This is a genomic window from Synechococcus sp. 'PEA 65AY6A-5F PE A' (assembly GCF_047462575.1).
Lineage (GTDB): Bacteria > Cyanobacteriota > Cyanobacteriia > Thermostichales > Thermostichaceae > Thermostichus.
Window position 1 is genome coordinate 111630 of the sequence record NZ_JAOALE010000001.1, and the last position, 44400, is coordinate 156029.

Below are 44400 nucleotides of genomic sequence, written 5' to 3' on the forward strand. Positions count from 1 at the left end.
AAAAGCAGGCTCAGCCCCAAGTTGAAAATGCAGCAGCTTCTACCAAGGCCCGCTTCAAAATTGGGCAACACCTCAAGGCCAGCATCACGAATATCAAGGGCAACGAAGTTACCTTCCAAATCGTGAATACGAATATCAAGCTCACCCAAAAAGAGCCGAAACGGGCCGGATCCCTGACGGTGGGGCAAGAAGTGGAGGTAGAGGTACTCGACTTAAGGGAAGATGGCAGAGTTCGCAGAGTAAGGCTGCTCTGATTGCGAGAGGGGATGGAGCCCTTAAAAACTGCGAGAAAGTTAGGGGATAACTCATGCAGACCATCATCATGACGGTGGGCACCTCTTTGCTCACCAACCCGGACAAAAACCTGCAACCACAACGCCCTTGGGTCGGCCAAAAAACCATCGGGGATCCGGAACGGGCCTTGGCCTGGATGAAAAAGACAGATTTGGAACTAATCAGCGCCGAAACCAATACCTACTACCGGCTGGATCCCACTCCCCAGGATGCCTTGATTTTGCTTTACTCCGAAACCTCTGAAGGACTGGAGTGTGCCCAGATTTTGCAGCTCTTTTTTGAAGAAGCGCTGGGCCAACAACAGGTTTCGCTGGTGCCCCTCCCCGGCGTTAACTACGAGCTAGAGGGATCCTCCCTGGAGCGGATGGCCGAGCTGTTGCGCCAGTTGGCGGAAAGCGCCAAAGGGATCGTCACCTTCGCCGCCACCGGGGGCTTCAAAGCCCAGGCCATGATCATGGCCGTGGTGGGCAGTCAATTGGGGATCCCGGTCTGCTACATCCACGAGCAATATAAATCTCTGGTGTATTTACCTTACTTACAGCCGCAAGTCCAGCCGCGGATCCCGCGGGCGGCTCTCCCCGATTCCGGTCGAGATCGCTCCCAGGTCATCCAATTGCGGAGCGACAGCAGCCATCACCGTCCTCGCAGTTGGGTCAAGGTGGAAAAGCTCCTGCGCGACCTTCCCTGGGTAGATCTGGTTCGCTACGACTCAAACGCCTACGCTGCCCCCAAAAACGGCGTCAAAGCCGCCAACCGCAGAACCGAAGATGGTCGCCACATTTTGTGGGTTCATCTCCACGAGAGCCAGGACACCCATCTTGCGGTTCGGGTGGAGACCACCGGCTATACCCCCGACCACCTGGAGCAGGCTGCCGCCGAGTTGCGGGAGCGCCTTGGCCGTCTCCTTTAGCTTTTGCTCAACTGCTGGACCACCATCTGCACAATTGCCTGGGCCGCACCTGGTCTGCCCCCCAGCTGTTGCAGTTCCCTCTGCATCTGCTGACGCCGCTCGGGATTAACCAACAGGGCTCGCATCTGTTCGGCCACCTGGGCTGGGCGCAAATGGCTTCGCAGCTCCGGCACCACCTCGTGTCCGGCCCAGATGTTTGGCCAAGCCAGGTGGCCCAACCACTGCAGGGCAATTCTGTTGATGAGGCGGGCTAGCCAGGTGCCCAGGCCAGGCAAGCGGGCCAACAGGCCAGGGATCCCGTCCCAGGCGCGCATAGCTTCTAGCTTGTTGGTGGGGATTGCCACCACCATGGGCACCCCCAGGTAGGCCAGCTCAGCGGTGTTGGCCCCAACTGTGGTTAGGCAGAGGTCGCAGTTGGCCAGCACCGAATAGGCAGGGAAACGGGTCCACAGCTGTACCGTGGTGCCAAAGGGGGTGACGAAGTGGGATCCAAGATTGGTTTGCTCCAGGGTGGCGGAGGTGCCGTAGATGATGGCCATATCGGGGTTAAGCCGGGGATGGGCATAGGCCGCCAGGGATTGTGGGGTCTGTCCAGGAGCCACCGGGATCACAAAGCGGACGTTGGCCAACAGCTGGCGCAATTCATCGGCCACCGCCAGCACCAGCGGCACCCCCAAGGAGAGCTTGGCCGGCTTGGAGCCGGGGAGCAGCCCCACCTGGTAGTGGGTGCGGATGCTATCGCCAAGACGTTGCCAGCCGCGCGGCAGCAAGGCTTCGTCGGCAGAGGTGGGTTCCACCTTTTCCGGTGCCGTTCGCAGCGATCCCAGCTCCTCGATGGGATCGGGGAGGGGCTCGAGGAGGGTGGAAAAGCCTGCCGTCGATTTGGGAGCAGCGCTAGGAGTCGGCGGGGGAAGGGAGCGGCTGCTGAGCCAGCCGGGAAGAGGTATCCCCGGCAAGTAGACAGCACTGGCCACGCCATCGGCCATCAGATCCCCGACCACGTGCATCTTGGCAGCCCAGCGGTGGCCCAGGAGGCGTCCCCCGTCGTAGCGACGTTTGATCTCCTCCGTCCGCACCGCAAAAACGTCTACCCAGGGTCGCCAGCGGGGCCGATGCTCGGCATACACCACCACGCGGTAGCCGAGACGACGGGCAATCCAGACAGCAAAAAACTGATCCCCCCCCAGAAACAGCACCACCCCCCGTTTGGCCCAGTCCCAAGCTTCTTCGGTTTGGCCAGTGAGCAAAAAAGCTAGAAAAAAATCGGGATCCTGAACCCGATCGACCTGGATAAATTCCTCTGCTATCTTCACCTCTTGCCCAGAAGCGTGCGGACAAGGAGAGAGCACCAGGGAAAGACGCGCCTGGGGCAGTTGCTGACGCAACTCTAGGACAACTGGCCGCACCCAGGTGAGCAGCTCGCCGGGGCCGTTGGAGAGGATGAGGATGTCGTAGGGAGGCTGGCCGCCGTTCACTGAGACCCTTAGGGAGAGGGGGCAAGAACTTTGCCGCTATTGTATTTGCCTTCGGGCGCCAGGAGGCAACAGCTCCCAGACCTTGCCTAGGGTTCAACTCCAAGGAGGGCCACCGTTTTTGTCCAGCTGACTTTGCAACCACCCTTGGATATCCCGCAAACTTTCTGGGGAAACCTCGTGGCCCATTGCGTACTCGCGATAAGTAAAGCTCAGGGGCAGCAAGGCAAAGTAGTCGCGGATCTGGCGGCCAAAGGCCACCGGTAAAACGGTATCGGCAGTGCCGTGAACCACCAGGATCTTCAGATGCTGCATCCGGGCTGGCTCTACCGCCTCGGCCAGGATCTCTGGCGAAAGACGACCGCTTATTGCCACCACGCCGGCTAGCTTCTCAGGCTGGGTTAGAGCCAGATATAAGCTCATGATTGCCCCTTGGCTAAACCCCAGCAAATAGACCTGGGCCGGATCCAAGGAAATGTCGGCCATTCCCTGGGACAAAGCCTGATCCAGAAAGCAGCTTAAAAGCTCCCGGCTGCGGCGGGCTTGCTCGGGATCCCCCACCAGCCCTTCCGGCGTCCAGGCCATTTCAAACCAGGCAAAGCCACCCGCCCCCCAGGGAAGCGGCGCCCTTAGGCTAATCACCGCTAGGCGGGGATCCAAGTAAGGGGCCAACTGGAGGAGATCCCCCTCATGGCTGCCGATCCCGTGCAGCATCACCAACACAGGAGCAGATCCCGGCCCGGCCTGGCGGGGCGGTTGAAAGCGGTAGACAAGGGGCAGAGGGGAAGACAACGCGATCCTCAAAAATTGAGACCAGTACCGCCTAGGCCCAATCCCGAGGCTGGCGCAGCACTTCGTAGAGCTGGGCTTCCCAGCTATCGGGCGGCGGCTCGTAGCCGTATTCCCAGCGCACCAATGGCGGCAACGACATCAGGATCGACTCGGCACGACCTTGGGTCTGAAGACCAAAGACCGTGCCCCGGTCGTAGACGAGGTTAAACTCCACATAGCGCCCGCGCCGGTAGAGTTGGAACTGTCGCTCCCGTTCCCCCCATTCCATCCCCTGCCGCCGCTCCACAATCGGCACATAGGCAGGCAAGAACGCCTCGGCACAGGCTTGCACCAGCTCAAAGAGATGCTCCCAACTGCGGGATCCCACCCGCGCCTGGAGTGGCAGCGGCTCAGCCACAAGCTGTTCGGGATCCGCCTCTGCCTCACCCTCAGGGCGGTAGAGCAGCCCGGGCCGGTCGTCTTGATAGTCAAAGAAAATGCCGCCAACGCCGCGGGCCTCGCCCCGATGGGGCAAGAAGAAGTAGCGGTCGCACCAGATCTTGAAAGTTGGGTAGTAGACCGGATCCAGACGGTCGCAGGCCGCTTTGGCGGTGCGGTGAAAATGAGCCGCATCCTCCTCAAACAAGTAGTAGGGGGTGAGATCCATGCCGCCGCCAAACCACCAAACCGGCCCCGCCTCGAAATAGCGGTAGTTGAGGTGAACCGTCGGCACGTAGGGGTTGCGGGGGTGCAACACCATCGAGGTGCCGGTGGCGTAGAAAGGATGCCCTGCTGCCTCTGGGCGCTGTTTGCAAATCGAAGGGGGCAGCTGGGATCCAAACACCTCGGAAAAATTGACCCCTCCTTGCTCGAACACCCCTCCCTGCTGGATGACCCGCGAGCGACCGCCCCCCCCTCCAGGGCGTTCCCAACTGTCTTCCCGAAACTTGGCTTTGCCGTCCAGAGCTTCCAGACGAGCACAGATCTCGTCCTGGAGGTGCCGCATAAACTGGCTTACTCGTTGACGGGCATCTGTTGGCGGCGCTGTCGGGCTTGCGGTCAGCATCATCGTCTTTCCATCTCTTGAAACGGACAGAACAACCTCCCCCTGCTAAGGGCAGACCCAAGGCTCAAGCCCCGCAGGCGCGGAGAACCCTTTTTCGGCGATCTAGGCCACTCCTAGGATTTTAAGTGGGAACGACCTCCTGGGGGCGAAGCCGAGCCCACTTGTTCCGCTCCTCGCGAAAGCTCTGGCAGGCCACCACATCCCACTCCATCTCGGTGCCGCCGTTGCGGATGTTGACGTTGATCTGGGGTCCTTGCGGCTCAAAATCTGGCGTCAGGGTGAGGTGGGGCTGCTGGTGCTGCGCTTCCACAGCGTGATAGGTGGTGCAACGATCCACATAGTAGCAGTGAATACAAATGCACATGGCTGCTGCCTACCCGAAAGAGTCTGTGACCTCGACGATAGCATTCTCAGAGGCGGGGGATCCGGCTTGCTCAACCGACTCCTGAGGCATTTCTTAGGAAAGAGAGGCATCTCCCCTTCTCTCGTCTAAAATCTCAAGTACTCATCCACCCATGAGGCTAAGGTTTGGTTCCTAGTCAGGATCGAGTCAACCAGGCTATCCCGAGAAATTGCCATGAACACCCACACCCGCTACCGCTTTACCTGCACCCTCTCCTTTGGGGATATCTACGGCCAGATCATCGTTTGGCTAATCGTGATTTTTGCCGGCCTGGGTGCCGCCCTCTCTTTGATGAATAGCCCCCTCTACGCCTTTCTCACCATCGCGCTGATCTTGGTCATCTCCCTGCCTTTTCTGCTCTTTGCCTTCGTGACGACGCTGCTCAACCACATCGAGTTTGTGGCTGTTCCACCGGAAGAAGAGGAAGAGCGCGCTGCGGCAGCCGAGTCGCCGGTGACCGTCAGCTAGCAGCCATCTGAACCTGGCGGCCCCAGGGATCCCTGGGGGCGCGGGACAGGGGCACTTTCTCCTTAATACTTGTTTAAGCTTTGTCAAATTTTGTCTATAATCGGGGCTAGCAGCCCTGCTGGCTGGCCCCTTTGCCTTTGCGCTTCCTAGCTCAAGGAAACAGCCGGGGTTGGCTCAAGGAAGGGCTGCAGGAAAGCGTAGGAAAAGGTGTGTGCAAGGGTGATGAAGGCAATGGAAAATAGCTAGGCCCAGCTCGATACCGAGTGTACCGGCTGGCGCGGCTGTTGAGCGAATACCTCAACTTGGGGAGTTAATTGCAGTTTCCGCCGGATCTTTGGAGGGTGAGCCGCTGGCTCCCCCTCAGTTTTCCGCCCGCTGAAGTGGATCTGGCGTCAGCGACCGGGATCCCGTAAGCTAGCTAACCTATCTCCCGTTGCATCCCCTATGCGGATCCCGTCCTGGTGGCCAAAGCTAAGTTTTCAGGTTTGGCTAATCTTTATCGGTCGGCTGCTCTCCCAAACCGGAACCGGCTTTACCCTGTTCTACGCCAGCCTCTTTTTCGTCAATCAGGTGGGGCTGACAGCTACCCAGGTGGGTTTGGGCCTGGGCTTGATGGCCTTTACTGGCGTATTTGGCCGCATCCTCGGAGGTTCGATGGCAGACGGAGCTTGGGGCCGCCGCTCCACCTTGATCCTCTCGCTGGCCATTTCCGCGCTGGGATCCTTCGGCTTTGCCCTTTCCCGTGGCTTCTGGAGCTTTGCCTTGGCCAACCTGGTGGCGGGGTTTGGGCAGGGCCTCTATTGGCCGCCGGCGGAAGCAATAGTAGCGGATCTAACCCCGCGCGAGCAGCGCAACGAAGCCTATGCCCTAAACCGCCTGGGGGATAACTTGGGCCTGAGCCTCGGCGTGGCCATGGCCAGCGCCCTGGTGGCTCTGACGAAGAACTACCGCCTCTTGTTTATTATCGACGGCCTCACGTACTTGATTTTTTTAGCCCTGCTCTGGCTTTGCATTCGGGAAACTCGGGTAGCTCCGTCGGCGGCAGAGTTCGCAGGCTGGAAAGCCGCCCTGAGGGATCGCCCCCTATTGGTGTTTGCCGCGGCCAACATTTTCTTCACCACCTACATTGCCCAACTCAGCAGCAGCTTGCCCCTTTACTTGCGCAAGGGGGCTGGGATGTCTGAGGTACAGATTGGCACGTTGTTTGCTCTGCACGGCGCCCTCGTTGCCCTGCTGCAGATGCCGGCAGCTCGTTGGCTCAATCGCTGGACGCGTGTCCGCGCCCTCCGGGGATCCGCACTGATGTGGGGGCTGGGATTTGGTTTGGTTTGGCTCAGCGGCCTGGCGGCCCAGTTGGGAGCGATGCCGGCTATAGGGATGGCGGCCTTGGCCTTGGCAGTGCTCTCGTTGGCCTTGGTGAGCTACAATCCCTCCGCTTCGGCGCTGGTGGCAGATTTGGCCCCGGATCATCTGCGGGGGGTGTATCTGTCGGTCAACTCCCTCTGTTGGGCAGCAGGCTTTGCCCTTGGGCCGCTAATTGGGGGAGTGGCTCTGGATCTGCCGCCAGCGTGGGCAGGCGGGCTGTGGTTGTTTTGGGTGGCCAGCGTTAGTCTTGTCTGGGGGATCCTTAACGTTTTGGATGGCCTTCTGCCCCTTCGCGCCAAGGAGGCTGCTCCCCTGGCCAGCAAGCTCTAGGAGGAGATGGGCAGCTTGTTAAGCTAATGTTACCTTCAGCTTTCTGAACATGCGTCGTATTTGCATCCTTGGGGGCGGCTTTGGCGGGCTGTACACAGCCCTGGAGCTTATCTGCCGACCTTGGCCGGAGCCGCCCCAAATTACCCTGGTGGATCGTCAGGAGCGCTTTGTCTTTGCTCCTTTGCTCTACGAGCTGCTCACTGGTGAGATGGAAGAGTGGGAGGTGGCCCCCCGTTTTCAGGATCTGCTGCCGGAGGGGGTAGAGTTTCGCCGCGGCGCGGTGCAGTCGGTTGACCTCCAAGACCACCGCGTCTTTTTAGCAGAAGGGCAGACCTTGGAGTACGACGCCTTGGTGCTGGCCCTGGGAGGGGAAACTCCCCTGCAGGGCGTGCCAGGAGCAACAGAGTTGGCCTTTCCCTTCCGCACCCTGGCCGATGCCCAGCGGCTGCGGGCCCACCTGCAAACTCTAGAAGCCCGGGATCCGGCTCAGGCGATCCACCTGGCTATTGTGGGGGCGGGGGCCAGCGGCGTAGAGCTAGCCTGCAAATTGGCTGACCGGCTGGGATCGCGCGGCCGGATCCGTCTTATTGAGCTGGGATCCCAGATTTTGTCGGGGTTTGCCCCCTCCAGCCGGGAGGCGGCCCAGGCGGCGCTGGCCCAACGGCGGGTGCAGGTGGAGTTGCAAACCAAGGTCTTGGGCATCGAGGCCCTGGGCGAGAACGGCGCCCCTCCCTTCCGCCTGCAACTGCAGCGGCTGGCGGCCCAAGAGATGGCCAGGGATCTTGTGGATGGCGTGCTGTGGACCGTCGGAACCCGACCGGCAGCGGTGATTGCCAACTTGGATCTGCCCAAAACTGAGCGGGGACGGCTGCAGGTTTTGCCCACCCTGCAAACTCCCACCTTCCCAGAGATCTTCGCGTTGGGAGATGCGGCGGCGGTGCTGGATGCCAGTGGCCAGCCGGTGCCCGCCACTGCCCAAGCGGCTTTTCAGCAGGCCGGCTATTGTGCTTGGAACCTGTGGGCTCTGCTCACGCAGGAGCGGCCCCTGCTGCCGTTCCGTTACTTCTCTCTGGGGGAGATGCTGAGCTTGGGAGTGGATGCGGCGGTAGTCTCCACCCTCGCTGGCCTCACCCTAAGCGGCCCCTTGGGCTATTTGGCCCGACGAGCTGCCTACCTGGTGCGCCTCCCTACCCTGGAGCACCAGCTCAAGGTGGGATGGAACTGGATCGCCCGCCCGCTGTGGCAGGCGCTAGGATCCCTGTAGCTGACGGGAGCGCTCGTAGGCTGCCTGCACCGCCCGCATCAAGGCCCCCCGCACCCCCGCCTGTTCTAGGGCTTGGATCCCGGCAATGGTCGTTCCCCCTGGGCTGGTAACCTGATCCTTGAGGAGGGCGGGGTGAAGGTTCTCTTGCTGCATAAGGGCGGCAGTGCCCGCCAAGGTCTGCACCGCCAACTGAGTGGCGATGGAGCGCGGCAACCCCACCCCTACCCCGCCGTCGATCAGCGCCTCCAGGATCACCGCCAAATACCCTGGCCCCGACCCCGAAAGGGCCGTCACCGCGTCCATCTGGCTCTCCGGCACCGTCACCACCTGGCCCACGGCGCGAAATAGCTTCTCCACCTGCTCTACCTGGGCGGGCGTCACCCCCGGCCCGTAGCTGATGGCCGTTATGCCCGCCCCCACCAGCGCCGGCGTGTTGGGCATGGTGCGCACCACCTTTTGCTGGGGAAAAGCCTGCTGCAACTGCTGCAATGGGATCCCGGCCATAATCGAGATCACCAACTGCGTGGCGGACGGCTGGCCCATCTCTGCCACCACCTGCGGGAAAACCTGGGGCTTGACGGCCAAAAATAAAATCTCAGACTCTCCTGCTTGGGCAAGATCCGCCAACAGCCGAATGCCCAGCTCCTGCTGTAGGGTATTGGCCTTGTCCGGGTCGGGCTCCCGCAAAGCCACCTGAGCTGCAGGATAAACTCCCGCGGCCACCCAACGCCGCAGCAGGGCGGATCCCATGGCTCCACCCCCGATTACACTCAGCAGCGGTCGCTCCATGCCGGCTAGTGCTGCCCCACCGCCTGCAAATGTTCATAGCCGCTGGGCCAGAGAGGGGTGGGGCTTTGCAGAGGGCGCTGCAGCGGCGGCATCCCTTGGCTGCTTGGAGTAGAGACCGTCACCGTGCTGGGGGTGAACAAAAAAATGTTTTCGCCAATGCGCTCTTGGTGGCCATCGATGGCGTAGGTGCCGCCGGCAACAAAATCCACAGATCGCTGCGCCTCGGCGGGATCCATCAGGCTTAAGTTCATGATCACCGTCTTGCGCTCCCGCAGGTACTGGATGACTTGTGCCATCTCGTCAAAGCTGCGCGGCTCCAGCACCACCACTTCGCTAGTGGGTGGGTTGACGCCCGGTAATCCAATCACGTTGCTCCCCATACTGCCCCCCCCTAGGCGATCCCGATGTTGACTGCGCCGATGGCCCCGCGCCTCTTCTCGACCGACAGACCCTTCCCTGGCTTCCACTCCCCGCTGTCGGCGTCCGCGTGGAAGGGCACTGGCTTCCTGCTCTTCGGGAGCCGGTTGAGAACGGCGTCCCTCGTAGAGCAGTTGGTAATCCTCCTGCCCTTCCATCTCAGGGTACTCCTCCAGGCTGTCCACGGGATCATTTAGGCCCACAAAATCTCTTACCCTGCTCCAGATTCCATTGACGTTCATCGTCCACATCCTCACTACAGGTCATGGTTTGCGGCAAGCGCAGGATTCAGGCTCCTGATGGGATCTTGAGTAGCCCACTCCAGCCAAAGGGCATCTCCAGCCTCATATTTTTAGTTAAAGTTTTTCAAAAGGCCGAGACAGGGTTTGCTCAAGAAGCTGCCAACGCAGGTTAACAAAACCCATGGACTCGACGAGTCGAGTTTACCCAGAAGAAGTAAAGATGTCATCCCACTTGTCCGGCCATTGCTCTGGCCAGAGTCAACTCTGCTCCTCGTCCGGCTTGAACACGTGTTAACAGAGGTGACGCCAATGATTACAAACTTACCTAAAATTTGCCCTGCGAGGGAAATTTTAGGCAGGATTCCCCTGTTTTTGCCCGATCCAGGCCGAACTCCAGCCCTGAGCGTGCCTTGCAGGGCAGCTCCGAAGTTGGACGGCTTTACACAAAATTTAATCACAATTTAACGGCTTCATAGAGACTCCATCTATCTATTTCCGTTCGGCATCGGCAAACAAAGCGCGCCCCAGCCGGATCAAGTTAGAGCCTGCTGCCACCGCCAGGGGGTAATCGTCGGACATGCCCATGGAGAGGGTGTGCAACTGCAGATGCTCGTAGCCGCTGCGCTGGATGTGATCGGCCAGCTCGGCCAGCTTGCGAAACAGCTCCAGGGCTGCCTCTGAGCTCAAGCCCAAAGGCAAAATGGTCATCAGGCCCACAATTTGCACCTGCAGCAGTTGATTCAGTTGCGGCAGGCTTTGCAACAGATCGGGGATGAGCCAGCCAAATTTATGGGGATCCGGGGCCAATTTCACCTGCAGACAGAGCTTGGGGGTGAGGTGCAGCTCCCAGGCTTTTTGGTTGATCAGCTTGGCCAGGCGCAGGCTATCGACGCTGTCAATCCAGGCAAATTGTCTGAGGGCCGGTTTGACTTTGTTGGTCTGCAGGTGCCCGATCAAGTGCCAGACAATATCGGTCAGATCCTGCAGTTGCGCCTGTTTGGCGGCTGCCTCTTGCACTCGACTCTCCCCAAAATGGCGGATCCCGGCCCGATAGGCGGCGCGGATGTGGTTGACGCTGTAACCCTTGCTCACCGCCATGATTTCCACATGCTCTGGGATCTGGGCGCGGATGGCCTGAATGCGGCTGTGGATGAGCTCTTCGTCGACGGGGGGCGGCGACGGTTCAAGGGAGCTGGAAGAAGGCGGAGACATGGCTGGGGCCACCTGGGAAGCTAGCAGAAGATCTCGGCAGAGAGAGTCCAGTCCTCATTTTGTCTGGATGCTTCGAGATTGGAGCCGGTGCTCCAGCGGCCAGGTGGAAACAGGGGGAACCCGGCCATAGCCCAGTTCTTCTGGAGCTTAGCCCAAGGCCGCCGCCAGGATCTGATAGGCCAGCTTGGCGACGGTGAAGGCGCTGCGGCGATCGGTTTCCCGTTCCCCGGTGACCGCCAGCTCCACCACATCGGCGCCGATGATTTGCCGCTGCTGCCCCAGTGCCCGGATCAGTTCCACCGTCTCCCACCAGCCCAGTCCACCCGGTTCGGGGGTGCCGGTGGCCGGCACAACAGCAGGATCCAGCCCGTCCACATCCACCGTCAGGTACACCTGGGATCCCAGCGTGGCGATCACCTCGGGGATCCACTCCTGGGCGGGCTTGTGGTGCAGGCTGTGGGCGAAGAAGGTGTGCAAGCGGTGCTTGCGAATGGCCTGGCGGTCTTCGGCGCAGATGGAGCGGATCCCCACCTGGGTGAGGCGACCGCCCACTTGCTCCACCACACGGGCCATGGCGGAAGCGTGGGAATAGCGGGATCCCTCGTAGCTGTCTCTCAGGTCGCAGTGGGCATCGATCTGCAGCACGTGCAGCTCTGGGTAGTGGGGCAGGTGGGCGGCAACCAAGGGGCCAGTGATGGAGTGCTCCCCGCCGATGGAGAGCAAAAACCGCCCCGGCCTCACCCACTCGGCGGCGCGGCGCTGGATTGCGGCCATGGCCAGCTCATGAGTGTCCAGCCCCTCGAACTCCACTGGCGGCGCCGTCCAGTAGCGGGAGATCTCTGCGGCAAAGTTGGGGTGGAAAGCCGGCTGGCAGTCTCTCACCTCGTCGTAGATCTCCACGTACGCCGAAGCCTCCAGGAGTGCTTGGGGGCCTTTGGCGGTGCCTTTGCCGTAGGAGGTGGTGGCCTCGTAGGGGATGGGCAACAGAATGGCTTGGGCCATCTCCGGATCCGGCTCAGGCAGGCCCAGGAAGGGGAAAGGAGAGCGGTACATGGCAAGAGCACAAGAAGGGATCCCTATTTTATTGAAAGATCTTGCGATAGTCCGAAAGGATTGGGATGGATCCCTTGTAGGATGGCAGCAAACCCTCTAGACTGAGCAAAGGTTTCCACAGCCGATTTGCTTGCACTCCTCCTGTGTCCCGTTTCCACAAGCTGACAAGCCTATGACCACAGCCTCTCAAGCTGCCCTTTTCGACGCCCTTGCCCGGCGCCGTGCCCTCAAGATCATCAGCGGCCTGCAAAACTTCGACCTGCAGTCGGTGCTGAAAGTCACCCGCGCCGCCCAGGAGGGAGGAGCCACTTGGGTGGATATCGCCGCCAGTCCCGAATTGGTGCAGCAGGTGCGAGCCCAGATCGAGCTGCCCATCTGCGTGTCGGCGGTGGACCCGCAGCAATTGGCTGCTGCCGTGCAGGCGGGGGCCGACATGGCCGAGATCGGCAATTACGACAGCTTCTACCCTTCGGGCCGCATCTTCTCCGCTGCGGAAGTTCTAGATCTCACTCGCCAAACCCGCTCCCTGCTGCCGCGCACTCTCCTGTCGGTTACCGTTCCCCATACGCTGCCTTTGGATCAGCAGGCGGAATTGGCAGAGAAACTGGAGGATCTGGGGGCCGATCTCATCCAAACCGAGGGCGGCACCAGCGCTGAGCCCCGTCACGGCGGATCCCTGGGCCTAATCGAGAAGGCTGCCCCCACCCTGGCTGCCGCCTATGAGATTAGCCGGGTGGTCTCGCTGCCGGTCATCTGCGCCTCTGGCCTCTCAGCGGTGACGGTGCCCTTGGCCATCGCTGCCGGTGCTTCAGGAGTGGGGGTGGGCAGAGCTGTCAGTCGCCTCCAGGATGAAGTGGCCATGGTGGCCCAGGTGCGGGCGCTGAGGGAAGCTTTGTCTGAATCACGGGTGTCGGCCCTTGTTTGACATTGGATGGGAGAGTCCTTTTCCCGGTGGGGTGGCAGGGCGCGGTGTGGCTCTGGCCGAAGCGCAGTTGGAGGTGGGTACCTCCACCACCTTGCCGCCGCAGGCGGCACCGCTGGTGTTGCCTCCCCCGCCGGTGGGAGTTCGACAAATTAGAGAGGATACCGATCCTGAGCAAACCGCCGATATGCCCCTTTCCCTTCTGGCCGAACAGGTGCTGGAGGCGGTGTGCGAAGCGCAAATCGATGCTCAACGGGCCCTGGCCCTCATGCCCGACCTGAGCGAATCCCACATCCGTGCTGCCTGTCCCAAGCGGCTGATCCCCAAAAGCTGAAGGAAAACAAAGGCTGCCCCAGACCTTGGGTTGACAAGTATCCGAAAAACAAGCTAGAGTAAGCGCGCTCCAGAGGAAGGGTGCTCTAACGGCCGGATGTGGGCGCAATTTGCCCAGGGGATCCCCCGTGCGGATTCGCTCCCCACACCAATCTATCCAACTGGGCATCGCCAGAGTGCATCCTATGTGATGCAGGGTTTTACGGTTACCGACAACATTGTTTCACTAATTTGAAATTCTCTGCTTCATCGTGCAGATAAGTTCACAGGCAGCCTGTGAGTTTTGTGCAGGTTTGCACTTGGCATTGGTGATTTGAGGAGAAACCGTGCCCAGAAAAGCCACCAGCACAAAAACCAAAACAACCGGGACAACCTCAAAAGAAGGAGCTGGGCCCGACCCGCAGGTGGCGATTGCCGCAGAAATCCAGCGTCTTTCGGATACTTATGGCATTTCTAAGGAGCTCCTAGAGAATTTTGCCCGGTTTGTAGTCAGGCAGCTACAGCCACCGCCCCGGCTGTCTGTCAAAGAGCTGCAGAAAGCCATTTACAACCACTTTGGCGTTAAAAACGCAGCCGAGCTGAGAAAATCAGCCAGCTTCAGACTGGCAACCAGTGGTATGGGCAAGCTGAACTTATCCAACATAGATGATTTGGAGCGCATTTATCGTCAGCACATCGGGATCCTTCCCAACGAAGAGGGAGAAGAGGGGTATGGCTGCATCAATGGGATCAACATCTTCAAGTACGACTTGCCTTGGCGGGTTTTTGGGCTTGACCCTGATCGAGCTACCGATGAAGACATCAAAGCTGCTTTTTATCGCCTGAGCAAGATTTACCATCCCGATTCTCCGACGGGAGATGACAAAATTTTCCAGCGATTGACTCTTTTCTACAAAAGCCTTACGGAGAAGTTTGAGCAATGGCTATAGTCTATGTTTCCTCAAACAAGCTCGCCAACTTCTTGGGTATCAGCCTTGAGGAACTCAGAGAGATTGAAGCTCACTTTGACAGTATCCCCGATGATGCATGGAAACTGGTGGAAGGTAAAGACTATCGTGTTATCAACAAAAGTTTGGGGCTAAGGGAATACACGCGGTCCGGCGCTTATGCCATTTTATCCTTTTTAAGGTCTCGATCAGAGCAAGGTTGATCAGAGCAAGGTTGCAAATCCTCTACAGGTACAAGCATTAGGAATTGGTTCAAGGAAGAGCATCGCAAGAAGCAGAAAGCTCTGGTAGATTACAGGATCCTTCAAAACAGCTCCTCTCTGGTCAAAAGACAAGATCAGTTTTGGCTATCTCGTCGAGATGTTGTGATGATCTTTAGAACTCGAACTGACTACCTTAAGAAGGCGCTTGAGCTTGCATCGAAGCAAAGTAAGTTAATCAAAGACGTTCATTACACACGTTTTGGTAATGATGACACTGTTTACCTCTCTTTGCGAGGTATCTATGAGCTTGCCAAGGTTATGGGAGAGGTTCTCAAGCAAAACCACAGAAAAGACTGGTGTCAATATGTTAGCGAACGCATTGAACCTCAAATTCAGGTAATCGTCAAGAAAATCCAGGATCGACAAAGAGAGATAGAAAGGGCAAAAGATCTTGCAAGAAAAAGGGATAAAAATCTTTGTAGAGTTACTCGAAAAGCAGCCAGTAGCCTAACGGTTCATCATCTCTACTCTGAAGCGCACTATCCAAAGCTTGCAGCGAATCTCTCCAACCTGATTACCATAGCCGACGAAGTGCATTGCCACTTTCATCAGTGGATGGGAGGTTTCAGCAAGCCATGTACAATTGATGACTTCATTAAGTATGTTCTGGAATACTACCCTGAGAACAGACATCTGATCATCTGGTTGGAGCAGCAGAAGGCCAGCCTTGGCTCGCAGGTGCCTATGGGAAAGGAGAGAGAACATGTGCTCTACCTTCCTCTCCAGCGTGTAACTTGAAATAACCCATTCGATTGTTTTCAGGTCATTCCAAGCACCTTAGCCAGGTGTACCTGATTGATTTCTTTTTCGGGGCTGCCCTTTGGATGTCCGGCTTCCCTTTCTGTTAGCAATCTGAACCTCTCCCTACTAGTAATAGAGGCCACGGCGCAACAGGGGATCCCTAGATCAAGCCCTGATCCAAGATCGCGCGGGAATGGGCAATAGCTGCTCTCAAGTTGGCCCGCTGGGTGTAGCGCATCGTCATGGCGGCAGTCGTATGGCCCAGCAGGTGTTGGATGTGTTCGGGGGCAACGCCGCGATCCAGCAGCAAGGTGGCAAAGCTGTGGCGAAACTGGTGGGGGGTTTGGTGGCCCGGCTCGGGCTCGGTAAGCTTGAGCACAATATGACGTAGGCCATCGTAGGTGAGGGGACGGCCCCGGTAGGCCGGGCAGCGGGATTGGGAGACAAACAAGGGATCCGTCGGCGCGCACGGGCCCCGTTCTCGGCTCAGATATTGTTGCAGCAGCTCGGAGAGGGGATCCCCGACCGCCACAGCGCGGGGTTTGCTGCCCTTGCCACAGCGCACCTCCAACAGGGATCCCTCAGGGCTGATCTGAAAATCCTGCACCGTCAAGTCCAACAGCTCCTGTGCCCGCAGCCCGCACTCCAGCAGCAGGCGGATCAAGGCCGCATAGCGCAGAGAATGGCTCTGGGCCCGCTGCAGAACCCGCTGCAACAACAGCCGATCCAGGTCGCGAGGCAGACGGGCGGGCAGGCGGGCAGGCCGAATCGCCTGGGTGGGCAAGGGATCTGGAAAGTAGCCCCGTTGGCTGGCCCACTCAAAAAACTGCTGCAGCGCCAGCCGCTTGAGGTTGTAGGTGGCGGGAGAGGCGGGCGGATGAACCCACTGGCCGGAGCGGTTGCGAAATGGACGCCCCTTCAAGCTGTTTAAAAAAGACTGAACGTGGGACGGCTGCACCTGAGGCAGCGGCACCGGGCAAGTTTTGGCAAACTGTTCCAGGGCAATGCGGTAGGTGCGGCGGCTGGCCGGGGCCAGATCCCGCTGCCGCTCCTGCAAAAATTGCCCCACCAACTGGCTCAGGCTGGGCACGGGGCAGCTTGCCTGACGCTGGAGATGGGCCTGTTGAACCAAGCCGGGCCGGGGATCCCTCATCGGCACGACCAGCAACCCTCCACTCACCTTTAACTTTAGCCTCAACTTTTGGCCAGCGCCGTTCAAAGACGCTCTCTGGCAATCTCCGAAGGGATTGCTACTGGCCAGTCAGCAGGTGTTGGGCGATGAAATCCGTGTACACCTCGCCCCGCAAAAAAGCCTCGTGGCGCAGGATCTGCTGGTGGAAAGGGATCGTGGTGGGCACCCCGGTGATGGCGCATTCCCCCAGCGCCCGCTGCATGCGGCGGATGGCGGCTGCCCGGTTGGGCCCCCAGACGATCAGCTTGCCCAACAGCGAATCGTAATAGGGGGGAATGGTGTAGTCGGTGTAGATGTGGGAGTCCATGCGCACCCCCGGCCCTCCAGGAGGCAAATAGGCGCTGATGGTGCCAGCGCAAGGGCGAAACTGCTGCTTGGGATCCTCGGCGTTGATGCGGCATTCGATGGCATGGCCCCGCAGTTCCACATCCTTCTGGCGAAAGGTCAGGGGTTGACCTTGAGCGATGCGAATTTGCTCGGCAATCAAATCCAGCCCCGTCACCATCTCGGTAACCGGGTGCTCCACCTGGATGCGGGTGTTCATCTCGATGAAGTAGAACTGGCCGTTTTTATCCAGCAGAAACTCCACCGTGCCCGCCCCCACGTAGTTCACCGCTTTGGCTGCCTTCACCGCCGCTGCCCCCATGCGGGCGCGCAAGCTCGTGGTCAGAGCCGGGCTGGGGGCCTCTTCCAGCAGCTTTTGGTGGCGCCGCTGAATCGAGCAATCCCGCTCGTAGAGGTGCACCACATTGCCGTGGCTGTCGGCCAAAATCTGAAACTCCACATGGCGGGGGCGCTCGATGTATTTCTCCAGATAGATGCCCCCATCGCCAAAGGCCGCCTGGGCTTCCCCCTGGGCGGTGCGCATCATCTTCAGCAATTCTTGGGCATCTCTGGCCACCCGCATGCCCCGCCCCCCGCCGCCGGCGGTGGCTTTGATGATCACGGGATAGCCGATTTTCTCCGCCAGCCTCACCGCTTCCTCGTCAGAGGTGATCAGCCCGCGGCTGCCGGGCACGGTCGGCACGCCCACCGCCTGCATGGTCTCGCGGGCCGTGGCTTTGTCGGCCATTTTGCGCATCGCCTCTGGCGAGGGGCCGATGAAGATCAAGTTGTGGTCGGCACACATCTCGGCAAATTTGGCATTTTCCGCCAAGAACCCATAGCCCGGATGAATGGCAGTGGCCCCGCGGGTGAGGGCTGCCGAGATGATGTTGGGGATGTTGAGATAACTTTTGGCCACTGGGGCTTCCCCCACACAGACTGCTTCGTCCGCCAGTTGGACATGTAGAGAGTTCTGATCCGCAGTGGAGTAGACAGCCACGGTGCGGATCCCCATTTCCTGACAGGTGCGGATGATGCGCAGGGCGATCTCGCCTCGGTTGGCAATCAGGATCTTGGTAATGGGCGGCATGGAGAGCGTTCCAAGTCAGAAGAACCCTGGCCGCTTAAGCCGGCGGCCCGTGCAAGGTAGGGTACGTAGGTGCTGATCCTACTATGGCAAGCAGACGGAAGGATCCAGATGGGGATCCCGTATCCGATCAATCCAGTTGACACCCTAGCTGAGGCTGCAGGGATCCAGCAGAATCCCGGTGGGTCAAACTCTACATCTCCGGATACCCATCCGGACGGGATCCGAGGATTTTCAGGTAGAGGTTGATCTTGGCGCCAGCACTTGCATGGGGCGAAACTCTGGATCAGCAATAACTCTCAGCTCCCCTCAGCCTGTACAGACCTGTTCAAAACCCAGGCTTCTCCGGGAAGCTCTCCCAGCCCGATTCTGACGGCAATGGATCCCTCCATCTCTCTCTAGTTGTCGGAGCGAGGCCATGGCCCCAGCCACTCTCCGCCGCGAAAGCGCCAGCGGGGAAACAAAATCCGCATCACCACCCAGAGGTAAAGGCAAACCCAGACTACAACGGAATCGCTTCCCTTCCCGTTGGCCAATCTACAAGTACTGGTGGCAGGTCTGAGACCTGTAGGCAGGTGGCACCCACACCATCGCTACCCCTGCCCACAGCACTTCGTAGGTAATCAATTTGCCGCAACTGGTAGGACGCCCAACTACTAGCGCGACGCCGCTCCCTTCTGGAGCGTGGCTGCCGGTTACTCCCTCGGCTCGCGCCAGCGAGCTGTAGGCCTTTCTTGGTCGCCGGCTCTGGAGTTGGAGCCGGCTTGCAGACTGCGGTCAGCGCTTGCTGCCCAGTAGCAGCCTACCCGTTCCACAGTGGCGGGCAGCGCTCCTCCCCACCACTGGCGACGGCAAGCTGCAGGCCTCTAAATCAGGGAGCTGCCGCGCTGCAAGGAGTTGAGCATCCCCCGCCGGCAACCATCCTACCTCGCCAAAACCTTCCCCCTGACTGATGAGTCGGCTCTCACAGGCCAACGATCTGGGTATTTTCAAAGGAGGAGAGAATCCTGTCCAAATCCTGAGCTTGCAGGGAGTAGGTGGCAGTAGCGTCGTTGCCAAACTGGATCTCGTCTCCGTCCTCAAGATCGCGAAACTCCACCCGCTCCCCCCGGATGTAAAGGCCGTTGGTGCTGGGCGTGCCATGGATGTCTCCATCGATGATTTGGTAAGTAAACCCATCGGGAGAGGAGGGAGATTCGGTCTTCACTAAAATGGCGTGGTGGCGGGAGACGTATTGGGAGTCGATGCGGATGCTGTTGCTCGGATCCCGCCCCAAGGAATAGAGCTCGGCTGTCAGCCAGTAGGCCTTTGGCCCGTGGCGATCCTTGACGATCAACACGTGGTTAAGGGTAGGTCGGCGAGGGGGCGTGGTCATAGCGGACACCCACTGGCACAACACGTGAATAGGATAGTCAAAACATAGCATGGGATCCGAGGCGTGAACCCTGGCCGGTTTGTCTGCCAGAGCCCTTGCCCTGCTGGCGAGTGAGACGACGTTCCTTGACGCTGCCAGAGAGGTGTCAAGAGAGGCCAGGTATGCCCCTGTTCAAGACCGAGTCCCAGGGGATCCCATCTCGTGGCTGTTTTTAACTCCGCAAAATCTCCCTGCCCCCTGAGTTGGCAATCGATGCTTTGAGGAAAGGTCTGAGAAAGGAAAGGAGCAGAAGGCCGAGTAGATTTTTGTAACAATTCCTCTCATAATAAGATTTGATGATGCAAATGCCTCCCAGACCATGAATGGCTCGCAACCGGATCCCCTCAACCAGCCCAAGCCCTCTAGGGTACCGAAGCTGATCGAGTTGCCGGAAGATGAAACCGATGCACAGGTTGGCGATCCCCTGCGCATGCAGCGCTATGAATGTCGCTCTTGTGGCTATGTTTACGAGCCGGCCAAGGGGGATCAGCTCAATCGGATCCCGGCAGGTGTGCCCTTTGAGGAGCTGCCCGCCGACTGGAGATGTCCGGTGTGCCGCGCCGGCAAGCGCCTGTTTCAAGCGGTGGGCGCCAAGGGCAAGCCTTCCGGTTTTCAAGAGAACTTGCGCTATGGCCTGGGGGTCAATGTGATGACCCCTGCCCAGAAAAACCTGCTCATCTTCTTGGGGTTGGCGCTGGGATTTTTGTTTTTGATGAGTTTCTATTTCGTCGAGTGATGGCCAAAATGCTTAAGCTCTGGAGACTGGTGCTGCTAGCTGCCTTCTCTCTCTTGCTGATGGCGGCGCGGATGCCGGACATGAAGGTGGTGCCCTGGCAACAAGTCGAGGTGCCCACCCAGAACATTCTGCTGGACATTGCTTTCACCGGCACCAACCCTTCTCATGGCTGGCTGGTGGGCGATAAAGCGACGCTGTTGGAGTCTCAGGATGGCGGCCTCCACTGGCAGGTGCGCAAGCTGACGGCACTGGAGCCGGAAGCCTATCTGAGCTCGATTAGCTTTGCCGGAGCAGAAGGCTGGGTGGTGGGGCAGCCGAGGATCCTCCTCCACACGCTCAACGAGGGATCCGACTGGACATCCATTCGTCTCAGCAAGCAACTGCCGGGGGAGCCGATCCTAATCCAAGCCCTGGGTCCTGGAGCGGCTGAGATGGTAACCAATGTGGGGGCCATCTACCGCACGGAAGATGGAGGACAGACCTGGCATGCCCAGGTGGAAGAGCCGATTGGGGCGATTAAAAACATTGCCCGCGGCCCAGGAGGAGAGTATCTGGCCGTGTCGTCGCGGGGCAGCTTCTACTTTCTCTACACTCCAGAAAGCCGATCCTGGAAGCCGTATCCGCGGGAAAGCTCTCGCCGCATTCAGAACATGGGCTTTGGCCCCAACGGCAGCGCCTGGAAATTGAACCAAGGCGCGGAGATCGCCTTCACGAGTGACTTCACCTCCGGCGAGTGGTCCAAGCCGTTGCGACCCGGGCGTGCCCTCAGCTTTGGCTATCTAAATGCGGCCTACCAGAACGACCACGACCTCTGGGTGGTGGGCGGCGGCGGCACTCTGATCCACAGCCCCGATGGCGGCAAAACCTGGGAGGAGGCCAAGAAATTGAGCAACATTCCCGCCAATTTCTACAGCATCGAGTTCTTTGGCCCCGACCGAGGATTTATCTTGGGGCAGCGGGGCACGCTTTTGCGCTACCTTGGCTACAGCAATTCCCCGTCCTAGTCCTAGGGTGAATGGAGACAGGAGGGATCCCACCTCACCACCACGGCTGCTGGTGGCGGCCAGCGGGACGGGGGGGCATATCTTTCCGGCGCTGGCCGTTGTCGAGCAGTTGCCCACCTGGCAGATTGAGTGGCTGGGGGTGCCGCAGCGGCTGGAGGCGAAGCTGGTGCCGGACCGCTACCCGCTGCACCGAGTGGCCATGTCCGGCTGGCAGGGATCCCCCTGGCAGAAGCTGGGATCCCTGGTTCAGTTGGCGCGGGCAACGCTGCAGGTGCGGCAGATCCTGGCTTCAGGCCAGTTTGACGTGGTGTTGACCACCGGCGGCTACATCGCCGCCCCGACCATCTTGGCAGCTCGCTCGCTGGGGGTGCCGGTGTTGCTGCACGAGTCCAACTGCCTTCCGGGCAAGGTGACCCGCTGGCTGGGAAGATTTTGCCGGCTGGTGGCCCTGGGCATGGCGGAAACGGCAGAGCATTTGCCAGGGGCAGTTACCCGGGTGGTGGGCACGCCAGTGCGGGCGGAGTTCTATCAGCCCCAGCCCTTGCCCGCGGATCTGCCGATTCCAGAGGGGGATCCTTTGATTGTGGTGATGGGGGGGAGCCAGGGGGCGCGGGGCCTGAACCGCCTGGTTGCCGCCTGTGCCCCCGCCTGGTTGGAGGCAGGGGCGTGGATTGTGCATTTGACCGGCGGCAGTGAGGTCGGGATCCCTTCCCACCCCCGCTACCGCGCTTTTCCTTTCCGCGCCGATGTGGCCGCCTTGCTGCAGCGGGCAACTTTTGCCATCAGCCGGGCTGGCGCTCTCAGCTTGGCGGAGTTGTGGGCCACCGCCACCCCGGCCATTTTGATCCCCTACCCCTTTGCCGCCGAGGATCATCAGTACCACAACGCCCTGGCTTTTGTGGGTCGCGGCGGGGGAGTGGTCATGCGAGAATCGGAAGCGAATCTGGACTTGCTGCGGCAGACGGCCCTGGCCTGGTTGGCTCAGCCCCAGGTGGTTGCCCAAATGGCCGCCAACTTGAAGGCGACAGCTCCTCCTGCTGCCAGCAAGGCAGTTGCCCGCCTGCTCCAGGAGATCTGCCGAGATTCCGCCCGTTAACTCCCCCAAGGGGCCAGCCGTGGTACAGCCGAGATTGGATCGGGATCCTCTTGCCCGCCGCCTGCCTGAGCCTGCCGCAGCCATGGAGACTTCAGCCTGGCTGGAACCTCGTCCTGGTGAGGCGAGCCCCAACGCCGTCGTGCTGGAATCACTGTTGGCGCGCCTGGAACAGTGCTTTGGCATCCCCCAACGTCCTCGCAGCCCTGATGGTCTGCCCCTCTATCCCGACCTCTTGGACGAATTGGTGGGCACGATCCTCTCCCAGAACACCACCGACCACAATAGCAGCCGCGCCTTTCGCGCCCTCAAAGCCGCTTTCCCCTCCTGGGAAGCTGTCTTAGCTGCTGATCCAACCAAGCTGGCCCAGGTGATCCGTCCCGGGGGCCTGGCCCAACTCAAAGCAGCCCGCATTCAGGAGATTCTGGCTGCCATTGTCCAGCGACAGGGATCCCTGAGCCTGGACTTTTTGCGGGATCTCGACGACGCGGACGCTCTGGCCTATCTCCTTTCCCTGAAGGGGGTAGGACTGAAGACAGCCGCCTGCGTGCTGTTGTTTGGCCTGGGCCGGGATCTCTGCCCGGTGGATACCCATGTGCATCGGGTGGCCAACCGTCTTGGCTTGGTGCGGGCCAGACACCCCGACGACACCTTTGCCCAACTGTCGCCGCGGATCCCGGCGGGCAAGGCCTATTCCCTGCACGTCAACTTGATCCGGCTGGGCAAACGCATCTGTAAGGCGCGCATGCCCGAATGTGGCCGCTGCCCTCTGCGACACGAATGCCCCTCCGCCCTGCTGCGGCAGCGCTGATCCCTAGTCTGCCGGCGCAGGGGAAGAGGGAGTGGGCTGGGCAGGGATCCCGTTTTCGACCCCACCTGGGGCAGGAACTTCCGGCTCGAGGACTTGCCGCACAGATTCGATCTCTTGGGAGAGCAACACCCGCTCCCGATCCAAGAGGCCAACCACATGCTCCGGATCCTCCCGCGAGACCACCGGCAACTGGCGCAAATCGTATTCGTACAGCGGCTCGGCGGCCACCGCCACGGCTTCGTCGGGGAAAGTGGTGAGCACAGGCGACTGGCTGACCTGCTCCACCGTCAGTTCGGCCACTTCCCCGGCCTGCTTGTGGGCCAGGGCCCGCTCCAGGTCTTCCAGGGTGAGAATGCCCCGCAGCCGCTCTTGCCCGTCCACCACCAAAGCGCTGTGGCACTTTTGCTGCAGCAAGCGCTCCAGCGCCTCCCGCAGGGGCGTATCCTGGGGTAGCAGCAGAGAAGGGGGCACCATCACCTCTTGCACCGTCAGGCCCTTCGGCTCCTGCCTGCGACGGGCGGAGGGGTAGATGGCCGGCGGGTGCAACTGCTCCGTCAGCCAGATACTCAGGCCCACCGCCGCCATCACCGGCAAGGCGATGTGGTAGTCCCGCGTCATCTCAAACAGCAGCAGAATGGCCGTCAGGGGAGCCCGCACGCTGGCCGCCAATACCGCCCCCATACCCACCATGGCGTAGGCGGCAGGGGGAGAGAGGGCAATAGCAGGCAAAGCCTTTCCCACCACCTGGCCGTAGCCTGCCCCCAGCACCGCTCCCAAGAACAAAGCCGGGGCAAAGGTTCCCCCGACAAAGCCGCTGCCCACGCTCACCGCGCTGAGGAATACCTTGCCCAGCAACAGCAAGCTAAGCTGGCCGAGGGAAAAGGGCACCCCCTGCAAGATCGACTCAATGGTCTCGTAGCCCACCCCCAGGGCCAACGGGATCCCCAGGCCGACACAGCCCAGGATCCCACCGCCCAGAATCGGCTTGCTCCAGGCTGGCCAGGCCGCCAGGGGGCCACTGCCGAACAGGTGCTTGACCCATTCCAGTGCATAGCCGAAGGCGATGGAGACCAAGCTGGCCAAAAGGCCCAAACCCAAATAGAGGGGCACCTCCAGCAGACTGTGCAGCTCGTAGGCGGGCAAGACAAAAGCCGGCTGCGTAATGGTCGGCAGCAAAAAGGCCGGCTGCGCCCCCAGCCCCACCTGGGCAATCAGGGCCGACACCACCGCTGCCAACACCACCACACTGACGGCAGAAGTGGTGAACGTGCGGGCCAAAGCCAGCTCCAGCGCCAAAAACACCCCGGCAATCGGCGCGTTAAACCCCGCCGCCAGCCCCGCCGCCGCCCCGGCGGCCATCAACAGTTGCACCCGCTCCCGCGCAAGGCGCAGGTTTTGCCCCAGCAGGCATCCCAGTAGGGCCCCGCTTTCCACGCTGGGGGCCTCCGGCCCAAGCGCAGCTCCCGCCCCCAACGAGACGGCGGCAGCCACCAGCTTAAGTGGGATCCATTCTGGGCGAGGGGCGAGAGGCCGGTTGGCACTCACCAAACTGGAGAGGCTGAGGTTGGGGAAAGGCAGAACCACCCCCAGGGTGCCGATCAACAGACCCCCCAGCAGCGGCGCCAAAATGGTTGCCCAGGATCCCAGCAGCAACAGGCCGTGTTGTTGCGCAGCCCTGACAATGCTGTCGACGAGAGTATCCTGCAAAAGATAGCGACACCAGCCGATGAGATAGCGAAACCCGATCACCAACAAACCTGTGCCCAGCCCCGCCGCTGCCGCCAGCAGCAGCAGCAGATTCTCAGAGGAAAGACGCAGGCGGGGATCGGCAACGCTAGCGCTATTCATACCTGCTCAAGGGCCGGAGGAGGGTAGGGTCAGGATCTCCACGCCGGTTTCGGTAACGGCAACCGTATGTTCAAACTGGGCGGAGAGCTTGCCGTCTGCCGTCACAGCAGTCCACCCGTCTGCAAGCACCTTCACCTCCCACGTGCCTTCGTTGATCATCGGCTCGATGGTAAACACCATGCCGGGGCGGAGTTTTTCCCCCTTCCCCCGTTCGCCGTAGTGGGGGATCTGGGGCGCCGTGTGGAACTGCCGTCCTACCCCGTGGCCGACAAAGTCCCGCACCACGCTGTAGCCCTGGGACTCGGCGTACTCTTGAATAGCAGCCCCAATATCCCCAACTCTGCCGCCTGGCCTCACGGCGGCAATGCCCCGCCGCAGGCACTCTTCCGCCACCTCCACCAGACGCCGCGCCCGCTCGGAAGGCTGCCCGACAAAGAACGTTTTGGAAGTGTCGCCGTGGTAGCCATCCAAAACGGGGGTGACATCGATATTGATAATGTCCCCTTCCCGCAGGACCTGCTTGGGGCTGGGAATGCCGTGGCAGACAACGTGGTTGACGCTGGTGCAGATGGACCTGGGAAAGCCGTGGTAGCCCAGAGGGGCGCTCCTGGCCCCGTGGGCCCGCGTCCAGCGCTCCGCCTCGTCGTTAAGCTCTTGGGTGGTGACCCCCGGCTGCACCATCGGCTCCAGGTGCTTGAGCAGATCCGCAGCCAGGCGGCAGGCCCGTCGCATCTTCTCCAGCTCCCGCGACGAGAGCAACACAATCGGCTGAGGAGCTTGGGTAAGCTGGCTCATGCCCGTCTGCAAGGCGGATCCCAACTGTTCCCCCCATCGCTGAGAGCGGCGGCTGAGATCGGTTAATAGCGATCGCATATCTTCCATCGTCAAACCCTTCTGTTCTCTGAAGTTGGATCCATCTCCGAAGTCTGAGGCGGCAGGGATCCCGGCCTAGCTCAGCTTTGGGTTGGGCCTTTTGAGCCGCCCTACATCCCTTCACAGGAGACCCGGCCCCTTCTCCGCCGCCGGCGGATCCACTCCACCAGCCACAGCCCCAGAAAGTAGCTAACGAGGGCGCCCCAAAACCCGACAAACGCACAGCCCACCAAGAGTGTGGCCGACACCTCCAGGCCCCACTGCATCCAGTTCTGAGCTACCACCAGTTCCGAAGTGGCAAAGGCTGTTCGGGATCCCAGCAGCCATTCCCCCACCCGGTAGTTAAAGGCATAGATCGGCACATAGGTGAGGGGGTTGCTCACCCAAGTTCCTGCCGCCGCCACCAGCTTGTTGCCCCGCAAAGGAACGGCCAACAGCAGGGCCACCAGGGTTTGAAAGCCGAAGATGGGAAAACAACCCGCAAAAACTCCCGCCGCCAGGCCGCGGGCAATTTCTTTGGGGGAGGATTGCATTCGCAACAGGCGCAGATACAGGTACCGCAGCCAGCGCCTCCAGCCCAGATCCCGGCGGGGCCAAGTCAGCGCAGGTTGAGACTCAAGATAAGGCCCAGCGGATCCCGGCGAACCTGCGAACCAAGAAAATGGTCTCAGCCATGAGAGGGGGCTCATGATGGGGAGCGTAGAAACTGAGAAAAGGTGTTAAGCCCTGTAAATCCATTGTATCTTTCCTGCTGCCGAAGACAAAGGGCTATCGGCAGATCCGCGCCGAGGAATCGCCTCAGGGAGTGGCTAGCTGAGCTTGTCCACCAAGGCCAGCACGAAGTTGAGGCTCAAGTAGGAAACCAGCGCCAGTAAGAACAGAAACAGCGCAATGCTCAGCGCAGCTCGCAGAGATCCCGCCTGGACTTTGGGGGCGGGCCTTTCAGGCGGAGTTTTCATCCTCAGGTCCCAGAAAAGATCCTAGAAGACTCCAATTCTAGGATCTCATCCTGGAGAGACGGGAGCGGGAAGATTGCCAAAAAGTTGCTCAGTACCCCAAGTGTAGAGTTTGGCCCCCGACCCGCTAACGGGGTTACCAGAAAGCGCCTTATATCCCCTGCCCAAAGATAGGGGCTTTACGGCGCTTTCCGGGAAATTTACTCCTGCCCAGCACCGGATTAACCTACAGGTCACCAGCGCTCCTCCTCACCTGGAAATCCAAATTGGCAACACCGGCATCATCATCCCCCCTGCAGAACAAAAGTGGGTATTTGAGAAGTTTTACCGCGTGCCCAGCTCGGATCCCCGGCGGCGGGGAGGGACAGGGTTGGGCTTGGCCCTTGTGCAACAACGGGTAAACTTGTTGCAAGGGAAAATCTACCTTAACAGCGAGGCCGACCACACTTGTTTTACCTTGCGGTTGCCCCGGCTTCTTTCTGTCTCCGGCCAACAGCAGTCAGCTCAGCCTAGGGCCTAGGCGTCGGGGTGGCTGGCTGGGGAGAAGCAGAGGATTCCCTTTCTTCGATCACTTTTTGCAAGCGGGCCCGCACTCGCTGGTTCAAAACGGGATCTTCGTTGGCCAAGGTCATCAGCTCGCGATATTCGGCCACCGTCAGCCCCTGCTTCTCGACAATGCGGCTGGCTTGGGTTTCCGTGCGCTGCATGATCTGCTCGTACTCTTCTTCGTTCTGGGTCTCTCGCAACTGAGCGCTGGCTTCCCGGATCAAAGGATCCAATTCCAACAGAATCTGCACCAACTGCTCCACCTGAGCATCGGTAACTTGCTCTGGGGTTAGAGTTGGGGAAGCTTGCGGGCTGGGAGCCCCCCCTGTAGCCGCAGAAGGAGTTGCAGCAGGACTGGGGAGCGGGGTTGCCTCCTGCGCCCAAAGCGGCGGGGATCCCAGAATCAATCCCAGACTCACCAGCAACGCGAATTTCCTCATGCCCAAAACTCCCTCGACCTAGAGTAAACTACCCGGCTCCGACCGCCTCCCTTCCCCCCCAACCCCCCGCATACCAGGGGCAGGGAGGCGGGGGGATGGAAGGGAGTACGAAGCGGGGCTCCTGCAGCTTCTACCTGAGACCGACCGGAACCCTTATGGCTCAGGTCATCCCTGAAGCCAGAGTAGCAAGAGGTCTGTCTGCCGTCTAAGGGTTTAACGCAGTACGGGAAACCTATCCTGGACATATTGTAGAAACGGAAAATTGGTTGTACAGTCGTAGTACCCTCTCCAAAGGCTGCTCGCCCCGCGAGTATTCCTTTTGGTGAAGCTGCTCTAGGTTTGCGCAGTTGCAATTGGCCAACCCTAATCCCCACTAAGGAGAGTTGCCCGTACCTGGGTTTAGGTATGTGTTCTGTTGAGCGTTCCTTATTGTCGATGCTAGCTCAGAGGCCAGATCGGAAGGGAGTCTCCTGCGCTGGCAGTTGACTTTCTTCGCAGGCATCAGAGCTAATCGATACCCTATTTCTCTTTGCTCCCTTCCGGGGAGAAAGGGTTTATTTTTCAACTGAATAAGCAGTTTCCCGGCAAAGTTCTTGGAGGGGAGACAGAGGTAAGTTGCCTTCCTTTTCCGCTCGTGGAGGAGGACGTTCGTTGTCCTTTGTTATTTCTGTAAAGGATGATAACAAAAGCCGGTAGAAGTTATTGATTTTCTTAGGTATTGCTGATATATTTTTTAAGGTTGTCTTGTAATCCTTCTACAGGAGGCTGACATTGGTCAGGAGAAGAAAGCGTAAGAGCCGCCGTCGTTTGGAGGGGCGCAAAATTTTAGATTATATTCCTCAATTTAAATTAGATAGCGGCGAAGAAAAGTCTGTAACCGCCGCCCGGAGATACATACAGGAAAACTCTATTCAGCCGCCTGCGCTGATTCTGGTTCGGCGAAACGAGCACACGATAGACCGATTTTTCTGGGCGGAGAAGGGACTATTCGGCGCGCAATATGTCGAAGAAAATCACTTTCTCTTTCCCAGCTTACGGGCTTTGCTAGCGCAGGTTGCGGCTGAGAAGCCGGAGAAAAAATCTTCCAAGGCTCTGGCAACTGCCGCTCAATAGTTTCTATATCAATACCGGCCTCAGGAGCTGAAGAAACAGCCCCCCCACGGGGGGGCTTGCTTTTATCCTCGGCAAGAGAACCATCCAATTAACGGGATCCCTTTCCACCTAGCATCTATCTAGCCCCTCATCGCCCATCTTCGACTTCTCGGAGAGGGGTTTGCGCGCTACCTTACAGGGGATCCCGTCGGGAGGTTCTGGATGAGCCGACTGCCGCAGACCACCGCCCATGTACAAATTACCCGCCGCTCCTGGCAGGAGGGCGCCATTGAAGGGGAAGTCAACGCCAACGGTTGGGTTTGGCGCTTTTGCTGGCGCTTTCGATCCGGGGAGCTGAAGGTGGAACCCTCTGTAGGGCGGGCCTTGATTTGCGATCCCTTGAGCCGTTTTTTGGAGAAATCGGATTACTTACTAGAGCCCGGCAGCAACTACTCATTTGTTATTCGTAGCCGCCTCTAGGGATCCCTGGGCAAACAGGGGGAGAGTTGGCCATGCTGCCGAGACAGCTCTCCTCCAAGAGTAATCTGCGCTTCCAGCGAACAGGCTCTAATATTGGGATGGTTGTTCTAGGAGCTGCCTTCATGACCTCTTCCTCCCACCTGACGACTGCAGAGCGGGCAGTGGGTTCTGCCAACGGCCTGAAGGAGGCCCCTCCACTGGCGGAACGGGATCCCTTGGCCCGTGCCCTCGCCGTGGATGAAGCGCTCGACCGCAGGAACAACCTGTTGAATCGCCGCCTGCAAATGGTGGAAGAACTTTGGGAAGCCGTAATCCTGCAGGAGTGCGGGCAGCCTTTGGTAGATCTGTTGCAGCGGCTGCGCTCCATGTGTTCCCCTGAAGGGCAGGCCTTGGAGTACCCCATCCCGGAAGTACTACAAATTGTCGAGCATCTCAGCCTTGATGCAGCCATTCAAACGGCCCGCGCCTTCGCTTTGTTCTTTCAGTTGATCAACATCGTTGAACAGCACTACGAACGGGCAGAAGACTCAGATATGCGCATGGTGGACAGCCAGCAGCGCACCGTGCGGGAAAACGAAAAATTTGAACGTCTGTTCCCTTACCTGCGGCTTCAGGGGGTGCCGCCGGGACTGCTGCGCCGGCTGCTGGAGCGGCTGCACATCCGCCTGGTGTTCACCGCCCACCCCACCGAGATCGTCCGCCACACCATCCGCGAAAAGCAACGGGCCTTCTCCCACTTGCTCAGCCAACTGGACTGGGCAGAGCAGTCTCACCCTCTGCAGGCCCACATGTTGAGAGAACAACTGGCGGAGGAGGTTCTGCTCTGGTGGCGCACCGACGAGTTGCATCAGTCCAAACCGACCGTTCTGAACGAAGTCGATTACACCTTGCACTATTTTGAAGAGGTTTTGTTTCAGGCTATCCCTCTGCTGCATGAGTACCTCAGCCGCAGCTTGAAAAAGTCCTTTCCCAGCGTCGAGCCACCGCCGGCAGGCTTTTGCAACTTCGGCTCGTGGGTGGGCGGGGATCGGGACGGCAACCCTTCCGTCACTGCCGACGTTACCTGGCAAACGGCCCGCTACCAGCGCAACCTGATTTTGGGCAAGTACATCGAGTCCGTGAAGGCCCTCACCAAAACCCTGAGCGTCTCTTTGCACTGGGGGGATGTGGACAGCCAGTTGCTGGATGTCCTTGAGCAGGATCGCCGCCGCATGCCCGAGGTTTACGAGTCCTTTTCGCTGCAATATCGCCAAGAGCCCTACCGGCTCAAGCTCAGCTACATCCAGCGGCGGCTGGAGTTGACGCGGGAGCGCAACCGCAATTTGGCCGACTCCGCTTGCCTGCCTGTCCCGCCCCCTCTGGACAACGCCTACGCCAATGCAGAAGAATTTCTGGCCGACTTGCAGCTTATTCAGAGCAGCTTGAAAAACAGTGGCCTCTCCTGCCGCCAGTTGGATCACCTCATTTGCCAGGTGCAGGTCTTTGGCTTCCATCTGGCCCACCTGGATATCCGCCAAGACAGCAGCTACCACGAGGCCGCTCTCACCGAGATCTTCGAGTACTTGCGGATCTTGCCGCGGCCCTACAGCGAGATGACGGAGGAGGAAAAAACAGCTTTTCTCCTGCGGGAGCTGCAAACCCGCCGGCCCCTCATCCCTCTAGAAGCTCCCTTTTCCGATAAAGCGGCGGAGCTGATTGCCACCTTTCGCACCCTGCGCCGGCTGCAGCAGGAATTTGGCATGGCCATGTGCCAAACCTACGTGATCAGCATGAGCCGCCAGTTGAGCGATCTGTTAGAGGTGCTGCTGCTGGCTAAGGAGGTGGGCCTTTACGATCCCATCAGCGGGCGCGGATCCCTGGCGGTGGTGCCGTTGTTCGAGACCGTTGAAGACCTAAAGGGGGCGCCAGAGGTGCTGCGGCAGTTGTTGGAGATCCCCTTCTATCGCCAGTACCTGGCCCAGCAGGAAAACCTACAGGAGGTGATGCTGGGCTACTCGGATAGCAACAAGGACGCTGGCTTTCTAAGCAGCAACTGGGAGATCTACAAAGCCCAGCAGCGGCTGCAGGCGGTGGCCGAGTCCTATGGGGTGAAGTTGCAGATCTTCCATGGCCGGGGTGGCTCGGTGGGGCGCGGGGGAGGGCCGGCCTACGAGGCGATCTTGGCCCAGCCGGGGCGCAGCGTGGGGGGCCGCATCAAGATTACTGAGCAGGGAGAGGTGTTGGCCTCTAAGTACTCTCTCCAGGATCTGGCCATTTTTAACCTGGAAACTGTTACCAGCGCCGTCATCCAGGCGAGCCTGCTGCGCACCTACCCCAACGACCTGCACGAGTGGTCGCGCCTGATGGAATCGCTGGCAGAGCGCTCTCGCCAGGTGTACCGCAACCTGGTCTACGAGCAGGAAGGCTTTGTCGAGTTTTTCCACGAGGTCACCCCCATCGAAGAGATCAGCCAACTGCAGATTAGCTCCCGCCCAGCTCGCCGCAGCGGCAACTCGAAAGATATCGGATCCCTGCGGGCCATTCCCTGGGTATTCAGTTGGACACAGAGCCGTTTTCTCTTGCCCGCATGGTATGGAGTGGGCACCGCTCTAGAGGAATACGCGGCTAAAGGCGAACACAACCTCAACCACCTGCGGCATCTCTACCGCGAGTGGCCCTTCTTCCGCATGGTGATCTCCAAAGTGGAGATGACCCTGGCCAAGGCGGATCTGCAAATTGCCCGCCACTACGTGCGAGAGATGAGCTCCCCCGAGCGCCTGGAGCGAGCGATGGAGCTATTCGAGCTCATTGCCCAGGAGATGTACCGCACCCGGGAGATGGTTTTGAAAATTACAGGACACAAGGAGCTGTTGGAGAACGACCCCTATCTGAAGCGCTCGGTGCAACTGCGCAACCGTTCAATCGTGCCCCTCGGGTTTATCCAGGTCTCGCTCCTCAAGCGCCTGCGTGGCAAGCAAAAATCCCATTTCCACAACACCCAGTACAACCGCGCCGAGCTGCTGCGGGGAGCTCTGCTCACCATCAACGGCATCGCCGCCGGTATGCGCAACACAGGCTGAGCACCGACTCTTCCTGGGGATCAAGGATAGCTACGGCCCTCTCCAACCGGCCTAGGATATCTCCGGGAGCAAGGCGGTTGGGAGTTGCCTCAGCAGGAGCAGCCCTCAGGCCAGGACGGCTTGAGGGTGAGGTCAGAACAAATCATCTTCGTACTCGTCTGGCTCCGCCTCTTGCACTTCCACCGATTCCACCTCGACAACACGGCGGGAAGGACGACGAGGTTTTTCCTCAACGTAGCTCTCACCCTGGTCTTGAGGCAGACGGGGGGGACGACGGCGGGTGACTGTGCCTCGTTCTTCCTGCACATCCTCGGGATAGTCCTCGGCAGCCGAGCGGCGAGAGGGATCCGGCTCATCGTCCTCGGTGTCCCGACGGAAGCGGGTCTCTTGCTCCTCGTAATACTCCTCCGCTGCCGGGCGAGGGCGGGGGCGCACACGGGTATCGCTGGTCAGTTGGGGCCGCGGGCGACGAGCTGGCTCCTCGCTGCGTTCAGGAATGGAGCGGCTGGCGGAGGAGGTGTCGCGAATGCGGGATCCGCTAGGCCGCGTGGAAACGCTGCGCGTCTGGGCATAGCCATCGGGTGGATAGGTGCGGCTAAAGCCCCGGGGCCCCACGACCGGACGCACTCCACCCCCCTGCCGTACCTTTTCGTTCAAGAGGATCCGCAATCGGAAGGTTTCGAAGGCAAACCAGCCAGCTATCACCGCCAGCAGCACCTGGGCAAAAAACAGCAACGGGATGAGCCGCTGACCCTCCAGAAGCAAACTGATGGAATAGATCAGGCCCATCGTGGCGAAAATCACATCCGACTCTGCGGAAGCCTCTCGCTTGATGAACCGAACCGCAAAGATGGCCCCACTGGCAATTGCCACCAGCGCTGCCATCAAAAAATAGGGGCTTTGGGTGAGAAACATGCCAGGGATCCCTAAACTCCTGAAAACAGGAAGGCGTCAGGCCTTACCCATTTCGCAGCCGATCTTAACATCGATCCTCCCAGGGACAACCATCCCGGTTTTAGGGCAGGATCCCTCAAAGGAAGGGGATCGGTGCTAGGATGGCCTGTACATTCCAGTAGGCTTCATGCTGTATCTGGCGCGGGTAGACAAGAAAAGTCTTTTTGGCCAGGCGGAGCTGCAGCTCTTGGCCCAGCAAGCCGAGGGTGGGGTTTGGGCGCCGCTTCGCCAGCCAGAACGGGTTACCTCTAAGGAGGCAGCCTCCTACAACGTGGGGGTATTGCTGCTGGTTGAGCTTGCGGAAAATCGGCAGGTGCAGCGGGTGGAAGAGGCGGCGATGAAGTTGGTGGAGATGTTGCACAGCCTCTCGCAGGCCCGCAGCCTGGCCGACCTGGCGGAGATCGAAAGCTGGCGTCAATCTTTGACCCGGCAAAGTCAAGAGCTGAGCCGTCGCGAAGCGGAGATGGCCGCTCTCCAGGAGCAACTGCAACAGTGGGAGGCTCGGCTGCGCGAGAAGCTATCCTCCTAAACTGGGCTGAGATCAGGCCGTAGCTCGCGGGCACCTCGCAGATAGACGTGGTGCATCTCAGCCTGGGCCAGCGGGGTGTTCAGTTGGATCAAAACGCGGATACAACGGGGCAGAGCGCCGTTGACGTCCATTTGTTGCACGTCCAACAGAGGCACCAACTCCCAGCCGGGGCGGCGGCGGGCAAATTGGGCAGGAAAGGCCGCGTTGAGATCGGGGGTAACGGAGAAAATGACGCTCACCAACTCCGCCGGATTGATGGCGTTGCGATGTTCCAGGGCGTCCAGTAGCTCGTTCACCGCAGCGCCAATGGCCTCGGCAGTGTTTGCCGGAACGGTGATGGCCCCTCGGATTGCTCTGACCCGCCACCCCAATGGCTACACCCTCAAGCGCTTGAGCTCGTCCTGCTTCCAGAGAATTATACAGACTCGTCCCGACGGGATCCCATCCCGCTGCTGGATCTGGTTACGGGGCGGGCTGTAACAACTTCTCCAGGATCTGGTCGTGGCTGAGGCCGGAGTCCACCCAGGCCTCTCCTTCCTTGAGGCGGGCGGCAGCGGTCAAGATAAATAAGTTGCTCTTCGCTCCCAAAGCCTCGCTGGTGGTTTGCACACAGCCCAGATCCTGGCCGGTCAGCTGGCTAAACCAGGTGGCCAACAGCCCTGCCTCCAAAAAGCCCATCGGGCGCTTGAAGTGGGGGGGTGTGGCAGCGGCAAAGGGAGAGTTGCGGATCGACACCACCAGCACCCCCTGATTTTTGTAGGTCCAGTCGATGTCGATCAGCCCCCAGCCGTGGGTCTTCCAGGCTTGTTTGAGATTTTGTAAAAAGAGCCCCATCTCCAGCTCGGACAAAGGCTTCTGGTAGTAGTCGGAGAGCTCCTGGGCAAAGCGGCGGAAAAACTCTTTGCCCCACATACGGCCACAGTTGCGCAATACCAGGCGGGCGGCCTGCCCTGTCTCGTATTCCAAGCCGGTGTAGATGCCTCGTAGCAATGCTTCTGGAAGGGCCAAGAGCCGGTCGCCGTGGCGACTTTCCAGCAAACCGGACTCCAGATCGCCTTGCAGATAGGCGCTGGGCGCGTAATAGTTGGCCAAAACAGGCGTGTAGGGGTCAAAGTCGGCGAGGCTGCTGGGGATGGGGGGGGTGCTGGCCATAGGGGATCCCTGGGTTATCAGTATCGGTAAGTTACCAAAAGGCGGTGGGGAAGGTTCTAGGCGGATTTGAGGCCGTTTAAAGAGAGCAAAGCTGCCTGCACCTGGGTGATCCAGGGGCGGATGAACTCCAGTTCGCCGGGAGTTAGGTGATCCCTAAGCTCTTGCTGAAAAGTCCGATGGACTACCTCATAAACGCTCTGCAGCTCGTACAGGCGCACCTCCTCTTCCATCCACTCGATCAGCCGCTCCTTCAAGAGGTTTTCGTCCTGCAGCAACATGGCCAGGGCGCTCTGACGCAGCAACAGGAGCAGGTGCCGCCGGCACAGGTTTACCGTTTGCGGAGAAAGATTGGGCATCTCCTTTTGAAGGGTGTCTAGGGTGCGGCTCACCATCTGGCTCTCCCCTTCCCGTACGACCCGGTACACGTGCAGCCGCTTTGGCCAGCCGAGCACATAGGCTTTGAGCTGCTCCAGTTGCTCCGGCGTGAGGTAGCGGGCCTCGGCCTCAATTAGCATCTGCTCCAGTGGGCTCACCATCTCACTTCTCCAAAGTGTTGGTGGGTGCTCAGCGGGTGTCGGCGTTCAAAACAGGCTGAATAAATCGGCCAAAGTAATCGGTTCCTCTTCAGGCTGGGGCGGCAGCGCTGCCGAGAGGGATCCCAAGGAACGGGCCGCCAAAGCCAGGGGATCCCCCGTCCAGGGGATGGAGGCAAAATGCTCTCGCACCCGTACAAAAGGCATGGGCAGCGAGGGGTCTTGCAGAGGGCGGTTATCCCAATTCAGGCGAGCAAAAAAGCTCTGCACCGATTCTTCCAGAAAAACCTCTGCTGTCATGGCTTGGTCACTCCTTGACCGGAGCGCAACTTTTGGGCAATTTCGCTGGCGCTGGCCCCTTCGTTGAGCCAAAAGGCAGCCGCATCGATGCGATCTTTGCTGCCGAGCAAAAACTTACAGTAGCTTTCTCCCATGGAGTAGCACTGGATCTCGATGCAGTTGAGCTGCCGTTCCACCATGGCGCTGAAAAACCCGGCAAATAAGCCAGCGTAGAGATGGCAAACCGGCTTGCCCACATCCCCCAGGGTGCGGGCCACGGCGGAGTCAAAGAGGTTGATAAAAATAAACCCCTGCCGCCGGCTCTCGGTCTCCACCTCCCAGCGCCCCCAGCCTTGCGAGGTCAAGGGCCACCACCAGGTTTCCAAGAGGAACATCAGGTGGCTCTGCTTGGGTTTGCGCCGATACTCTTCCTCAAACCAGTGGGAGAAGTGGATTGCATCGTTGCGGCCCCACTCGCGGCCAATGGTGTACATCAAGGAGGCCGAGGCATCCCCCACTTCTTCTTCCAGGCCCTGTTGCAAACCTAGGATAAAATCCTCGCTTACCAAGACGTTGCGCGCGCCCGTCCAGTCTACTAGGGATCCCTGGGAGCGGTCGAAGCGAAAAAAATCCTCGCGGCTGTAGTGGTTATGCCGCTGGGCGACAGGTTGCAGGGCAAGCTCGATGGGGCCGGTTGACATGGCTAGAGGGGAGGAGGGTAAATTTTTTCACACTTCTTGCTGAATCATAGCCTTTTCGCCGGGGGCTTTGGCCAGAGCTGTCGATAGGTGCGCCAAAGAAACCCTTGCCGCCGGGAAGCCAGCGACGGCCAAGGGCTGCAGGGGTTTGGGTTTAGGAGGGAGGTCTGACTTTGACGAAGGCGATGGCGGAGCGCCACAGCAGCGATTCTTGTCCCTCAGCGTCGGCCAAACAAAGGCAGTCGGGATCCTGCCAGCGCAACTGGCCGACGAAGACATCGCCGGTATTGAGCTTAACCTCAACGATTTCCCGATCCCGGATCACCCGCTGCAGGCGACGCACGCTTGGGATCCCGGTGTTGAACTCGGTCACAGCAGCCCTCTTGGCCAGCGGAAGGACGGCATGTCGGCAAGCGCACTGCTCTCAGTATAGGGGATCCCTGCCGGCCCGCACCCTGACTTGAGGGCCTCTCCCCGGGACGCTCTCACCCTTTGACCCATTTTCTCTACCAGCGGGTACTATGAAGGCGGGGTGGCGCTCGGAGGAGACGGCGACTCTTGTCAGCCCGTCACGTTTTTTAAGCGAATCTACGGGTGTTCTCCCCGAAAAAAGCCAGCACAATGGGGCTGGGGTGATACAAGGGGCGGGTGTTACCCCAGGGGGCCGATCCAAGGTTAGGATCCCTTCCAACCTGCAATTTTGCCGCCGATTCGTCTTCAACCATCCAACCATCATCAGTGCAGGAGAGATCGTCATGGCAGTTGAGAAAGTGAACTCTTCTTCCAGCCTGGCCGAAGTGATCGACCGCATTTTGGACAAAGGGATCGTGGTCGATGCCTGGGTGCGGGTTTCTCTGGTGGGGATCGAGCTGTTGGCCATTGAAGCTCGCGTTGTCGTGGCTTCGGTGGAAACCTACCTGAAATACGCCGAGGCGGTGGGCCTGACGGCTACTGCTGCTGCCCCTGCCGTCTAAGTCTGGCCGTCTTCAGCCACTTGTAAAGAGGCGGCAGCTGCCTCCCGCAGCCGCTATGGCTTGGCAGTCCTGTCGAAGCAGGTGGCTAGTGAGGCAGGGACCAGGGTAGAGTCTCTGCCTCGCTTTGCTCAGTTCTGGCCAACTTTGACCGACCAACAGCCCGGCTATTCCCGCTCCCAGGTGGAGGACTTGTGCGGCCTGCCGGTTTGCATTGCCACGCAAGTGCCGAAGCCAGCTATCTGGGAGAAGGGAAAAAGGCCGTAGTGCCCCTGACCCACACAAAAGGGTAGTCAGCATTATGGCATTGAATTTATTGAGGTAGAGGAGGCGTACAGCTCACAGGCAAGCTTCCTAGATGGAGATGGGCTACCTAGTTATGGTGAAAAACCCGACGGGTGGAGACCCTCTGGAAAGCGTGTCAAGCGGGGCCTGTACCAAACGGCAAAGGGGTGGTTGGTCAACGCTGAGGCAAATGCTGCCGCCAACCTGCTTAAGAAAGTCAGCAGAACCTTGGGGCTTTGCGTGAAGGAACTGTCTAGAGGCGCTTTGACAACGCCGTTACGGGTTCTTTTGTGGACTGCGTAAGAATCCCCCGCCTTTAGGCGGTGGGAGTGTCAAAGTAAAAACCAACAGGAGAGAGGGAGCGCCATGAGTTTGCGGGAACAGTGGGCCATGGCCCACAACCAACAGGTGGCCCAGAATCAAAGTTTGTTCAGTCAATCCCGGCAGCAGCGTCTGGAGCAGCACCGAGCTCTGATAGCCGAGCTGGAGCAACGCCGCCGGGAACGACAAGAGGCAATCCGGCAACAGAGGGAGCAAACCCGTAGGCAACTGAAGAGCTTCAACCAGAGCCGGGCGGCGCAGCGGGCCTTGGACGAGCATTCTCGCATGGAGGCTGTGGCCCAGCGGGTCAAAGCGGTGGCGGAGCTTCTCTCCCGCATGGCTCAAGAGCGAGCCGCCCAATCGCAGGCCCAGCAGCAGGAGCTGCAGACTTTTCAAGCCAACTTGACAGCGACGGTGGGGAGATTGCTGAGCACCTGTGCACAGGCCCGGCAGACCATGGCCGGCCAAACTCGACAAGCTCGCCAGTCTTTTTATGCTGAGTTGCGGCAGCGGGTACAGGCTTTGCAGCAGCTCGCGCGGCAGGAGCTGGCTCAGGTCGCTCAGGATCAGCGGGCAGAGGCCCAGGCTCTGCGGCAAGCTTTGGCGGCTTTCCGCAGGGCGTTGCACGAGCAGGTCTGGGGGAATGGGATCCCAGAGGCCCAACCCATCATCCCTTCTGAGGGCTTGGAAGGTGAAAAGTCTGAGAGCTCGGCCAATGCCTCGAAAACGGTTTCGGCTGAGGTTTCCCTGCCAAAGCCTGTGGTTGCGGTCTCAGAAGAGGCGGCTCCTCCTCCCCCTCAGCCTGTGGTGACTCCGCCACCACCTGAACCTGCTCCAGTTCGGCCCGCGCCCCCGCAGGAGGCAAGTTCGGATCGCATCATGGCCTACGTCAACAACTATGTAACCAACCTGCAAGCGCAGGCTCCCGATCTAACTTTGCTGCAGGTGATCGGGGATCGGGAGCGGGTGCGGGATCTGCTGGCCCGCGGTGCGGTGGATCTGGGGGTGGATCCCTCCGAGATCCTGGCCACCTTGCGGCGTATGGTGTCAGCGACGGTTGCCATCTGATCCCGGCCTAACACCTGTGAGCGCAAGAAGACCGTTGCCGCTATAGTCGAGGCAAGAGCGTCAAGGCAATTGAGAGTTGGGTATTGCTATGGCCACGGTTCTGCAGGCGCGTCCCCGCCAGTTCGTAAACACTCCTTACATCGAGCGGATTACCCGCCGCGCTTTGCGCTATCTGCAATCGGGTTTTGCGGTGCATCTGCGGGGCCCTTCGGGCACGGGCAAGACTACCCTGGCGATGCATCTGGCTAGCCTGCTGGGCCGTCCCATCATGCTGATCTACGGCGACGATCGCTTCGATTCTTCCGACCTGATCGGGGGGCGCACCGGCTTTACCCATCGGCGGGTGGTGGACAACTTTATCCACTCGGTGGTGAAGACGGAGGAGGATGTGCAGCAGCGCTGGGTGGATGCCCGCCTCACCTTGGCCTGCCGCGAGGGGTTCACCCTCATCTACGACGAGTTCAACCGCTCCCGCCCGGAGGCCAACAACGCCCTCCTGAGCGCTTTGGAAGAGAGGCTGCTGGTGTTGCCGCCGGACAGCAACCGCTCAGAGTATCTGCGGGTGCATCCCCAGTTCCGGGCCATCTTCACCTCCAACCCAGAGGAATACACCGGAGTTCACAAGGCCCAGGATGCGCTGCTGGATCGGATGATCACCATCGATATCGGCGAGCCGGATATCGAGACCGAAAAGGAGATCCTCACCGCGCGCATCGGTCTCTCTGCCCCTGATGCGCTCAAGATCGTCCACATCGTCCGCGCTTTTCGCCGCAAATTGGATCTGACCCGCCACCCCAGCCTGCGCAGTTGTCTGATGATCGGACGCATTGTCAAGGAGCACGAGCTGGCGGTGAGCAAGGACAATGCCGATTTTCGCGCTCTGTGCGCCGACGTGCTGTTGCCCAGGGCCGGCAAGCGCTACGAGGAAGGAGCCCAGGTGCTCAACTATTTGCTGGATCAACTGCCCGGCTGATATTTGTATGCTTTCGCACACTTTGGAGGGAAATTCTCTGTGCCTGTTACCTCTCAACCCCTGGCCACGGCAACGCATGGCTCCTCTCTGGCCGATGTCTTGGAGCGGGTTTTGGACAAGGGGATTGTCATCGCCGGGGATATCACCGTTTCGGTGGGCAATGTGGAGCTGCTCAATGTGCGCATTCGGCTGCTGATCGCTTCGGTGGACAAGGCCAAGGAGATTGGGATCAACTGGTGGGAATCGGATCCCTATCTCAGCAGCCAAGCCCGCGAGCTGCTGGAAACCAACCGCCAGTTACTGCAGCGGGTCAGCGAGCTGGAAAAGCAACTGGCCCAAGGCCTGCCCAAGGGAGGAAATGGTAAGGACTAACGCGCTGCCCCGCCAGCGGGGCCAGGGATCCCGGGCTAGACTGGCAGGTGGGGTGGTTTGATTGGGGTGATGCGCATGGCGGTCGGGATCGACCTTGAGCAGAAAAACAGGTGCCAGCTAAGGGGGGTAGCCTGGGCGGTGGGGGTGGCGCTGCTGCTGGCGATCCCCAGCCTGGCTTGGGGGCAAAACCCGCGTGCCCTCAGCATCAGCGCCGATGTCCAGGAGGCCAATGCCAACACGGGGGTGTTTGTAGCCACCGGCAATGTCACCCTCAGCTTTCCCGCCGAGCGCCTCACGGCCCGCGCCCAGAGAGCGGTGTACTACAGCCGGGAGCAGCGGATCGAGCTGGAGGGCCAGGTCACCATCCGCCAAGGGGAAAATCAGTTGCAAGCAGAAAAAGTCATCTATCACATCGAAAAAGGCACCATCCAGGCCGTGCCAGCAGCAGGAGGCCAGGTGGAGTCCGTTTATGTGCTACCAGAACCCACTGCGAGCCCCTAGCTAAGGCTTAGATCCAGATCCTGCTGAGAGAAGTGCTGATACATTTACGCTGAACACTGCTGAACATCACTGTTCAACTATGCAGCGATAGCATTCTGTTTGTTTCCAAACAGAATGGCGGTATCCCGCAAAGCTTTGAGTAGAATACCCAAAGCGCAGTTTCCGTGTCGTCTTACTACCAATTTTCTGCTTTGCTTTGGCTACCATGTTGGCAGACTCGAAAGTAAACAGAAAGATCAACTGGTAGTAATCCGTACTGAACATGTTATACATTATTTTCAGTATAGTTGAGCTTATTATTGACTAGAGTCATGCTCCTTCGCTGTCTGCTTCTGGAAGAAACGCCCACGAAAGGATTCGAACCTCCGACCCCTGGGACCGGAACCCAGTGCTCTAGTCCGCTGAGCTACGTGGGCAGTACGTGGACTCTATCCTACCCTCCAATTTCGCCTGCCTGCAAGTCTCGCAGGGGGGCAAAGCTACGGCGGTGCTGGGGGCTTGGCCCCAAGCGCTGCAGCGCCAGTCGGTGCTCCTGCGTGCCATAGCCGACGTTGGTGCGCCAGCCGTAGCCGGGGTACTGGTGATCCCAGCTCTGCATCAGGGTATCCCGCCAGACTTTGGCCACGATGGAAGCGGCGGCGATGGAGAGGCTAAGCTGATCCCCTTTGACCAGGGCCGTCTGCCGGGATCCCAGCTCTGCCAACGGCAACCCATCCAGCAGGATGTGCTCCACTTCCCCCACCTGCGCCAGAGCTCGTTGCATGGCCAGCAGCGTGGCCTGGCGAATGTTGAGCTGGTCGATCTCGGCGGCAGAGGCGCTGCCAATGCCTACGGCCAGGGCTACTTGGGCAATCCGCTCCGCCCAGTGGGCGCGCTGCGGCGGGCGCAGTTGTTTGCAGTCTCTCACCCCTGACAGCGCCTCCGGATCCAGATGGGCCGGCAAAATCACCGCCGCCGCCACCACCGGCCCCGCCAGGGCCCCCCGCCCCACCTCATCCACGCCTGCCACCCGCCGCATCCCCTGTTGCCACAGGGATCCCTCCCACTTCAGGCTGGGCTGCACCACCTTGTCCACACCCCCAACTCCGGAGCTAACCATCCTCTTGACCGAGCCAACCGACCAACGGCGAGGTTTGCTCCCGGGCTCAGCGGGCCGGCTAGCTGCTGCGGGAGCGCCGTCGTCTGGAGGCCGCCGGAGATTGCTGAGACGGGTCGATGACTACCTCCTGGGGCGTCACCGTTGCCGGCGGCTCCGCCATCGATGATACAGGCGGAGGAGTTTGCGGCTCGGAGGGTGCTGGCGGGGGAAGAGTATTTACCGGCTCCTGCTCCGGCAAAGCTGCGGCTTCAGGGGCAACCGTCTCCGCCGTGCCGTTGGCAGAAGTTGCACCGGCCTCCGCCTCTTCCGGGCTGGCCATCTTTACAGTGCCCGGCAGGGCCACCATAACCACCGTGTCGCGGCCCGAGGGCGGTGGCTGATCCAGAAGCAACAGCGGCGACAGCCCTAACTCTGAGTAGACCCGCTGTTGCAAGGGGGTCATCTCCACAGTAATGGCTTGCCGGGCTGGACGGCTTTCTGAGGACTCCACCCCACCGGCGCGAGCGGATCGCCCCGCGGTAGGCTGGTCTCTGTGGGAGCCCTGCTCTTCCCCATCTTCTCCCCGGCTGGGACGCCGGGATTCTTTGCGCTTCTGCTCCGCCCCGCCCCCTGCCGGCTGCAAGAGATCTTCCCCAGGCACCTCCAGACTGCCCCCTTCTGCCTCTCCGCTCCGGGAAACCGGGCGCTGGCCTACGCGGGGATCCACCCACTCGTCGCGGGAGCGTTTGCGCCCCACCTCAATTCGCGATTCCTCCAGATCCGGTCGCTGTTCTGGGGCAGTACGGGAGCGGCTCAGGGAGACACGGCCTTCGGTTCGCGACACCCCATTGCTCCCCAGCCGCAGGCCCGCCCGCTGCGAGTCGCCCTCCTGGAGCAGGCTTGGGCTGGAACCGTCCTCCCCCTCAGTGGGCAACGTTACCGGCAGGCCACTTTCGACCGTCAACAGCCGTCCTGGCTCAGCTCCTGGCAGGCGGGCCAGGATCCCTAGCCCCTCACAAGTAGGACAAGAGTGGCCGAAGATCTCGTAAAGGCTTTGCCCCTGCCGCTTGCGGGTGAGCTCCACCAGCCCCAATTCCGACAACTGAACCACCTGGGGGCGAGCTTTGTCGCTGGAGAGGGCCTTGTTGAAGTGCTCCAAAACCAGCAACTGGTCGCGGCGGGAATCCATGTCGATGAAATCCACCACGATCACGCCGGCAATGTTGCGCAGCCTCAGTTGACGGGCAATCTCGGTAGCCGCCTCACAGTTGGTCCACAGCACTGTCTCGCGAGAGGTGGCCGATTGGGTGAAAGAGCCAGAGTTGACATCGATCACCGTCAGGGCTTCGGTGGGCTCAATGACGATGTAGCCGCCGGAGGGGAGATCCACCCGGGGTCGCAGCGCCTGCCGGATGACTGCATTGACCCGGAAATACTCCAGGATGGGGGTGGGTTCGCGGTGGGCATCGACCACAACACCGGGCGGCATCTGGCCCTTGTTCCAACCTTGCAAATAGCTACGCACCCGCTTCGCCCCTGCCGGCGAGTCGGTAACGATGCGGTTGACGTCCTCCGAGTAGACATCCCGCAGCACTCGCTGGATAAAATCGTCATCTCGGCTGAGCAGCCCCGGACCCCGTGCCGCCTGATACTGCTGTTGAATATCCTCCCAGAGCTTTTTCAATTGCTCCAGGTCTTCGATCATCGCCTCTTCAGACACCCCCTCGGCCTCGGTGCGCACCAACAGGCCCATCTGGGGGGGTTTGATCAAAATAGCCAGCGACTTGAGGCGATTGCGTTCTTCCCGATCCTCGATGCGGCGGGACAGATGAACCCCTTTGCCGTAGGGTCGCAGCACCAAGTACCGCCCTGGAAAGGCCAGATCGCCGGTGAGGCGTGGCCCTTTGTTGCCGGTGGGCTCCTTCATAACCTGCACCAGCACCTTTTGCTGTGGCAGAACCAGCTCCGAGATGGAGGCATGGTTGCGCTTGAGGCGTAGCGGGCCTAGGTCGCTGACGTGAATAAACCCGTTGCGTTCGCCGGAGCCAATGTTGACAAAGGCAGCGTCGATGCTGGGCAGGACGTTCTCGACGATCCCGACGTAGACGTCTCCCACCTGGTAGGTGCCACTGGCAACGATCAGCTCTTGGACTTGGTCTTCGGCAAAAACAGCAGCGACGCGGTGTTGCTCATCAATTACAATCTGCCTGGGCATTAACGTTCCTCCCCGCCCCCAGGGCCTGCGGTTGTGGATTGAACCCTCCTTGCGGCGAGGCGCTGTCCTTTTGGCGGGATCCGCTCAAGTTTTTTTAGCCAGAATCGATTCATCATGAGGCTGTCCATTACCCTAAGCTCTGCTTTGACGGAGGATGACCGATTTGCTGGGCTTCCACTCCACCATTGATGAGGTGAGTCCAAGCTCATCGGATCCTTAGGATTGGGTGGGATTTGCATGGGGATTGATGGATA

The 44400-nt window shown here is 60.0% G+C and carries 48 protein-coding genes, 1 tRNA gene and 1 pseudogene (1 of these 50 cut by a window edge); 23 read left to right on the plus strand and 27 right to left on the minus strand.

Features of this window, described 5'->3' with window-relative positions; genetic code table 11:
• A protein-coding gene (locus tag GG26_RS00540; RefSeq protein WP_414388361.1) for a hypothetical protein crosses the window boundary here: on the plus strand, nt 1–254 show its 3' end. Its footprint begins 463 nt before the window's first position; only the last 254 of its 717 coding nucleotides appear in the window; the start codon falls outside the window, past its left edge; its stop codon occupies nt 252–254.
• Between the two features lie 53 nt (nt 255–307).
• Complete coding sequence (locus GG26_RS00545; protein WP_099812327.1) at nt 308–1204, plus strand: putative CRISPR-associated protein; 897 nt, start codon at nt 308–310, stop codon at nt 1202–1204.
• On the opposite strand, the gene GG26_RS00550 is transcribed toward GG26_RS00545, so the two are convergent.
• From GG26_RS00550 to GG26_RS00565, 4 genes are all read right to left on the minus strand, one after another.
• Nucleotides 1201–2679 (minus strand): hypothetical protein, encoded by a 1479-nt coding sequence (locus GG26_RS00550; RefSeq protein WP_414388363.1) that lies wholly within the window; start codon nt 2677–2679, stop codon nt 1201–1203. The genes GG26_RS00545 and GG26_RS00550 overlap by 4 nt on opposite strands.
• 93 nt (nt 2680–2772) lie before the next feature.
• On the minus strand, nt 2773–3468 hold the full coding sequence (locus tag GG26_RS00555) for an alpha/beta hydrolase (RefSeq protein WP_414388365.1): 696 nt from the start codon (nt 3466–3468) through the stop codon (nt 2773–2775).
• Between the two features lie 31 nt (nt 3469–3499).
• Nucleotides 3500–4513 carry an oxygen-dependent coproporphyrinogen oxidase gene (gene hemF / locus GG26_RS00560; protein WP_414388417.1) on the minus strand — a complete coding sequence of 338 codons (1014 nt, stop codon included), beginning with the start codon at nt 4511–4513 and terminating at the stop codon, nt 3500–3502.
• 121 nt (nt 4514–4634) lie between these two features.
• A complete protein-coding gene (locus tag GG26_RS00565; RefSeq protein ID WP_011429756.1) occupies nt 4635–4877 on the minus strand; it encodes a Ycf34 family protein in 243 nt (80 codons plus the stop codon).
• Nucleotides 4878–5090: 213 nt separating this feature from the next.
• Here GG26_RS00565 and GG26_RS00570 point away from each other — a divergent pair, with 213 nt between their 5' ends.
• From GG26_RS00570 to GG26_RS00580, 3 genes are all read left to right on the plus strand, one after another.
• A complete protein-coding gene (locus GG26_RS00570) occupies nt 5091–5384 on the plus strand; it encodes a hypothetical protein (protein WP_011429755.1) in 294 nt (97 codons plus the stop codon).
• A gap of 444 nt (nt 5385–5828) precedes the next feature.
• Nucleotides 5829–7079 carry an MDR family MFS transporter gene (locus tag GG26_RS00575; protein ID WP_414388368.1) on the plus strand — a complete coding sequence of 417 codons (1251 nt, stop codon included), beginning with the start codon at nt 5829–5831 and terminating at the stop codon, nt 7077–7079.
• 49 nt (nt 7080–7128) lie between these two features.
• Nucleotides 7129–8343 carry an NAD(P)/FAD-dependent oxidoreductase gene (locus tag GG26_RS00580; RefSeq protein ID WP_414388370.1) on the plus strand — a complete coding sequence of 405 codons (1215 nt, stop codon included), beginning with the start codon at nt 7129–7131 and terminating at the stop codon, nt 8341–8343.
• Here GG26_RS00580 and proC read toward each other — a convergent pair.
• From proC to speB, 4 genes are all read right to left on the minus strand, one after another.
• Nucleotides 8329–9132 (minus strand): pyrroline-5-carboxylate reductase, encoded by an 804-nt coding sequence (gene proC, locus GG26_RS00585; RefSeq protein ID WP_011429750.1) that lies wholly within the window; start codon nt 9130–9132, stop codon nt 8329–8331. The two genes, GG26_RS00580 and proC, sit on opposite strands and share 15 nt — an antisense overlap.
• Before the next feature lie 5 nt (nt 9133–9137).
• Nucleotides 9138–9707 carry a cell division protein SepF gene (locus GG26_RS00590; RefSeq protein ID WP_414388419.1) on the minus strand — a complete coding sequence of 190 codons (570 nt, stop codon included), beginning with the start codon at nt 9705–9707 and terminating at the stop codon, nt 9138–9140.
• Nucleotides 9708–10280: 573 nt separating this feature from the next.
• Nucleotides 10281–11003, minus strand: a complete 723-nt coding sequence (locus GG26_RS00595) for a YggS family pyridoxal phosphate-dependent enzyme (protein WP_206336810.1) — start codon at nt 11001–11003, stop codon at nt 10281–10283.
• Between the two features lie 147 nt (nt 11004–11150).
• Nucleotides 11151–12056, minus strand: coding sequence for an agmatinase (gene speB, locus GG26_RS00600; RefSeq protein WP_011429747.1), 906 nt, complete (start codon nt 12054–12056; stop codon nt 11151–11153).
• A gap of 172 nt (nt 12057–12228) precedes the next feature.
• Between speB and GG26_RS00605 the strand changes: the two genes are divergently transcribed.
• From GG26_RS00605 to GG26_RS00620, 4 genes are all read left to right on the plus strand, one after another.
• Nucleotides 12229–12981 (plus strand): DUF561 domain-containing protein, encoded by a 753-nt coding sequence (locus tag GG26_RS00605; protein ID WP_011429746.1) that lies wholly within the window; start codon nt 12229–12231, stop codon nt 12979–12981.
• Between the two features lie 31 nt (nt 12982–13012).
• Complete coding sequence (locus tag GG26_RS00610) at nt 13013–13312, plus strand: hypothetical protein (protein WP_143597299.1); 300 nt, start codon at nt 13013–13015, stop codon at nt 13310–13312.
• Nucleotides 13313–13637: 325 nt separating this feature from the next.
• The gene (locus GG26_RS00615) at nt 13638–14240 is read left to right on the plus strand and encodes a DnaJ domain-containing protein (RefSeq protein ID WP_414388376.1); all 603 of its coding nucleotides are present in this window, start codon (nt 13638–13640) and stop codon (nt 14238–14240) included.
• A gap of 386 nt (nt 14241–14626) precedes the next feature.
• Complete coding sequence (locus tag GG26_RS00620) at nt 14627–15259, plus strand: hypothetical protein (RefSeq protein WP_414388378.1); 633 nt, start codon at nt 14627–14629, stop codon at nt 15257–15259.
• A gap of 163 nt (nt 15260–15422) precedes the next feature.
• Here the strand turns inward: GG26_RS00620 and GG26_RS00625 are convergent, their stop codons facing one another.
• The 4 genes and pseudogenes from GG26_RS00625 to GG26_RS00640 form a co-directional block, all read right to left on the minus strand.
• Nucleotides 15423–16415 (minus strand): tyrosine-type recombinase/integrase, encoded by a 993-nt coding sequence (locus GG26_RS00625; protein ID WP_099812332.1) that lies wholly within the window; start codon nt 16413–16415, stop codon nt 15423–15425.
• Nucleotides 16416–16512: 97 nt separating this feature from the next.
• Nucleotides 16513–17868, minus strand: coding sequence for an acetyl-CoA carboxylase biotin carboxylase subunit (gene accC / locus GG26_RS00630; RefSeq protein ID WP_011429740.1), 1356 nt, complete (start codon nt 17866–17868; stop codon nt 16513–16515).
• 534 nt (nt 17869–18402) lie between these two features.
• Nucleotides 18403–18562 (minus strand): annotated as a pseudogene (locus GG26_RS00635) (RNA-guided endonuclease TnpB family protein); the annotation flags it as partial.
• Nucleotides 18563–18829: 267 nt separating this feature from the next.
• Nucleotides 18830–19240, minus strand: coding sequence for an FHA domain-containing protein (locus GG26_RS00640; RefSeq protein WP_011429738.1), 411 nt, complete (start codon nt 19238–19240; stop codon nt 18830–18832).
• Nucleotides 19241–19598: 358 nt separating this feature from the next.
• Here GG26_RS00640 and GG26_RS00645 point away from each other — a divergent pair, with 358 nt between their 5' ends.
• Genes GG26_RS00645 through GG26_RS00660 form a run of 4 tightly spaced genes read left to right on the plus strand, consistent with a single transcriptional unit; the run spans nt 19599 to nt 22923 of the window.
• Complete coding sequence (locus GG26_RS00645; protein ID WP_414388381.1) at nt 19599–20015, plus strand: rubredoxin; 417 nt, start codon at nt 19599–19601, stop codon at nt 20013–20015.
• Nucleotides 20015–21019: a photosynthesis system II assembly factor Ycf48 gene (locus GG26_RS00650; RefSeq protein WP_414388383.1), complete on the plus strand. Its 1005-nt coding sequence runs from the start codon at nt 20015–20017 to the stop codon at nt 21017–21019. Before GG26_RS00645 ends, GG26_RS00650 begins: the two co-directional genes overlap by 1 nt.
• 7 nt (nt 21020–21026) lie before the next feature.
• The gene (murG, locus tag GG26_RS00655) at nt 21027–22115 is read left to right on the plus strand and encodes an undecaprenyldiphospho-muramoylpentapeptide beta-N-acetylglucosaminyltransferase (protein ID WP_011429735.1); all 1089 of its coding nucleotides are present in this window, start codon (nt 21027–21029) and stop codon (nt 22113–22115) included.
• A gap of 19 nt (nt 22116–22134) precedes the next feature.
• Nucleotides 22135–22923 (plus strand): endonuclease III domain-containing protein, encoded by a 789-nt coding sequence (locus tag GG26_RS00660; protein ID WP_414388385.1) that lies wholly within the window; start codon nt 22135–22137, stop codon nt 22921–22923.
• A gap of 3 nt (nt 22924–22926) precedes the next feature.
• Here GG26_RS00660 and GG26_RS00665 read toward each other — a convergent pair whose 3' ends face one another.
• The 4 genes from GG26_RS00665 to GG26_RS00680 form a co-directional block, all read right to left on the minus strand.
• Nucleotides 22927–24771, minus strand: coding sequence for a chloride channel protein (locus GG26_RS00665; RefSeq protein ID WP_414388388.1), 1845 nt, complete (start codon nt 24769–24771; stop codon nt 22927–22929).
• A gap of 6 nt (nt 24772–24777) precedes the next feature.
• Nucleotides 24778–25566 carry a type I methionyl aminopeptidase gene (gene map, locus GG26_RS00670; protein WP_011429732.1) on the minus strand — a complete coding sequence of 263 codons (789 nt, stop codon included), beginning with the start codon at nt 25564–25566 and terminating at the stop codon, nt 24778–24780.
• A gap of 188 nt (nt 25567–25754) precedes the next feature.
• The gene (locus GG26_RS00675) at nt 25755–26246 is read right to left on the minus strand and encodes a DUF2062 domain-containing protein (protein WP_346426062.1); all 492 of its coding nucleotides are present in this window, start codon (nt 26244–26246) and stop codon (nt 25755–25757) included.
• Nucleotides 26247–26453: 207 nt separating this feature from the next.
• The gene (locus GG26_RS00680; RefSeq protein ID WP_011429730.1) at nt 26454–26603 is read right to left on the minus strand and encodes a hypothetical protein; all 150 of its coding nucleotides are present in this window, start codon (nt 26601–26603) and stop codon (nt 26454–26456) included.
• A gap of 109 nt (nt 26604–26712) precedes the next feature.
• Between GG26_RS00680 and GG26_RS00685 the strand changes: the two genes are divergently transcribed.
• On the plus strand, nt 26713–27120 hold the full coding sequence (locus GG26_RS00685; protein WP_414388391.1) for an ATP-binding protein: 408 nt from the start codon (nt 26713–26715) through the stop codon (nt 27118–27120).
• Here GG26_RS00685 and GG26_RS00690 read toward each other — a convergent pair.
• Entirely contained in the window at nt 27110–27586 is a 477-nt protein-coding gene (locus GG26_RS00690; RefSeq protein WP_011429728.1) for a DUF4168 domain-containing protein, read from the minus strand. The two genes, GG26_RS00685 and GG26_RS00690, sit on opposite strands and share 11 nt — an antisense overlap.
• A gap of 771 nt (nt 27587–28357) precedes the next feature.
• Between GG26_RS00690 and GG26_RS00695 the strand changes: the two genes are divergently transcribed.
• The 3 genes from GG26_RS00695 to ppc all read left to right on the plus strand — a co-directional run bounded on the left by GG26_RS00695 (nt 28358) and on the right by ppc (nt 32217).
• Nucleotides 28358–28699, plus strand: a complete 342-nt coding sequence (locus GG26_RS00695) for a DUF3155 domain-containing protein (protein ID WP_041438161.1) — start codon at nt 28358–28360, stop codon at nt 28697–28699.
• 201 nt (nt 28700–28900) lie between these two features.
• A complete protein-coding gene (locus tag GG26_RS00700) occupies nt 28901–29158 on the plus strand; it encodes a DUF3146 family protein (RefSeq protein WP_011429727.1) in 258 nt (85 codons plus the stop codon).
• A 122-nt stretch (nt 29159–29280) separates the two neighbouring features.
• Nucleotides 29281–32217: a phosphoenolpyruvate carboxylase gene (gene ppc / locus GG26_RS00705; RefSeq protein WP_414388396.1), complete on the plus strand. Its 2937-nt coding sequence runs from the start codon at nt 29281–29283 to the stop codon at nt 32215–32217.
• A 132-nt stretch (nt 32218–32349) separates the two neighbouring features.
• On the opposite strand, the gene GG26_RS00710 is transcribed toward ppc, so the two are convergent.
• A complete protein-coding gene (locus GG26_RS00710) occupies nt 32350–33132 on the minus strand; it encodes a Ycf66 family protein (protein ID WP_099812336.1) in 783 nt (260 codons plus the stop codon).
• 166 nt (nt 33133–33298) lie between these two features.
• On the opposite strand from GG26_RS00710, the gene GG26_RS00715 reads away from it, so the two are divergent.
• Nucleotides 33299–33700 (plus strand): hypothetical protein, encoded by a 402-nt coding sequence (locus tag GG26_RS00715; protein ID WP_011429724.1) that lies wholly within the window; start codon nt 33299–33301, stop codon nt 33698–33700.
• Here the strand turns inward: GG26_RS00715 and aroH are convergent.
• The 6 genes from aroH to GG26_RS00745 all read right to left on the minus strand — a co-directional run bounded on the left by aroH (nt 33697) and on the right by GG26_RS00745 (nt 36735).
• Nucleotides 33697–34071 (minus strand): chorismate mutase, encoded by a 375-nt coding sequence (aroH, locus tag GG26_RS00720; RefSeq protein WP_011429723.1) that lies wholly within the window; start codon nt 34069–34071, stop codon nt 33697–33699. The genes GG26_RS00715 and aroH overlap by 4 nt on opposite strands.
• Nucleotides 34072–34162: 91 nt before the next feature.
• The gene (locus GG26_RS00725) at nt 34163–34852 is read right to left on the minus strand and encodes a V4R domain-containing protein (protein WP_011429722.1); all 690 of its coding nucleotides are present in this window, start codon (nt 34850–34852) and stop codon (nt 34163–34165) included.
• A 56-nt stretch (nt 34853–34908) separates the two neighbouring features.
• The gene (locus GG26_RS00730; RefSeq protein ID WP_011429721.1) at nt 34909–35388 is read right to left on the minus strand and encodes a hypothetical protein; all 480 of its coding nucleotides are present in this window, start codon (nt 35386–35388) and stop codon (nt 34909–34911) included.
• Nucleotides 35389–35433: 45 nt separating this feature from the next.
• Nucleotides 35434–35685 carry a hypothetical protein gene (locus GG26_RS00735; protein WP_011429720.1) on the minus strand — a complete coding sequence of 84 codons (252 nt, stop codon included), beginning with the start codon at nt 35683–35685 and terminating at the stop codon, nt 35434–35436.
• A complete protein-coding gene (locus GG26_RS00740) occupies nt 35682–36365 on the minus strand; it encodes a V4R domain-containing protein (RefSeq protein WP_011429719.1) in 684 nt (227 codons plus the stop codon). Before GG26_RS00740 ends, GG26_RS00735 begins: the two co-directional genes overlap by 4 nt.
• Nucleotides 36366–36516: 151 nt before the next feature.
• Nucleotides 36517–36735, minus strand: a complete 219-nt coding sequence (locus GG26_RS00745) for an Hfq-related RNA-binding protein (RefSeq protein ID WP_011429718.1) — start codon at nt 36733–36735, stop codon at nt 36517–36519.
• A gap of 382 nt (nt 36736–37117) precedes the next feature.
• Here GG26_RS00745 and gvpA point away from each other — a divergent pair, with 382 nt between their 5' ends.
• The 5 genes from gvpA (at nt 37118) to GG26_RS00770 (ending at nt 40853) form a co-directional block, all read left to right on the plus strand.
• Nucleotides 37118–37336 carry a gas vesicle structural protein GvpA gene (gvpA, locus tag GG26_RS00750; protein WP_011429717.1) on the plus strand — a complete coding sequence of 73 codons (219 nt, stop codon included), beginning with the start codon at nt 37118–37120 and terminating at the stop codon, nt 37334–37336.
• Nucleotides 37337–37984: 648 nt separating this feature from the next.
• Nucleotides 37985–39007, plus strand: a complete 1023-nt coding sequence (gvpC, locus tag GG26_RS00755) for a gas vesicle protein GvpC (RefSeq protein WP_414388402.1) — start codon at nt 37985–37987, stop codon at nt 39005–39007.
• Nucleotides 39008–39095: 88 nt separating this feature from the next.
• Complete coding sequence (gene gvpN / locus GG26_RS00760; RefSeq protein WP_011429714.1) at nt 39096–39980, plus strand: gas vesicle protein GvpN; 885 nt, start codon at nt 39096–39098, stop codon at nt 39978–39980.
• Nucleotides 39981–40019: 39 nt separating this feature from the next.
• Complete coding sequence (locus tag GG26_RS00765; protein ID WP_414388405.1) at nt 40020–40352, plus strand: gas vesicle protein; 333 nt, start codon at nt 40020–40022, stop codon at nt 40350–40352.
• 69 nt (nt 40353–40421) lie between these two features.
• Complete coding sequence (locus GG26_RS00770) at nt 40422–40853, plus strand: LptA/OstA family protein (protein ID WP_228375437.1); 432 nt, start codon at nt 40422–40424, stop codon at nt 40851–40853.
• Between the two features lie 342 nt (nt 40854–41195).
• On the opposite strand, the gene GG26_RS00775 is transcribed toward GG26_RS00770, so the two are convergent.
• The 3 genes from GG26_RS00775 to GG26_RS00785 form a co-directional block, all read right to left on the minus strand.
• Nucleotides 41196–41269: transfer RNA gene (locus tag GG26_RS00775), tRNA-Arg, on the minus strand.
• A 17-nt stretch (nt 41270–41286) separates the two neighbouring features.
• On the minus strand, nt 41287–41952 hold the full coding sequence (locus tag GG26_RS00780; RefSeq protein ID WP_414388408.1) for a ribonuclease HII: 666 nt from the start codon (nt 41950–41952) through the stop codon (nt 41287–41289).
• Between the two features lie 58 nt (nt 41953–42010).
• A complete protein-coding gene (locus tag GG26_RS00785; RefSeq protein WP_414388410.1) occupies nt 42011–44146 on the minus strand; it encodes an Rne/Rng family ribonuclease in 2136 nt (711 codons plus the stop codon).
• Nucleotides 44147–44400 lie beyond the last annotated feature (254 nt).

Bases quoted from the DNA above. Each gene is read 5' to 3' on its own strand.
- GG26_RS00730 (WP_011429721.1), bottom strand. From the start codon at position 35,388: ATGGTGAGCCCACTGGAGCAGATGCTAATTGAGGCCGAGGCCCGCTAC.
- GG26_RS00625 (WP_099812332.1), bottom strand. From the start codon at position 16,415: ATGAGGGATCCCCGGCCCGGCTTGGTTCAACAGGCCCATCTCCAGCGT.
- GG26_RS00680 (WP_011429730.1), bottom strand. From the start codon at position 26,603: ATGAAAACTCCGCCTGAAAGGCCCGCCCCCAAAGTCCAGGCGGGATCT.
- map (WP_011429732.1), bottom strand. From the start codon at position 25,566: ATGAGCCAGCTTACCCAAGCTCCTCAGCCGATTGTGTTGCTCTCGTCG.
- GG26_RS00590 (WP_414388419.1), bottom strand. From the start codon at position 9,707: ATGGAAGGGCAGGAGGATTACCAACTGCTCTACGAGGGACGCCGTTCT.
- GG26_RS00565 (WP_011429756.1), bottom strand. From the start codon at position 4,877: ATGTGCATTTGTATTCACTGCTACTATGTGGATCGTTGCACCACCTAT.
- GG26_RS00645 (WP_414388381.1), top strand. From the start codon at position 19,599: ATGAATGGCTCGCAACCGGATCCCCTCAACCAGCCCAAGCCCTCTAGG.
- GG26_RS00770 (WP_228375437.1), top strand. From the start codon at position 40,422: ATGCGCATGGCGGTCGGGATCGACCTTGAGCAGAAAAACAGGTGCCAG.
- speB (WP_011429747.1), bottom strand. From the start codon at position 12,056: ATGTACCGCTCTCCTTTCCCCTTCCTGGGCCTGCCTGAGCCGGATCCG.
- ppc (WP_414388396.1), top strand. From the start codon at position 29,281: ATGACCTCTTCCTCCCACCTGACGACTGCAGAGCGGGCAGTGGGTTCT.
- gvpA (WP_011429717.1), top strand. From the start codon at position 37,118: ATGGCAGTTGAGAAAGTGAACTCTTCTTCCAGCCTGGCCGAAGTGATC.
- GG26_RS00735 (WP_011429720.1), bottom strand. From the start codon at position 35,685: ATGACAGCAGAGGTTTTTCTGGAAGAATCGGTGCAGAGCTTTTTTGCT.
- GG26_RS00620 (WP_414388378.1), top strand. From the start codon at position 14,627: ATGATCTTTAGAACTCGAACTGACTACCTTAAGAAGGCGCTTGAGCTT.
- GG26_RS00575 (WP_414388368.1), top strand. From the start codon at position 5,829: ATGCGGATCCCGTCCTGGTGGCCAAAGCTAAGTTTTCAGGTTTGGCTA.
- GG26_RS00740 (WP_011429719.1), bottom strand. From the start codon at position 36,365: ATGTCAACCGGCCCCATCGAGCTTGCCCTGCAACCTGTCGCCCAGCGG.
- GG26_RS00710 (WP_099812336.1), bottom strand. From the start codon at position 33,132: ATGTTTCTCACCCAAAGCCCCTATTTTTTGATGGCAGCGCTGGTGGCA.
- GG26_RS00545 (WP_099812327.1), top strand. From the start codon at position 308: ATGCAGACCATCATCATGACGGTGGGCACCTCTTTGCTCACCAACCCG.
- GG26_RS00725 (WP_011429722.1), bottom strand. From the start codon at position 34,852: ATGGCCAGCACCCCCCCCATCCCCAGCAGCCTCGCCGACTTTGACCCC.
- gvpC (WP_414388402.1), top strand. From the start codon at position 37,985: ATGAGTTTGCGGGAACAGTGGGCCATGGCCCACAACCAACAGGTGGCC.
- GG26_RS00605 (WP_011429746.1), top strand. From the start codon at position 12,229: ATGACCACAGCCTCTCAAGCTGCCCTTTTCGACGCCCTTGCCCGGCGC.
- GG26_RS00665 (WP_414388388.1), bottom strand. From the start codon at position 24,771: ATGAATAGCGCTAGCGTTGCCGATCCCCGCCTGCGTCTTTCCTCTGAG.
- GG26_RS00690 (WP_011429728.1), bottom strand. From the start codon at position 27,586: ATGAGGAAATTCGCGTTGCTGGTGAGTCTGGGATTGATTCTGGGATCC.
- GG26_RS00715 (WP_011429724.1), top strand. From the start codon at position 33,299: ATGCTGTATCTGGCGCGGGTAGACAAGAAAAGTCTTTTTGGCCAGGCG.
- GG26_RS00650 (WP_414388383.1), top strand. From the start codon at position 20,015: ATGGCCAAAATGCTTAAGCTCTGGAGACTGGTGCTGCTAGCTGCCTTC.
- gvpN (WP_011429714.1), top strand. From the start codon at position 39,096: ATGGCCACGGTTCTGCAGGCGCGTCCCCGCCAGTTCGTAAACACTCCT.
- GG26_RS00700 (WP_011429727.1), top strand. From the start codon at position 28,901: ATGAGCCGACTGCCGCAGACCACCGCCCATGTACAAATTACCCGCCGC.
- GG26_RS00595 (WP_206336810.1), bottom strand. From the start codon at position 11,003: ATGTCTCCGCCTTCTTCCAGCTCCCTTGAACCGTCGCCGCCCCCCGTC.
- GG26_RS00640 (WP_011429738.1), bottom strand. From the start codon at position 19,240: ATGACCACGCCCCCTCGCCGACCTACCCTTAACCACGTGTTGATCGTC.
- GG26_RS00780 (WP_414388408.1), bottom strand. From the start codon at position 41,952: ATGGTTAGCTCCGGAGTTGGGGGTGTGGACAAGGTGGTGCAGCCCAGC.
- hemF (WP_414388417.1), bottom strand. From the start codon at position 4,513: ATGCTGACCGCAAGCCCGACAGCGCCGCCAACAGATGCCCGTCAACGA.
- GG26_RS00570 (WP_011429755.1), top strand. From the start codon at position 5,091: ATGAACACCCACACCCGCTACCGCTTTACCTGCACCCTCTCCTTTGGG.
- GG26_RS00785 (WP_414388410.1), bottom strand. From the start codon at position 44,146: ATGCCCAGGCAGATTGTAATTGATGAGCAACACCGCGTCGCTGCTGTT.
- proC (WP_011429750.1), bottom strand. From the start codon at position 9,132: ATGGAGCGACCGCTGCTGAGTGTAATCGGGGGTGGAGCCATGGGATCC.
- accC (WP_011429740.1), bottom strand. From the start codon at position 17,868: ATGCCGCCCATTACCAAGATCCTGATTGCCAACCGAGGCGAGATCGCC.
- GG26_RS00580 (WP_414388370.1), top strand. From the start codon at position 7,129: ATGCGTCGTATTTGCATCCTTGGGGGCGGCTTTGGCGGGCTGTACACA.